Here is a 56,614-nt window from a genome sequence, read left to right on the forward strand (position 1 = left end):
CCCGAAGACCCCCCGTGGGCGGGGGGCACGGCGGATTTCGACGGTTCTTTCGACAGCGCCCGGTTCCCGGGGCGGTTTTCCGATGACCCCGGGCCTACCTATCCGCCGGCGCCCGCCGCCCCCGCCAAGCCCACGCCCGCCCCGGCGTCGGCGCCGGTGCCGACGACCAAGCCGCCGTTCAAGGACGACGGCTCGCTTTGAACATTTCTTCAGACAAACAACAAGGTTGAATCATGAGTCTTGATCGCGTCTCCCCTGGCAAGAAGCTGCCGGAAGACTTCAACGTCATCATCGAAATCCCCATGAACGCCGACCCGGTCAAGTACGAGGTCGACAAGGACACGGGCGCGATTTTCGTTGACCGCTTCATGCTGACCGCCATGCACTACCCGTGCAACTACGGCTACATCCCGCAAACCCTGTCGGACGACGGCGACCCCGCCGACGTGCTGGTCCTGACCCCGTTCCCGATCCAGATCGGCGCCGTCGTGCGCTGCCGCGCCATCGGCGTGCTGGAAATGGACGACGAGTCGGGCGGCGACGCCAAGCTGTTGGCCGTGCCGATTGAAAAGCTGTACCCCCCGTACCGCAACATCAAGTCGTACGAAGACCTGCCGACCGAAGACGTCGCGCGTATCCAGCACTTTTTCGAGCACTACAAAGATCTCGAAAAGGGCAAGTGGGTCAAGGTCAAGGGTTGGAAGGGTGTGGACGCCGCTCACGAAGAAATCGTGAACAGCGTCGAACGCTACAACAAGGCCTGATCAGGCTTTGGTCCGCGCCGGTGTTGCACCGGCGGGGGCCTTGATGCGGCGCGGCCGCGACGGCATGATGCCGATCGCCGCCGCGCCGTTGCTTTGTGGGGCTTGCAGGTTCTGGGACACTTCGGCCGCCGCCACCTGGATGCGCGCTTGCAAGACCTCAAGGCGCGATGCCGACGTGTTCGCCTGGGCGGCAATGAAGACCAGGCTGCCCACCACCTTTTGCTCGGGGCTGAAGATCGCCGCGCCGATCCCCATCAAGCCGGGGTCGACCTCGCCATGCGATACGCATACGCCCGCCGTGCGCAGCCGTTTCAGGTTGGCGCGAAATTCGTCCCAGTCTTCACCCAGGCCCGCCTCGCGGATTTCGGCCGCGTGCCACAGCATCAGGTTGCGCAACTGGTAGGGTGGCAGGTTCGCCAGGATGGGCTTGGCCGTCGCGCCCCGGAACATCGGGAACGGCCGGCCGCGCGCATAGCTCGATTCGATCGAGTTGTCGGTCCAGTAGCGGTCCACGCACATGACCTTGTCACCGTAGTAGCTGCACAACATCAGGTTGGCGTGCAGTTCGTCGCCCGTGGCGCGCATGACGTCGCGCGCCGCGCGCATCAGCGGGTCGTGCTGGCGCAGATGGCGGTCCAGTTCGATGATGCGCGAGCCCAGCACGTAGGCCCCGCCCGCGGTGGGCGCCAGCAGCCCGCTTTCGGTCAGCGATTTCAGGTAGCGATACGCGGTGGCGCGCGAGCAATCCAGATGGGCCATGACGTCCTCCTGGAACGCGGCGGTGGTGTCGTCGCGAAAAAGGTCAAGGATGGACAGCATGCGGTCGGGAGTGCTCATTGCGCGGGGACGTGCCTAGTGAATGTGGAAGCCGCCGTTGACGTCGACCACGATGCCGGTTGAATAGGAGGACAGGTCCGAGGCCAGGAACAGAATGGCTTGGGCAACCTCGGCGGGCGAGCCGAAACGTTGCAGCGGAATGCCCTGTTTGAGTTCTTGTTCCCAATTTTCGCCGAATTTTCCCAGCGTCATGTCCGTTTCGATAATGCCGGGCGCAACGCAATTGGCGCGTACGCCGCGTGGGCCCAGTTCGCGCGCCAGCGCCTTGGTGAAACTGATGACGCCGCCTTTGGACGCCGCGTAATGCGAGCCCCCCAGCAGGCCGCCGCCGCGCAGGGCGGCGGTGGACCCCAAGTTGACGATGGCCGGTTGCCGCGTGCTTTCCAGCAACGCGGGCAGGGCGGCGTGCGTGACGTTGTAGGTGCCCGTCAGGTTGACGTCGACCATGCGCCGGAATTCGTCTTCGGGCAGATCCCAGATTCGCGTGGCGGCCACGATGCCGGCGTTGTTGACCAGCACGTCGAGGCCGCCCAGCGCCTGTACGGCGCGGGCCAGCGCGGCCTCGCACGAGGCGCCGCGCGACACGTCGCAATGCAGGTTGACGCGGCCGTCCACCAGGGCGCCCGGGCCGTCTTCGGGATAGGCGTGGTCCAGCACCGCGACGCTGGCGCCCTGCGCCAGGAAGAGCTCGACAACGGCCGCGCCGATGCCACGGGGGTTGGCGCCCCCCGTGATCACGGCGCGCTTGCCGGCCAACAGCGACTGCGCGCCGTCCATCACGACTTCACCAGCGAGCAGCCGCCGTCCTTGAGCGGGCGGAACGCCTGTTCGGCCGGAATCTTGCGCACCAGGTTGTAGTAGTCCCAATCGCGCTTGGACTCCGACGGTTTCTTGACCTGGAACAGATACAGGTCGCGCATGACGCGGCCGTCCTCGCGGATGCGGCCGTTTTCCGTCATGAAGTCGTTGATGGGCGTCTCGTGCATCTTTTTCAGCACGGGTTCGGATGCGTCTGTGCCGGCGGCCTTGACGGCATTCAGGTAGTGCATCGTGGCGCTGTAGTTGCTGGCCTGCACCATCGACGGCATGCGGCCCGTGCGCTTGAAATAGCGTTCGGACCATTGGCGTGCCTTGTCGTCCTGGTCCCAATAGAACGGTTCGACCAGGTTCAGCCCTTGCGCGTATTCCAGCCCCACGCTGCGCACATCGACGATGCTCATGAACAGTGCGGCCACTCGCTGCTTGCTGCCCATGATGCCGAATTCAAAGGCCTGCTTGATGCTGTTGATGGTGTCGCCGCTGCCGTTGGCCAGGCCGATCACCTGCGCCTTTGACGCTTGCGCTTGCAACAGGAAAGACGAAAAGTCCGAGCTGGCGATGGGATGGCGCACGCTGCCCACCACCTGGCCGCCCTTGGCCTTGACGACCGCCATGGCGTCGCGTTCCAGCGAGTGGCCGAACGCGTAGTCGGAAGTAATGAAAAACCAGCTTTTGCCGCCGTCCTCGATCACGCCGTTGGCCACGCCGGTGGCGTAGGCGTAGGTGTCGTAGGTCCAGTGCATGCCGTTGGGCGAACACGCCTTGCCCGTCAGGTCCGCCGACCCCGCGCTGGTGAAGATGACCACGCGCTTCATTTGACGGGTCAGGTCCTGCACGGCCAGCGCGATGGCCGAGTTGGGCACGTCCAGGATCAGGTCCACCTTGTCGTTCTCGTACCATCGGCGCGCCACCGACACCCCGATGTCCACCTTGTTCTGGTGGTCGGCCGAAATCACTTCGATGGGCTTGCCCAGCACGTTGCCGCCGAAATCCTCGACGGCCATCTTTACGGCTTCCACGCCGAACTTGCCGGACAGGTCCGCCATCATGCCGGACTGATCGCCCAGCACGCCGATCTTCACGACGTCGTCCGATACCTGCGCCATGGCGGGAATGGAAAGGGCGCCCAGCACGCAGGCGGCAAGGCTGTTCTTGATACGGGTCTTCATGGGGTGTCTCCTTGGGGGCTTGTTCTTTTGCGCGCCGCCCTGTGCCGGGCGGTCATGCGGGGTCGTGCGGGTTGAAAAAGCCGGGGCTTACTCCAGCGTCTGGCCGGCGTAGGCGTCGATGAACAGATTGGGCTTTAAGAAAAAGCTGAGGACGAGCGCGCCGTTGGGGGCGCGCGCAATGTGCTGGTTGCCGCGTGGCCGCCACACGTAGTCGCCCGCGCAGACCTCGCCTTCGGCGTCCACGATGGAACCTTCCAACACATAGGTCTGTTCGACTTCCACGTGTTCGTGCAGGGGCAGTTCGGTGCCGGGCTGCCAGCGGAACAGGGCGGTCAGCAAGCCGGTTTCCTTGTCCTGCATCAGCACCTTCATGTCGATGCCTTCTACTTGCGTGGGTTTCCAGGGCAGGTCGGCCACTTTCAGAAAGCGCGACGCCAGGGGCGGCAGCGCATTCGCGGCGGGGCAGCCGGGGGTTTCGAGGGCCATGATTGTCTCCTAGCCAGAACTCGTTATCGAAGATAAATATCTTGTTATTGAGTGTTCAAAAATAGTCGCGTATATTGAGATTCATGTCAACCGTGTTTTGTACGAAGAAGCAGGGGCGACACAGGCCGGACCTAGAGATCCGATGCCTATAAAACAAGGAGACAAGCTTGAAACACGACTATCTGGACCAGATGTTCGGTCTGGCGGAGCGCGTCGCGCTGGTGACGGGCGCGGCAAGGGGCCTGGGCTACGCCATCGCTGAAGCGCTGGGCCGCGCGGGGGCGCGGGTGGTGGTCAACGACCTGTCGCAAGCCGCCTGCGACGCCGCGGCCGCCAAGCTGGCCGCGCTGGGAATCGACGCTCATGGCGTGTCCTTTGACGTGGCCGACGCGAGCGCCGTGACCGACGCCGTGGCGCGTCTGGATGACGCGGGCCTGTCCATCGACGTATTGGTCAGCAATGCCGGCAACCAGAATCGCAAGCCCGTTGTCGAGATGACGCCGGCCGAGTGGCAGGCCTTGCAGAACGTGCACGTGAACGGCGCGTTTCATTGCGCGCGCGCCGTGCTGCCGGGCATGGGCAAGCGCGGCTTCGGCCGCATCGTGCTGATGTCATCGGTGGCGGGGCAGGCGACCATGCCCAACATTGCCGCCTACGCCACCGCCAAGGGCGCCATCGCCGCCTTCACGCGCGCACTGGCGGTGGAATACGGCGCCAGCGGCGTCACGTGCAATGCGCTGGCCCCGGGCTTTGTGCGCACCGATTTCACGCAGGGGCTGCAAGACAACCCCGACTTCCAAACCTTCCTGTCGGCCTCGGTGCCGGTGGGCCGATGGGCCACGCCGCAAGACGTTGCGCCTGCCGTGGTGTACCTGGCCTCGAAGGCCGCCTCGTTCGTCAACGGGCATGTCCTGGCGATCGACGGCGGCCTGTTGGCCCGCATGTAAGAGGCCCACCATGACGACGCCAAGCACCCCAGCGGTTCTGTCCGCACAGGGGCTGGTCAAGCGCTTCGGCGGCTTCAATGCCGTCGATGGCGTGACCCTTGCCCTGCACGAAGGCTCCATCCACGCCTTGATCGGCCCCAATGGCGCCGGCAAGACCACCTGCTTCAATCTGCTGACTAAGTTTCTGACGCCCGACGCGGGCGTCATCCATTACCGTGGGCGCGACATCACGGCGCTGGCACCCGAGCAGATTGCCCGGCTGGGCATCGTGCGGTCGTTCCAGATTTCGGCCGTGTTCCTGGGCCTGACCGTGCTGCAGAACATGCGTGTGGCCTTGATGCGCCAGCATGGCGACGGCATGCGTTTCTGGCGCAGCCGCCGTAGCGTTGACCGCCTGAACGAACGCGCCATGGAGTTGCTGGACGCGGTGGGCCTGGCCAATCTGGCGGACACGACGGCGGCCATGCTGCCCTATGGCCGCAAGCGTGCGCTGGAAATCGCGATGACGCTGGCGCTGGACCCCGACATCATGTTGCTGGACGAACCCATGGCGGGGCTGGGCCAGGAAGACGTGGCCCGCATCGCCGCATTGATCCGGCGCGTGGCGGTGAACCGCAGCATCCTGATGGTCGAACACAACCTGTCCGTGGTGGCGGACCTGTCCGACACCATCACCGTGCTGGCGCGCGGCGCGGTGCTGGCGCAAGGCGATTACGCCGCCGTGTCGCGCGATGAACGCGTCATCACCGCGTACATGGGCTCGGACGAGGAGGCGCACTGACATGCTGGCCATCAACGACCTTAACGCCTGGTACGGGGAATCCCACGTGCTGCACGGCGTGAACATCGACGTTCAGCGTGGCGAACTTGTCACCATCCTGGGCCGCAACGGCGCGGGCAAGACCACGACGCTGCGCGCCATCATGGGCATTCTGGACAAGCGGCGCGGTTCCATCCGCTTGAACGGGCAGGAAACGGTGAACATGGCGCCGCACCGCATCCCGCGGCTGGGCGTGGTGTATTGCCCCGAAGAGCGGGCGGTGTTCCGCAGCTTGAGCGTCACCGAAAACCTGCTGCTGCCGCCGCGCCTGGCCGACGGCGGCATGTCGCTGGACGAAATCTACACGCTGTTTCCCAACCTGCGCGAACGCAGCGCCAGTTCCGGCGGCAACCTGTCGGGCGGCGAGCAGCAGATGCTGGCCATCGCGCGCATCTTGCGCACCGGTGCGCAGCTGATCCTGCTGGACGAGCCCACCGAAGGCCTGGCGCCCGTCATCGTGCAGCAGATCGGACACGCCATCCGCACGCTGAAAGAACGCGGCTTCACCATCGTGCTGGTCGAGCAGAACTTCCGCTTTGCGACCAAGGTGGCCGACCGCCACTACGTCATGGAGCACGGTTGCGTGGTCGATCAGTTGTCGGCGGACGAGGCGCGCCGCGATCCTGCCCGGATCGCACGCCGCCTGGGCGTCTGAAAGGAGAATCCCTGTGTTCGAAATTTTCGGTGTGCCGTCCACGGCGCTGTTCGGCCAGCTGTTGCTGGGCCTGATCAACGGGTCTTTCTACGCCTTGCTCTCGATCGGGCTGGCGGTGATTTTCGGCCTGTTGAACATCATCAACTTTGCCCATGGCGCGCAGTACACGGCCGGTGCGTTTCTGGCCTGGATGCTGCTCAATTACCTGGGCGTGAACTACTGGGCCGCGCTGGTGCTGGTGCCGCTCATCATGGCGGTGTTTGCCGTGGTGGTCGAGCGCCTGCTGATATCCCGCACCTATCGCATGGACCACCTGTACGGGCTGCTGCTCACGTTCGGCATCGCGCTGCTGATCGAAGGCGGGCTGCGCCAGGCCTATGGCGTGTCGGGGCTGCCGTACACCATCCCAAAGGCCTTGTCCGGCGGTGTGAACCTGGGCTTCATGTTCCTGCCGTGGTATCGCGGTTGGGCGGTGGCCGTGTCGCTGGTGCTGTGCCTGGCGGTCTGGGTGCTGATCGAGAAAACGCGCGTGGGCGCCATGCTGCGCGCCGCAACCGAAAACCCGACCATCGTGCGTTCCTTCGGCATCAACGTGCCGTTGTTGATCACGCTGACGTACGCGCTGGGCGTGGCGCTGGCATCGGTGGCGGGCGTGATCGCCGCGCCCATCTATCAGGTCAGCCCGATGATGGGATCGAACCTGGTGGTCGTGGTGTTCGCGGTGGTGGTGATTGGTGGCATGGGGTCAATCATGGGCGCCATCGTCAGCGGCTTCGGGCTGGGCATCATCGAAGGCCTGACCAAGGTGTTCTACCCAGAAGCCGCCAACCTGGCGATCTTCATCATCATGGTGCTGGTGCTGCTGTGCAAGCCGGCCGGGCTGTTCGGCAAGCCCTTGCAGGTGCAGAACGTGCTGGCGGCCGAAGCGACGCGCCAGCCCGTGCAACTGAGCCGGCGCGCGATGCGGATATCCATGGCGGTGCTGGCCGTGGTGGCGCTGGCGGCGCCGTGGTTCGTCTATCCCACATTCCTGATGAAGGTGCTGTGCTTTGCGCTGTTCGCGGCGGCGTTCAACCTGCTGGTGGGCTACGTGGGCCTGCTGTCCTTCGGCCACGCGGCCTTCTTCGGCGCGGCGGCCTATGCAACCGGCATCGTCATGAAGGTGCTGGGCGCCACGCCCGAACTCGGGTTGTTGGCGGGCGTGGTCACGGGCGGGTTGCTGGGGCTGCTGTTCGGCGCCATCGCCATCCGGCGCCAGGGCATCTACTTCGCGATGATTACGTTGGCGCTGTCGCAGCTGGTCTACTTCATTGCGGTGCAGGCAGGCTTCACGGGAGGCGAGGATGGACTGCAAAGCGTGCCGCGCGGCAAGCTCTTCGGAATTTTCGACCTGCAAAACGTGATGCCCATGTATTACTTCACGCTGGCCGTGTTCGCGCTGGGCTACGCCTTCGTGCTGCGCGTGCTCAATTCCCCCTTTGGCGAAGTGATCCGATCGGTGCGCGACAACGAGCAGCGCGCCCGCTCATTAGGCTATTCCACGTCGCGCTACAAGCTGCTGGCCTTCACGCTGTCGGCCTCGGTGGCGGGGCTGGCGGGCGGCTTGAAGGTGCTGGTGTTCGGCGTGGCCTCGTTGACCGACGTGCATTGGCACGCCAACGGCGAAGTCGTGCTGATGGCGCTGCTGGGCGGTATCGGCACCGTGTTCGGTCCGCTGGCCGGGGCCTTCACGTTTGTGTCCCTGCAAAACTACCTGGCGCCGCTGGGCTCGTGGGTGCTGATCGTGCAAGGGGCCATCTTCGTCTTGTGCGTGTTGCTGTTGCGAGACGGCATCATGGGATTGGTTGCGCGCGCCTGGCTGGCAGCGACGCGTTCGAAGAAGGAGTCCTGATGTTTCTGCATGTGGTGATGTTGCAACTGTCGTCCGCCGCCGACGCCCGCTTTCACGAACGCGTCCAGGTGTATTGCGATCGGGTGCTGGCGGAATGCGATGGGGTGGCGGGCTATGCCTTTCGACCCAACCAGGCCAGCCGCGCCGACGGCCTGACGCACGCGGTGGTGGCCGCCTTCGCTGACGAGGCGGCCCATGACCGCTACCAGGTGTCGCCCGCGCACCAGGAAATGAAAACCTATATGGCCGGCTTCATCGAGCGCCTGGTGGTTTTCGATGGTGAAATCCCTACGTTTTCCTGAACGAAACCCGGCCGCCCGTGGCGCCGGGAAAGGGATAAACTCGCGGATGATTTTTACCTTACGCGCCGCGCCTCGCGCGCGGAGGTAAGATATTTGGCCGGTTTTCAGTCACGTATTTGTCATAGGTTGATCGCTCATGGACTACGTATTACCTCCCCAGCCGCCCGTCGCGGTCCCCGTGGACGGCAGCGCCGCGTTGTTTCCGGTGCGCCGCGTCTATTGCGTGGGTCGCAACTACGCCGAACACGCCAAGGAAATGGGCTTCACCGGCCGTGAAGACCCGTTCTTCTTCTGCAAGCCCGCGGACGCCGTGCGTCCGGTTGCCGACGGTGAAACCGGCAAAATGTCGTATCCGCCCAAGACCTCGAACCTGCACTACGAGATGGAACTTGTCGTGGTGCTGGGCAAGGGCGGCCGAGACATTCCGGTCGAGCAGGCCAACGAATGCGTGTGGGGCTATGCGCTGGGCCTGGACATGACCCGCCGCGACCTGCAAGGCGAAATGAAGAAGCAGGGCCGTCCCTGGGAAATCGGCAAGGCGTTCGACGAGTCCGCCCCGATCGGCCCGATCCACCCGCGCAGCGTCGTGGGCACGCTGGACAAGGGCGCGATCTGGCTGGACGTGAACGGCCAGCGCAAGCAATCCAGCGACATCTCGCAGATGCTGTGGAACATCCCGGAAAGCATTTCGTACCTGTCGGGCCTGTTCGAATTGCAGCCGGGCGACATCATTTTCACCGGCACGCCGGAGGGTGTGGGCGCCGTGGTGCAAGGCGATGTCATCACCGGTGGCGTGGAAGGCCTGGGCGAACTGCGCGTGCAGATCGTTTGACCTTCACCCCCCACACACTTGCATCGATTTTTTTGTTCAGGAGTTGACAGCATGCGCGGCAAGATCGTGCTGACCGCCTTTGTCGTATTCGGATTCGTGCTCGCCGGTTGCAATACCGTGGCGGGCATGGGCCGCGATATGTCCCGGGCCGGCAATGCCATCACCAACGCGGCCGACAAATAAGCACCGTCGGTTGATTGGTCCAAGCAAGAAAAAGCCCCTTGAAGTTTCTTCAAGGGGCTTTTTTTCCGGAGCGTGCAGTGATCGTTCAGACCTTACAGCACATCCCCCGCGTAGTCGGCCAGGCGCGAACGTTCGCCGCGCTGCAAGGTGACGTGCCCGGAATGCGGCCAGCCCTTGAAGCGGTCTACGACGAACGTCAGGCCCGAGCTGCCTTCGGTCAGGTACGGCGTGTCGATCTGGGCAACGTTGCCCAGGCAGATCACCTTGGTGCCGGGGCCCGCGCGGGTCACCAGCGTTTTCATCTGCTTGGGCGTCAGGTTCTGGGCCTCGTCGATGATCAGGTACTTGTTCAGGAACGTGCGGCCGCGCATGAAATTCAGGGACTTGACCTTGATGCGTGAGCGGATCAGGTCCATGGTGGCGGCGCGGCCCCAATCGCCGTTGCCTTCGCCGTCACCCATGTTCAGGACGTCAAGGTTGTCTTCCAGCGCGCCCATCCAGGGCAACATCTTTTCTTCTTCCGTGCCGGGCAGGAAACCGATGTCTTCACCAACCGGCACCGTGACGCGCGTCATGATGATTTCGGTGTAGCGCTTGGTCTCAAGCACCTGCGTGATACCGGCCGCCAGCGCCAGCAGCGTCTTGCCCGTGCCCGCCTGACCCAGCAGCGATACGAAATCGCACTCCGGGTTCATCAGCAGGTTCATGGCGAAGTTCTGTTCGCGGTTGCGCGCCGTGATGCCCCAGACGTTGTTCTTGCCGTGGGTGTAGTCGCGCAAGGTGGCCAGCACCGCCATCTTGCCGCTGACTTCGCGCACCTGCGCGTACAGCGGCATCTGGCCTTCGAAGTAGACGAACTGGTTGACGACGAACTGCGAGCACAACGGACCATGGATACGGTAGAACGTGGTGCCGCCTTGCTGCCAGGATTCCACGTCCTTGCCGTGCTTGTTCCAGAAGTCCTCGGGCAGTTGCATCACGCCCGTGTACATCAGGTCCGAATCTTCCAGGACGTGGTCGTTGAAGTAGTCTTCGGCGGCCATGCCCAGCGCGCGCGCCTTCAGGCGCATGTTGATGTCCTTGGACACCAGCACGACCTCGCGCTGCGGGAATTTTTCTTGCAGGGCGCGCACCACGCCCAGGATCTGATTGTCGGCCTTGCCCATGGGCAGGTCGGACGGCAGCGTGCTGTGGATGGCGGTCGTCTGGAACATCAGGCGGCCGGTGGCATCCTTGTTGCCCAGCTTGGCCAGTTCCAGCCCTTCGTCCAGCTGCGTGGCGTCTTGCACCAGCGCGTCCAGCGATCGGCTGACCTGACGCGCGTTGCGCGCCACTTCCGACATGCCTTTCTTTTGATGGTCCAGCTCTTCCAGCGTCATCATCGGCAGGAAGATGTCGTGCTCTTCAAAGCGGAACAGCGAACTGGGGTCGTGCAGCAGTACGTTGGTGTCCAGCACGAACAACTTGCGCGGCTCGTTCTGGGCGCGCGGCCAAGACGGCGCCCGCCCCGGCCAAGCGCGGCGTGGGTGCTGGACTGCGCAGCGGCAGTCTTGGTAGTGCGGGCCTGCGCCCGGGCGGATTCGCCCGAGGGGAAGGTCAGGATGGCTGCGGGGCGGGTGGGCAACTTCGGAAGCGGCATATGCGTCACTCTCCAGGGTGGGCCGGCAATAGCGCCTGACGGGTATTCCTGTACGGCTAACCGATACTTTTCGCGGCCTGCAGGACTTCCTTGGCGTGGCCCGGGACCTTCACCCCGCGCCACTCCTGCACCAGCACGCCATAGGCGTCGATCAAAAAGGTGCTGCGCTCGATGCCTCGCACCTGCTTGCCATACATATTCTTCTGCTTGATGACGCCGAACAGATTGCACACGGTTTCGTCGGCGTCGGAGATGAGCGGGAAAGGAAGTTCGTACTTGGCCTTGAAGTTCTCATGCGACTTGAGCGAGTCGCGCGAGATTCCGATGACCACCGCGCTGGCCGCCAGGAAGTCGGCGTGCAGGTCGCGGAAGTCCTGGCTTTCGGTGGTGCAGCCGGGCGTGTTGTCCTTGGGGTAGAAATACAGGATCACGGCACGGCCCTGGCACTGTTCCAGGCTGATCGGACCAATCGTGCTTTCCGCGGTGAATTGCGGGGCGGGCTTGCCGATGCTGGGCGTCATTTCTGTGGATCTCCATTGGGGGGGATGAGGGCGACGACCACGCGTCGGCCCTCTGCCATCAGGATGTTGTAGGTGCGAGAGGCGGCGTGCGTGTCCATGATCTCGACGCCGATTCCCATGGCCAACAGGGGACGCAACACTTCGGGACGCAGGAACTGTTGCCGGGCGCCCGTGCCTACCAGCAATACCTCGGGCGCATTGGCCGGGCGGCTGGGGCTGGCTTCCGGTTCATCCAGAAAAGCCATCGGGTCGCGGACGGGCTCGGTCAAACCGGCCGCCTGGTGCAACAGGGTAGAGGTGATGTCGGCCGGCGAGTCAACAGGCCATTCGGTAACTTCGCCTTCGGGGCCAAATGCGACCGACGAGGAAAAACGAACTTGGTTGACCTCGATATACCCCTCACCGTAAGCAGTCACGGTGTTCAGGGCGGCCGTCGCAGGATCAGTATGCAGCTTCAATAAAAACTCCGGCTTTATGGGCTTGATGATAGCGCATCAAACTCGCCATGGGTTGCAGTGTTGGGGGCTTCGTTGCTTGACGGTATAAGCGGATTCCCTGCCTTGCAACAACGTGGTTTTTGGCGCGTGTGGACAGGTTAAAAAAAGCCTGTCTTTTCAATGGGGAAACGGACCCGTTTTTGCCCCATTTGCCGCATGGCCGTCGTTGCGCTAGATTACAGGGTTTTGCTGCGCTGCAATCGTGTGCTGGCGCGGCTTTAAGCCCCTTTCCCCTTCGCGCGACCGCGCCCTGGTTTTTTCGCCCTTTCCGCCCCTAAGGATTCCCATCATGAGGAAGTTCTCTCGCATCGAGCGTTTGCCCCCGTACGTTTTCAACATTACTGGCGAGCTCAAGATGGCGGCGCGGCGCCGGGGCGAGGACATCATCGACATGTCCATGGGCAACCCGGACGGTGCCACACCCAAGCACATCGTCGACAAGATGGTGGAGGCCACCTCGCGTCCCACCACTCACGGCTATTCCGTGTCCAAGGGCATTCCGCGTCTGCGCAAGGCAATCTGTGATTGGTATCAGCGCCGCTACGCGGTCGAGTTCGATCCGGATTCCGAAGCCATCGTCACCATCGGCTCCAAAGAAGGCCTGGCCCACTTGATGCTGGCCACGCTGGATCGCGGCGACACGGTGCTGGTGCCCAACCCCAGCTACCCGATCCACATCTACGGCGCGGTGATTGCCGGCGCCAACATCCGTTCGGTGCGCATGACGCCCGGCGTCGATTTCTTCGAAGAGCTGGAACGCGCGGTGCGCGAGTCCATCCCGAAGCCCAAGATGATGGTGCTGGGTTTTCCCAGCAACCCGACCGCGCAGTGCGTGGACCTGTCGTTCTTCGAACGCGTGGTGGCGCTGGCCAAGGAACACGACATCCTGGTGGTGCATGATCTGGCCTACGCCGACATCACCTTTGACGGCTATGTCGCGCCGTCCATCATGCAGGTGCCCGGCGCGCGCGATGTCGCCGTCGAGTTCTTCACGATGAGCAAAAGCTACAACATGGCGGGCTGGCGCATCGGCTACATGGTGGGCAACCGCGAGCTGGTCAACGCGTTGGCGCGCATCAAGAGCTATCACGACTACGGTACGTTCACGCCGATCCAGGTGGCGTCGATTGCCGCCCTGGACGGCCCGCAGGATTGCGTGAGCGAGATCGTGGCCCAATACCAAAGCCGCCGCGACGTGCTCGTGCGCGGCCTGCACGAAGCAGGTTGGAATGTGGAAATTCCCAAGGCGTCCATGTATATCTGGGCGCAGATCCCCGAGCCCTACCGGGCGATGGGCTCTTTGGAATTTGCCAAGCGTGTCCTGTCGGATGCGAAAGTGGCCGTGTCCCCCGGGATCGGCTTCGGCGAGTATGGCGACGACTACGTACGCTTCGCTCTTATCGAAAACGAGCAGCGCACCCGCCAAGCGGTGCGCGGCATCAAAGATATGTTCCGCAAGGACGGATTGCTGAAATGAATACCCCTGAACGCTCACCCGCCGCGCAAGCCCCCGAGGGCGGCGCGATGCGTCCCATGAAGGTGGGCCTGCTTGGTCTTGGCGTTGTTGGCGGAGGCACATGGACCGTGCTGTCGCGCAACGCGGAAGAAATCGCGCGCCGCGCCGGCCGCCGCATCGAAGTCACCCGCGCCGCCGTGCGCGACGTGGCCAAGGCGCGCGCCCGCGTGGGCGACTCGATCCTGGTTGATACCGATGTGCACGCGCTGGTGCGCGACCCGGAAATCGACATCGTTGTTGAACTGATCGGCGGCGACACGCTGGCGCTGGAACTGGTGATGGAAGCCATCGCCAACGGCAAGCATGTCGTCACCGCCAACAAGGCGCTGCTGGCCAAGCACGGCAACGAGATCTTCGCCGCCGCCTACGAGCGCGGCGTCATGGTCACGTTCGAAGCCGCGGTGGCCGGCGGCATCCCCATCATCAAGGCGATCCGCGAGGGCCTGACTGCCAACCGCATCCAGTGGGTGGCGGGCATCATCAACGGCACCACGAACTTCATCCTGTCGGAAATGCGCTCGCGCGGCCTGCCGTTCGCCGACGTGCTGGCCGAAGCCCAGCGCCTGGGCTACGCCGAAGCCGATCCCACCTTCGACGTGGAAGGCGTGGACGCCGCGCACAAGCTGACGCTGCTGGCCTCGCTGGCCTTTGGCGTGCCGGTGCAGTTTGACCGCGCCTACATCGAAGGCATCTCGCAGCTGGCCGCCGAAGACATCGAACATGCCGAGCGCCTGGGCTACCGCATCAAGCTGCTGGGCGTGACCAAGCGCCGCCCCGACGGCATTGAACTGCGCGTGCATCCCGCGCTGGTGCCGTCCGAGCGCCTGCTGGCCAATGTCGAAGGCGCGATGAACGCCGTGCTGGTCAAGGGCGATGCCGTTGGCCCTACGCTGTATTACGGTCAGGGCGCGGGCGAAGAGCCCACCGCATCCGCCGTGGTGGCCGACCTGGTCGACGTGACGCGCCTGCACACCGCTGATCCGGGCAACCGCGTGCCGCACCTGGCGTTCCAGCCGGATGCCATGTCGGACACGCCGATCCTGCCGATCGAACTCGTCAGCACGTCGTACTACCTGCGCCTGCGCGTGGACGACCAGCCGGGCGTGTTGGCGGACATCGCCCGCATCCTGGCCGACCGCTCGATCTCGATCGGTTCGATGATCCAGCAGCCCTCGCACATCGGCGGCGCCGACATTATCTTCCTGACGCATGAAGCCGTGGAAGGCAACATCAATCAGGCCATCGAGCGCATCGAGGCGATGCCGTTCGTGCGGTCCAAGGTCACCCGTTTGCGCGTGGAGAACCTGACATGAAATACGTCTCGACCCGAGGCGGCATGGCCGCCCAGCCCTTTTCCGACATCCTGCTGGAAGGCCTGGCGCCCGACGGCGGCCTGGCCGTGCCGGAACAACTGCCCCAGGTCTCCGAGCAAACGCTGGAATCGTGGCGCGGCTTGTCCTACGCCGACCTGGCGTTTGAAGTGCTGTCGCTGTTTGCCACCGACATTCCGGCCGACGACCTGCGCCGCCTGACGCGCGCGGCGTACACGCAAGAGATCTTCAACAGCGAAGACATCGTGCCGCTGCGTCCGCTGGACGGCGGCTTGTCGCTACTGGGCTTGTCCGAAGGCCCGACGTTGGCGTTCAAGGACATGGCCATGCAGTTCCTGGGCCAGGTCTTTGAATACACGCTGGCCAAGCGCGGCACCACCTTGAACATCCTGGGCGCGACCTCGGGCGACACGGGCTCGGCGGCCGAATACGCGTTGCGCGGCAAGCAGGGCGTGGCCGTGTTCATGCTGTCGCCGCATGGCCGCATGAGCGCTTTCCAGCGCGCACAGATGTATTCGCTGCAAGACGAAAACATCCACAACATCGCCGTGCGCGGCGTGTTCGACGAAGCGCAGGACATCGTCAAGGCGCTGGCCAGCGACCTGGCTTTCAAGACCAAGTACCGTCTGGGCGCCGTTAACTCGATCAACTGGGCGCGCATCGCCGCCCAGGTCGTGTATTACTTCCACGGCTGGTTGCGCGCCACCGACAAGCCGGGCCAGCAGGTCTCGTTCGCGGTGCCGTCGGGCAACTTCGGCAACATCCTGTCGGGTCACATCGCGCGCAGCATGGGCTTGCCGGTGCGCCGCCTGGTACTGGCCACGAACGAGAACAACGTGCTGGAAGAGTTTTTCCGCACGGGCATCTACCGTCCGCGTCCGGCCGAGCAGACGTACGCCACGTCCAGCCCGTCGATGGATATCTCGCGCGCGTCCAACTTCGAACGCTTCGTCTTCGATCTGGTGGGCCGCGACGCCTCCCGCGTGAAGGCGCTGTGGACCACCTTGGTGCAAGAGGGCTCGTTCGACCTGTCCGACCTGAAGCCGCAGTTCGAATCGCGCTACGGCTTCGTGTCCGGCCAAAGCTCGCACGAGGCGCGCCTGGCCACCATCCGGTCGCTGTACGACGAGACCGGCGTGCTGGTCGATCCGCACACCGCCGATGGGGTGAAAGTGGCGCGCGACTTCGTTGAGCCCGGGGTGCCGATGCTGGTGCTGGAGACGGCCTTGCCGGCAAAGTTTTCCGAAACCATCGAAGAAGCGCTGGGCCGTCCGGCCACGCCGCCGGGCAACCTGGCCAACCTGGAGTCGCTGCCGCAGCGCGTACAGGTCATGGACTGCACGATGGCCGAGGTGCGCCGCTTCATCGAGGCCAACGCCAAGGTCTGAGCCCTTGCGCTGACCTGTAACGGCTTGCGGTTTATGTAAGCGTAAAACCCCTCACAGGCTTGCCCGTGAGGGGTTTTTTTACGATGTGGGTTGCGGGGTTTACGTTTTTTCTCAATTTGCCGACAACCCGACACGATATCGGGGCCAGGTTCCCGATACAGTGGAATCACCTATTCACACTTGGAGAACACGCCCATGAACCTGAAGACCATGACGTTGGCCCTGGTGGTGACCGGAGTTGGGGTGCTGGCCGGATGCTCGTCGCCCTCGGTCATTCAGCAACGGGACGGTAGCTCGACCGTGACGCCCGATTCGCCGTCTTATGACAAAAAGTCCGGCATGTATGAATACGACAAGGACGGCAAGAAAGTCCAGATCAACAAGGACGACGTAAAGTCCATCGAAGAGGTCAAGTGACCGCCGTTGCGCCCCGCGCGCAATAAAAAAAAGCCCCTTGAGCAATCAAGGGGCTTTTTGCTTTTCAGCGTTTTGCTTTTCAGCGCGGCATTACTTCGCCGCTTCCTCGGCGTGATAGCGGCCCACGCGCTCGACTTCGTTCTTCGAGCCCAGGATCACGCTGACGCGCTGGTGCAGCTTGTCCGGCTGGATGTCCATGATGCGCTGGACGCCGTTGATCGCGGCGCCGCCGGCCTGTTCGACCAGGAAGCTCATCGGGTTGGCTTCATACATCAGGCGCAGCTTGCCGGCCTTGCCGGGTTCGCGCGCATCCCAGGGGTACATGAAGATGCCGCCACGGGTCAGGATGCGATGCACGTCCGCCACCATCGAGGCGATCCAGCGCATGTTGTAGTCCTTGCCCAGGGGGCCCGTGGCGCCGGCCAGGCAGTCGTCGACGTAGCGCTTCACGGGCGGTGCCCAGTGGCGGCTATTCGACATGTTGATGGCGAATTCCTTGGTGTCTTCCGGCACGCGGATGTTCTCGTGCGTGAGCACCCACGAGCCCATTTCGCGGTCCAGCGTGAAGCCGACCACGCCATTGCCGATGGTCAGCACCAGCATGGTCTGCGGGCCATAGACGGCATAGCCGGCCACGACCTGCTTGTTGCCGGGTTGCAGGAAATCGTCTTCGCAGACCGGAGCGCCCGACACGTTGTGCGGGGCCTGCAGCACCGAGAAGATGGTGCCGATGGAGACGTTGACGTCGATGTTGGACGAGCCATCCAGGGGGTCGAACAACAGCAGGTATTCGCCCTTGGGGTAGCGGTTCGGAATCAAATGGATGGTTTCCATTTCTTCCGAGGCCATGGCCGCCAGGTGGCCGCCCCATTCGTTGGCTTCAAGCAGGATTTCGTTGGACAGGACGTCCAGTTTCTTCTGCACTTCGCCTTGGACGTTTTCGCTTTCCAGGCTGCCCAGGACGCCGCCCAGCGCGCCCTTGCTGACGGCGTGGCTAATCGCCTTGCAGGCGCGCGCGACCACTTCGATCAGCAGCCGGACTTCCGGCGCCAGGGCTTGGGCAGAGCGTTGTTGCTCCACCAGGTATTGAGTAAGTGTTTTACGTTTCAAGAGGGTCTCCCTATGCTGCGAATTCTAAAGCCTTGGATACGATTTCCTGCACGTTGCGCGACAAGCCCGCATGGGCGCGCACCTGTTGCAGCGCGGCCTGCATGGGCGTGCGCAGGGCCGGCACGAAGCGCGACCAGTTATCCAGCGCACGCGCCAGCCGAGCCGCAACTTCGGGGTTCAGGGCGTCCAGCGCCAACACCTGCTCGGCCCAGAACGCATAACCCGAACCGTCCGGGTGGTGCATGCCGCGCGCATTGTTCAGGCAGAACTGGAAAATCAGCGCGCGGGCGCGGTTGGGGTTGCGCAACGTGAAGGCGGGGTGCGTCATGAGTTCGCGGGCGGTATGCACCGTGGTCGAACGCGCGGCCGCCTGCAAGGCAAACCACTTGTCCACCACCAGCGGGTTGTCGCGCCACTTGTCATAGAACGCTGCCAGCGCTTCCTGGGGGAAGTCGCCCTGGCCGTAATTGATCAGGGCAGACAGCGCGGCCATGCTGTCGGTCATGTTGCCGGCGTGCTCGTACTGATGCTCGGCCAGACGCTGGGCGTCGTGTTCGCCGGCCGCCAGCAGATGGCTCAAGGCCAGGTTCTTCAGGGCGCGCTTGCCGGCGGGCACCGGCGCGGGGCTGTATTCGCCCGGCGTCTGGTTCTGTTCGAACGCCTGGCGCAATTCCGTGGCCAGCTGCCGGCCGAGTTCGGCGCGCAGGAAGTCGCGGGCCACAGCCAGCGCGGGCGGGTCCACCGCCTGCATGCGCTCGGCCAGCGTCTTCTCGGACGGCAGGGCCAGCGCGCGGGCGCGATAGGCGGCGTCCAGGGCCGGGTCGGTCAGCAGTGCGCGCCAGGCATTGATGAACGCCGCGTCCGCGTGTAGCGTGCGCCCGGCCTGGCGGGCTTCGGCCAAGGCCAGGATCTGGCGCGTGGCCAGTTCCTGGCCGGCTTCCCAGCGGGCGAAGGGGTTGGTGTCATGCGCGGACAGCAGCGCCAATTCTTCGTCGGTCCAGTCATAGTCGACGATGACCGGGGCCGAGAAATCGCGCAGCAACGAGGGCACGGGCCGCTCGGCGATATCTTCGAACACCCATTGTTGGCTGGGCGTGGTCAGTTCCAGCAGGGCGGTGTCGCGGGTGGCGCCGTCGTGACGCAGCGGCAGCGCGCGGCCGTCCTGGTCCAGAAGGCCGATCGCAAACGGGATGTGGTACGGCGCCTTGACGTAGTCAGCGCCGGCTTTTTTCTCGACGCCCACCGGCTGGCATTGCTGGGTCAGCGTGACGGTGCAGCGGCGGGTGGCGGCGTCGTGTTCAAGCGTGACGGCCACGCGCGGCGTGCCGGCCTGGCGGTACCAGCGGCGGAACACCGACAGGTCGCGGCCCGGGTGCTGGCGCACGTAGACCGATTCCATGGCGTCGACAAAGTCGTCGCAGGTGACGGCCTGGCCGTCGTGGCGGCGAAAGTACTCGTCCATGCCGGCGCGGAAGCCTTCCTCGCCCAGCAGCGTGTGCTGCATGCGGATGACTTCGGCGCCTTTCTCGTACACGGTTGCCGTATAGAAGTTGCCGATTTCCTGGTAGCTCTCGGGGCGGATGGGGTGGGCCATGGGGCCGGCATCTTCCGGGAACTGGGCGGCGCGCAGGGCCACCACGTCATCGATACGCTTGACGGCGCGCGCGCTGGTGGCAGCGGCGGCATCCATGTCGTGCGCCATCATGTCGGCGCTGAATTCCTGGTCGCGGAAAACCGTCAGCCCTTCTTTCAGGCTCAGCTGGAACCAATCGCGGCAGGTGACGCGGTTGCCGGTCCAGTTGTGAAAGTATTCATGGCCGATGACGGATTCGATGCCTTCGTAGTTGGCGTCGGTGGCGCTGTCGGCGTCGGCCAGCACGTAGGCGGCGTTGAAGATATTCAAGCCCTTGTTTTCCATCGCGCCCATGTTGAAGTCATGGACGGCGACGATCATGAAGCGGTCCAGATCCAATTCCAGGCCGAAGCGGGTTTCATCCCAGCGCAGGGCGCGCACCAGCGAATCAAGCGCCCATTCGGTCTTGGTTTCAGAGCCCGGGTCGCTGTAGACCTGAAGCAGCACGTCGCGGCCGCTGGCCGTCTTGACGGTGGTTTCACGGTGCGTCAGGTTGCCGGCCACCAACGCAAACAGATAGCAAGGCTTGGGGAACGGGTCTTCCCATTCGACTTCGTTGCGGCCGTCAGGCAACTGGCGCGATGCCATCAGGTTGCCGTTGGACAGCAGCACGGGGTATTGCGGCTGCGCCCGCAGCGTCACGCGGTAGCGCGACATCACGTCGGGGCGGTCGGCAAACCAGGTGATGCGGCGAAAGCCCTCGGCCTCGCATTGCGTGAAGAAGTTGCCGCCGGACACATACAAGCCCATCAGCGTGGAGTTGGCGGACGGATTGCAGCGGCTGACCACGTCGACCGTGGCGTCGGCGGGCAGGCCGTATATGGCCAGGCTGTGCTCGGACAGGTGATAGGCGTCGGCGTCCAGGGTGGCGCCGTTGACCGCTACCGACACGAGTTCCAGGTCTTCTCCATCCAGGATCAAGGCCGCGTCGGCGCTGGCGCCGGGCTTGCGTTGCACGTGCATCGTGCAGCGCACTTCGGTGGCGTCCGGCGCCAGATCGAAGGCCAAAGCGACTTCGGGAATGTCGTAGGGGTAGGGCTGGTAATCCTTGCGATAAACGGTAATGGGCGTGTCGGTGCGCATGGAGTTGCAGTCCTAGTTTGAACGAGGGGTCTATTGTAGTAGGTGGGCGCGGCGCGCAGTCTGGGGCGTGCGGGCTACGGCAAACTTTTTGCCGTGGGCATAGTCAAAGCTCAGTATGATGGCGCCGTCGCGCGCAACAGGAGTCGCAAAATGTTCCGAAAGTCGTTGTTCGGTGTGGGCCGTTGGGCAGGATTAACGGCTGTGGCGGCAACGCTGGCACTGACCGGTTGCGCCGCGCCGTCCGTTTCCGCGCGGGTGACTTCGTTCCAGCAATGGCCTACCGGCGTTGAAGGGCAGACTTACCAATTTGTGGCCGCGGATCCGAATCAACTGAATAATCTGGAATACCAGTCCTATCAGGACATGGTGCGCGCCGGCATCGGTGCAACGGGTTTGGTCGAAGCCCAGCCCGGCGCCAAGGGGCGTTTTGACGTGTCATTTACCTATGGCACCAGCCAGACCCAGGTAATGGTGCGCCGCGCCTACGATCCCTATTTCTACGGCGGCTACGGCTATGGCGGATATGGCGGTTTCTACGGGCCTCGCCCCTGGGGTGGCGCCTATGGGTACTGGGGGCCGGAATGGGTCGATGTGCCAATGGCGGTGCAGCGCAACACACTAAGCTTGAAGATTCGGGACACCCAACGTGGGGGTGCCGAGGTTTACCGTTCCACGGCCTTCATACTTAGTCAGGGCGATGATTTCATGCGCACGATGCCCTATCTGGTACGCGCGATATTCGACAATTTCCCCGGGAATAATGGGGCGGAACGCGAAATTCAGTTCCCCGTTCAGTAAGCCCTGACGGCGCTTCGACGCTGAATTCCAAAATAAATCGGCGCACCAGATTGGTGCGCCGATTTATTTCTTACTACAGAATAGGTTTTATTCTTTGATAAGAAAGCTGTCGCGTGTCGCGCCACCGGCTTCTTCAGCCGCGAGCCAGCGCGGGGCTTTGCCACGGCCGCTCCAGGTTTCGCCCGTTTGCGGGTGACGATACTTCGGGGCAACGGCACGCTTGACGGCGGTGGCGGGGCGTGCAGCCGCGCCAGCCTTGCGTCGGCCACCGGGGGCCACGCGCGCGGGCTTGCCCGAACCGTATGCCGCAATGATTTCTTCCGGGGTGATGTCGTATTCGCGCATGGACGTGATGATGGAGGTGATCACGGGCTTGCGACGCTTCGTTTGGAGGACTTCCGCCTTCTTTTGAAGCTTGTTGATTTCCTTCTCGATCTTTGCTTGCAGAGCTGCGTATGTTTCTCGGGCCATGGTTTATTCCTGATTATGGAACTGCTTTAATCGCCGGCGAAGTAATGTTTAATTGTTGTGCTTCGCATAATACATAAATTGCGGCTTGACTTCTCTATTTTCGAGCTAATTACTTTGTATCAAAAGAGCCGCAAGGCCTGACGGTATGCCGGCCTCGGGCAGGAACAAGTTTTGGGAAGGATATTCCCAAATTTAGGACGATTTGAAACAGACGCGAATTTGGTTCACAAGGCGGACGAATCCCGCAAACAGGGGCTGTTCCCGGCGTCATTTGTTTCAATTAGCGAAAGAATCGCGTTTTGTGACAGCCTCCGCCGGGTTTATGTTGTTGGTCGTGGACGATTTAAAGCCGGGCCATGCCAGCCCCCGATTTATGAGCCAAGGAGGGTGACCGAATTGACACTTTCGTTGCCTCGATGCGGCCGCCATGCATTTTGGCATTGCCTGCTCAGCGGATTGATATGGTGAATTAGGGAGTGTTCCGGGCAGAGTTTCCGCATTTTGATCAGCGCTTGTCAGACCAATCCTGGGTATTTCTCACTCTTGTATGCCAAGAGCCTAGGAGTGTTCAACCGCGTTCCGGAGCGGCTCCCCAACTGTTATGTGGTGAAACAATATTTAGTTGTTTTGCTTAACTTGATACTTCATTCGATGTCCCCATATTTATTCACGCGTGAATAATCTTTCACCCCTTGGTAGCGGCCGCCTTGCCAAAGTCGGGACGAGGGGGGCCGGTCAGCGGTACGATACGGTCTTGTGCATCCACGCAACGCGTGCGCCCGTGCCGCGCCGATGCCCCCTGAATAGAGCCTATGAAAATCACTGATCCCGCTATTGCTTCCCTTGCCACCGCCAAATCGCTTTTGCTTGACCCCTGGGGCCTGACCGAAGCGGATATGGCGCGTGCCCTGGGTGAGATCTTCACCCACAAGGTCGATTACGCCGACCTGTACTTTCAGTACACGCGCAGCGAGGGATGGAGTCTGGAAGAGGGCATCGTCAAGACCGGCAGCTTTTCCATCAGCCAGGGCGTCGGCGTGCGTGCCGTCAGCGGCGAGAAAACCGCCTTTGCCTATTCCGATTCCCTGTCGGCCGACGCGCTGCTGTCGTCTGCCCACGCCGTGCGCGGCATTGCCCGGCGCGGCGCCGGCAAGGTCAAGGTGGCCGCCCAAGTCGAAGCCGAAATGGGCCGCAGCCTGTACGCCGACATCGACCCCGTCGCCACGCTGAGCGCACCGGAAAAGGTGGCGCTGCTGGAACGCATCGAGCGCATGGCGCGTGCACGCGACCCGCATGTCATCCAGGTGATGGCCGGTCTGGGGGCCGAATATGACGTCGTGCTGGTGGCCGGCAGCGATGGCCGTCTGGCCGCCGACGTGCGCCCGCTGGTGCGCCTGTCGCTGACCGTGATCGCCGAACGCAACGGCCGCCGCGAAATGGGCCATGCCGGGGGCGGTGGACGCTTGGGGCTCGCCTACTTCACGGACGAAATGCTGCAAGGCTATGTCGAACGTGCCGTGCATGAAGCCATGGTCAACCTGGAAGCGCGCCCGGCGCCCGCTGGCGAGATGACGGTGGTGCTGGGGTCCGGCTGGCCCGGCATCCTGCTGCACGAGGCGGTGGGCCACGGGCTGGAAGGCGACTTCAATCGCAAAGGCTCCAGCGTGTTTTCCGGCCGCATCGGCGAACGCGTGGCATCCAAGGGCGTCACCGTGGTCGACGACGGCACGCTGCCCGACCGCCGCGGTTCGCTCAACATCGACGATGAAGGCAATGCCACCCAGCGCAACGTGCTGATCGAAGACGGCATCCTGCGCGGCTACATGCAAGACACGCTGAACGCGCGTCTGATGAAAACCGCCGCCACCGGCAACGGCCGCCGCGAATCGTTTGCGCACCTGCCGATGCCGCGCATGACCAACACGTACATGCTGGCCGGCGACAAGCCTGCCGAAGAAATCGTGTCGTCGGTCAAGCGCGGCCTGTACGCCGTCAATTTCGGCGGGGGCCAGGTCGACATCACCAGCGGCAAGTTCGTGTTCTCGGCATCCGAGGCCTACATGATCGAAGACGGCAAGGTGACCTACCCGGTCAAGGGCGCCACGCTGATCGGCAACGGCCCTGACGCCATGACCCGCGTCACCATGATCGGCAACGATCTTCAGCTGGATTCCGGCGTGGGTACTTGCGGCAAGGACGGCCAGAGCGTGCCGGTGGGCGTGGGCATGCCGACCGTGCGCATGGAAGGGCTGACCGTGGGCGGTACCGCCTGAACGTCAAATCGGGCCGTCACCGTCGCCAAAAAACGATGTGACGGCCCGAATGTTTTGTGCTAGAGTCATTTCCCATGAAATTCGCGTCCCCCGCCTTTACCTTTTATTTTTATGGTTTTCTGAAGCCGCTGGCGGAGGAAGGGACGCACTCAATCTGAAGTTTGGAAAGAATCCCCCAAAAAAGCCGCCAGCGAACTGGCGGCTTTTTTTGTGCCGCCGGGATCGGAAACCACCGATCGGATATGGACCCGTTGGCGGGCAACCCAGGAGCAGTACCGTGTCACACAATACCGACGACCTTCGCATCCGAGAAATCAAGGAACTGAATCCGCCCGCGCACGTGATGCGCGAGTTTGCATGCACCAAGGAGGCGGGCGACACCGTGTTCGCTGCCCGCCAGGGCATGCACCGCATCCTGCACGGCATGGACGACCGCATGATCGTCGTGATCGGCCCCTGCTCGATTCACGACACGCGCGCCGCCATTGAATACGCGAAGCGTCTGAAGCCGGTGCGTGACCGCCTGAGCGCCGATCTGGAAATCGTGATGCGCGTGTATTTCGAAAAGCCGCGCACCACGGTGGGCTGGAAGGGCCTGATCAACGATCCGGATCTGGACGGCAGCTTCGACATCAACAAGGGCGTGCGCGTGGCCCGTGAACTGCTGCTGGATATCAACAGCCTGGGGTTGCCGGCCGGTTGCGAGTTTCTGGACATGATTACGCCGCAGTACATCGCGGATCTGGTCTCCTGGGGGGCGATCGGGGCACGCACGACGGAAAGCCAGGTGCACCGCGAACTGGCGTCCGGCTTGTCGTGTCCGGTGGGGTTCAAGAACGGCACGGACGGCAATGTGAAGATCGCGGTCGACGCGATCAAGGCTGCGTCGCAGCCGCACCACTTCCTGTCGGTGACCAAGGGCGGGCATTCCGCGATTGTGTCCACCGCCGGCAACGAGGACTGCCACGTCATCCTGCGCGGCGGCAAGACGCCGAACTACGACGCGGCCAGCGTTGACGCCGCCTGCCAGGACGTGTCCAAGGCCGGCTTGGCCCAGCGCATCATGGTGGACGCCAGCCACGCCAACAGCAGCAAAGACCCCGAAAACCAACCCCGCGTCATCGACGACGTGGCGCGCCAGATGGAAGCGGGCGACGCGCGGCTGATCGGCGTCATGGTGGAAAGCCACCTGTTGGGCGGGCGCCAGGACATGGTGCCGGGCAAGCCGCTCGTGTACGGCCAGAGCATTACCGACGGCTGCATCGACTGGGACGCGTCGGTTGCCGTGCTGGAGCGCCTGGCGCACGCGGTGCGCGAACGCCGCCGCGTTGCGCTGACCTCGGGCAAGTAAGCGGCCGGTCACGCCGGCGCGCCGCACGCCGTCTTCCTGGGGCGGTTTGCGGCGCAGCATGCGGGGCGGCGTAGAATATTCGGATTAACGAACCCGCGCTCGCCGCGAATTCCCCGAGAACACGCTGATCATGAATGCTCCCTTGCACGCTGAAACGTTGCGCCGTCCGGTGCCGGCCGCCTGTCTGGACGCCTTGCGCGCGCGCTTTGGCGACCGCCTGTCTGAATCCTCGGCCGTGTGCGAGCATCACGGCCGCGACGAGTCCCCGTATCCCGCCATGCTGCCCGACGCCGTGGTCTTCGCGCACAGCACGGAAGACGTGGCCGCGGTGGCCAAGCTGTGCAACGAACACCGTGTTCCGTTGATTCCCTATGGCGCCGGCTCGTCGCTGGAAGGCCACATCCTGGCGATCCAGGGCGGCATCAGCCTGGACCTGTCGCAGATGAACAAGGTGTTGGCGATCAACGCCGAAGACCTGACCGCCACCGTCCAGGCCGGCGTCCTGCGCAAGCAGTTGAACGAAGAGATCCGCAGCACCGGCTTGTTCTTCCCGATCGACCCGGGCGCCGACGCCAGCCTGGGCGGCATGGCCGCCACGCGCGCCTCCGGCACCAACGCCGTGCGCTACGGCACCATGCGCGAAAACGTCATGTCGTTGACCGTCGTGACGGCCGATGGCCGCATCATCCGCACGGCCGGCCGCGCGCGCAAATCGTCGGCAGGCTACGACCTGACGCGCATCTTCGTCGGTAGCGAAGGCACGCTGGGCATCATCACCGAAGTCACCGTGCGGTTGTACCCGCAGCCCGAAGCCGTGTCGGCGGCCGTCTGCAACTTCCCCACGCTGGACGCCGCCGTGCAAAGCGTGATTGAAATCATCCAGATGGGCGTGCCGATCGCGCGCGTGGAATTCATGGACGCCGCCAGCGTGCGGTCGGTCAACCAATACAGCAAGCTGAGCCTGCGCGAAACGCCGCTGCTGGTGTTTGAATTCCATGGCAGCCCGGCCGGCGTGCAGGAACAGGCCGAAACCGTGCAGGCGATTACCGCCGAACATGGCGGCATGGACTTCGAATGGGCCGAACGCCCCGAAGACCGCAGCCGCCTGTGGACGGCGCGCCACAATGCCTACTTCGCGGGCCTGCAATTGCGTCCCGGCTGCCGCGCCAGCACCACCGACGTGTGCGTGCCGATTTCGCGCCTGGCCGATTGCGTGCGCGAGACCGTCGAAGAATTGGAACGCGCCAGCTTCCCGTACACCATCGTCGGCCACGTGGGCGACGGCAATTTCCACGTATTGATGCTGCTGGACGCCGACAATCCGAAGGAATGGGAAGAGTCGGAAACGATCAACCACAACCTGGTTCGCCGCGCGATTGCGGCGGACGGCACCTGCACCGGCGAACATGGCGTGGGCTTGCACAAAATGCAATTCATGGCGGAAGAGCATGGCGACGATGCGCTGGATCTGATGCGTAGCCTCAAGCACGCGTTTGATCCGAACAACATTCTGAATCCCGGCAAGATCGTGTCCTGGTAAGACATCAAGCGGGCCGCGCGCCTTGCTGAAGCCGACGGTATTGCCGTCGGCTTTTTTACGCGTGCACCGCGCGCAATTACTGCTGGTTACGAGTCGGGCACGGCGTTTATCCCATGGATGCGGGTAAATCCCGGCCTGTTTTCATAGTGCGCTCGCGCTATTGTTGCGCTCATGAATTCACTGGTCGAAACCGGCCTGGCACAAGTGCAGGCGCCTTATTCTTTGCAGCAGCTCATCGAGGCGTTGTCGGCCGCGTTGCCCGCGCACTGCGTATTGTTCCGCGAAGAAGATACCCGTCCCTACGAGTGCGACGGCCTGTCGTTGTATCGCGCGCTGCCGGCCGTGGTGGCCCTGCCTGAAACCGAAGAACAAGTGCAAGCCGTCATGCGGATCTGCAAGCGGCTGAATGCGCCGCTGGTGGCGCGCGGCGCGGGCACGGGCTTGTCTGGCGGCGCCATGCCGCATAGCCAGGGCGTGCTGCTTGGCTTGTCCAAATTCAATCGCATCAAGCATATCGACCTGGCCAGCGCCACCGCCATCGTGCAGCCCGGCGTGCGCAACCTGGCCATTTCCGAAGCGGCCTCGCCCTATGGCCTTTATTACGCGCCCGATCCGTCCAGCCAGATCGCCTGTTCCATCGGCGGCAACGTGGCCGAGAATTCCGGCGGCGTGCATTGCCTGAAGTACGGCCTGACCGTGCACAACGTGTTGCGCGTGCGGGTCGTCACCATTGACGGCGACATCGTCGAGCTGGGCTCCGAGGCGCCCGATGCACCCGGGCTGGATCTGCTGTCCGTCTTCATCGGATCAGAAGGCATGTTGGGCGTGGTCACCGAAGTGACGGTAAAGCTCATTCCCAAGCCCGCTTGCGCGCAGGTGGTGATGGCCAGCTTTTCCAGCGTCGAGGCGGCCGGCAATGCCGTCACGCAGGTCATCGCCGCGGGCATGATTCCTGCTGGGCTCGAGATGATGGATCGCCGCGCCACGCATATGGTCGAACCCTTTGTGTGCGCCGGCTACGATCTGGATGCGCAAGCCATCCTGCTGTGCGAATCGGACGGCACCCCTGACGAGGTCGCTCACGAAATCGCTCGGATGGAAGCGGTGTTTCGCGATGCCGGTGCAACGCGTTGCCAAGTGTCCACGTCGGAAGCCGAGCGCCTGAAGTTCTGGGCGGGACGCAAGAACGCGTTTCCGGCGGCCGGCCGCGTGTCGCCTGATTATTACTGCATGGACGGCACGATTCCGCGTCGCCACCTGGCGCGGGTGCTGGGCGCCATCGAGCAAATGGAAGACGAATTCGGCTTGCGATGCGCCAACGTTTTCCATGCAGGAGACGGCAACCTGCATCCGCTGATTCTGTTCGATTCGAACAAGCCGGACGAGGTCGAGCGCGCCGAGAAATTTGGCGCCGCGATTCTTGAGCTGTGCGTGCAGGTAGGAGGCACCGTGACCGGAGAGCACGGTGTGGGTATGGAGAAAATCAATCAAATGTGCGTGCAATTCTCTCGCGAAGAACTCGACGCGTTCCTGGCGGTCAAGCGGGCGTTCGACCCGCCGTGCCTGCTGAATCCTGAAAAAGTCATTCCCACGCTGGCCCGCTGCGCCGAATACGGCAAGATGCACGTCCATGCGGGCGAGTTGCGGTTCCCCGATCTCGCCCGTTTCTAGGACGCATCCCCTATGGATTTTGTCCTGTCGGAATTGTGCGACCAGGTCATGACGGCTCGTGCCGGCCACAAGCCGTTGTTTGTCATGGGCGGCGGCAGCAAGGCGTTCTACGGCAACTATCGCCCGGTCACGCCGCAAGACGGCCACTGCCTGCTCGACATGACGCCGTATCGCGGCATCGTCAGCTATCACCCCTCCGAGCTGGTGGTGACCGTACGCGCCGGTACGCCGTTGGCCGAGCTTGAAGCGGTGTTGGCCGAGAACGGGCAGATGCTGGCGTTTGAACCGCCGCACTTCGCGGCATCGGCAACCGTGGGCGGTTGCGTGGCGGCGGGGCTGTCCGGGCCGCGCCGCATGAGCGCCGGCGCATTGCGCGACTTCGTCCTGGGCACCCGGCTGCTGGACTCGGAAGGGCGCATGCTGTCGTTCGGCGGCGAAGTCATGAAGAACGTGGCGGGGTACGACGTGTCGCGCTTGTTGGCGGGGTCGCACGGCATCTTCGGCGCGATTCTTGATGTGTCGATGAAGGTGGTGCCGCGACCCATGGAAGAACTGACGTTGGTACTGCCCGCCACGCAGGCGCAGGCGTTGGCAAGCTTTGCCTTGTGGCGCGGCAAGCCGTTGCCCATTTCCGCCACCAGCTGGACGGGTGACGATGACGGGGGCGAAGGGCTTATGCACGTGCGGCTGTCAGGCGCGCCGCCTGCGCTGGCTAGTGCGCGCCACGTCATCGGCGGGGACGCGCTGTTGCCGGATGCCGCGCTGGTGTGGTGGCGCTCGTTGCGCGAGCAGACGCACCCGTTTTTTCCCCCCGGCCGGCCTTTGTGGCGCCTTGCGCTGCCGCCCACCGCCGCTGCGTTGGGCCTGGGGCCCACATTGATCGAGTGGGGGGGCGGCCAGCGTTGGTTGTCCGGCCAACGTGACGCCACCGAGCTTCGCGAAATCGCCGCGCGGCTGGGCGGGCACGCCACCTTGTTCCGCCCTGGCAACAGCAAGCCACCGGTCGACGGGGTATTTCATCCGCTGGCGCCCGGCGTCGCGGCGATCACGCGCCGGCTCAAGCAGGAGCTTGACCCGGCCAGCCTGTTCAACCCCGGCCGCCTGGTTCTGGAGCTATAGCGCATGCAAACCAACCTGGCATCCTGGGCCCGTGATACCGACCTGGGCAACGAAGCCGACGCCATCTTGCGGCGCTGCGTGCATTGCGGTTTCTGCACCGCCACCTGTCCCACGTATCAAGTGCTGGGCGACGAGCTGGACAGCCCGCGCGGGCGCATCTATCTGATTAAGCAGGTGCTGGAAGGCGCCGAGCCCACGCAGTCCACGCAACAACACCTGGACCGTTGCCTGACCTGCCGCAATTGCGAAACCACGTGCCCGTCGGGCGTTCAGTACGGGCACCTGATCGACATCGGGCGCAAGATCGTGGACGAACGCGTGCCACGTTCATGGGCCGACAAGACCAAGCGCAACTTGTTGCGTCGTGCGATGTTGTCGCCCATGTTCGCGCCCGCGATGAAAGCGGGGCAGGCGATGCGCGCCATGCTGCCCGAGGCGCTCAAGCGCAAGGTGCCCGAGCGCCGTGATGCGGGCGCCTTGCCCGTTGTGTCAGGGCATGCACGCCAGGTGCTGATGCTGACCGGCTGCGTGCAGCCGGCCATGATGCCCACCATCGACGCCGCCACCATCCGCGTGCTGGATGCGGTGGGTATCGGCGCGCGGCTGGCCCCAGGTGCGGGGTGTTGTGGCGCGGTCAGTTTTCATCTGGACGCGCAAGACGCCGCGTTGGCGCAGATGCGCGCCAATGTGGACGCGTGGTGGCCGCTGATACAGGGTGGGGCGGTGGAGGCCATCGTCATGAACGCTTCCGGCTGCGGCGCGATGGTCAAGGAATATGCGCATCATTTGAAGCATGATCCTGCCTACGCGCAGAAGGCCGCGGATATCGTTGCGCGCGTCAAGGACGTGGCTGAAATTGTCGCCCCGCATGCCGCCCAGCTGCGTGCGCGTTTGCCCGGCGGCGCGCGGGCCGCGTATCACCCCCCCTGCACCTTGCAGCATTGGCAGGGCCTGCGGCCGCTGTCCGAGCAGTTGCTGGTGGATCTGGGTTTCGATTTGCAGCCGTTTGCCGACAAACACCTGTGCTGCGGCTCGGCGGGTGCGTACTCGGTGCTGCATCCGGATATCGCGTTGCAGCTGCGCGACCGCAAACTGACGGCCATTGCCGCAGGCGGGCCCGACGTGATCCTGTCGGCCAACATCGGCTGCATTGGCCATCTGCAAAGCGGCACCGACACGCCGGTGCGGCATTGGGTGGAAGTGGTGGACGAACAGCTGCGCCAGACGGCGGCGGCGTAGGTACAGAAAGGCGCCGGTCCGAAGCTCGGATGAAGGCGCGCAACGAACGCCTGTCGCCAGGCGTTCGTTGCATGGCGCGGTTTATTCGACCGCCTTCACCATATCCTCAAGCACCTTCTTGGCATCGCCGAAGACCATCATCGTGCGGTCCATGTAGAACAACTCGTTGTCCAGCCCGGCGTAGCCGGATGCCATCGAACGCTTGTTCACGATCACGGTGCGCGCCTTGTAGGCTTCCAGGATCGGCATGCCGGCGATGGGCGACTTCGGATCGTTCTTGGCGGCGGGGTTGACCACGTCGTTCGCGCCCAGCACCAGCACGACGTCGGTCTGCGCGAACTCGCTGTTGATGTCGTCCATTTCGAAGACCTGGTCGTAGGGCACTTCGGCTTCGGCCAACAGCACGTTCATGTGGCCGGGCATGCGGCCCGCCACCGGGTGGATGGCGTACTTCACTGTCACGCCGCGTTCCGTGAGCTTGGTGGCCAGTTCTTTCAGCGCATGCTGCGCGCGCGCCACCGCCAGGCCGTAGCCCGGCACGATCGTCACGCTTTCGGCGTTGGTCATCAGGAATGCCGCATCGTCGGCGCTGCCCGACTTGACGCTGCGCTGCTGCGCCGCGCCCGCATCCGCCGCGCTGCCCGCCTGCCCGCCGAACCCGCCCAGAATCACGTTGAAGAACGACCGGTTCATCGCCTTGCACATGATGTAGGACAGGATGGCGCCGGACGAGCCGACCAGCGAGCCGGCGATGATCAGCATCGGGTTGTTCAGCGAAAAGCCGATGCCCGCCGCCGCCCAACCGGAATAGCTGTTCAGCATCGACACCACCACCGGCATGTCCGCGCCGCCGATCGGGATGATGATCAGCACGCCCAGCACGAAGGCCACCAGCGTCATGATGATGAAGGGCGTCCATTCCTGCGTCAGCATGAACCACAGGCCGCAGCCCAGCATCACCAACGCCAGCGCCAGATTCAGCATGTGCTGGCCGGGGAACACGACGGGCGCGCCTTGGAACAGCCGGAACTTGTACTTGCCCGACAGCTTGCCGAACGCGATGACCGAGCCCGAGAACGTGATGGCGCCCACGAAGGTGCCGATGAACAGCTCGAAGCGGTTGCCGGTGGGAATCAGCATGCCGGCCGGCACGATGCCGAAGGCGTGCGGCTCGGCGACGACGGCAACCGCAATGGCGACCGCCGCCAGGCCGATCATGCTGTGCATGAAGGCGACCAGTTCGGGCATCTTCGTCATCTCGACGCGGCGGGCCATCAAGGTGCCGATGGAACCGCCCACCAGCAGGCCCAGCAGGACCCAGCCCAGGCCGATAGTGGCGGTGCCTTCGCGCGCCAGCCCGATGATGAGCGCTGCCGTGGTCAGCACGGCGATGGCCATGCCGGCCATGCCGAAGGCGTTGCCCAGCCGGGACGTGGTCGGATGCGACAGCCCCTTGAGCGCCTGTATGAAGCAGACCGAGGCAATCAGGTAGAGCAGGGTGACGAGGTTAAGCGAGATCATTTCGCTTCCTCCTTGCCCGGGCCAGGCTTGCGATCCTTTTTCTTGAACATTTCCAGCATGCGCCGCGTGACAAGAAAGCCACCAAACACGTTCACGGCCGCCAGCGCCACGGCGAACACGCCCATGCCGCGCGCCAGGCCACCTTCGGTCAGCGCGGCCGCCAGCATGGCGCCCACGATGATGATGGCGGAGATGGCGTTGGTCACCGCCATCAACGGCGTGTGCAAGGCGGGCGTGACGTTCCAGACGACGTGGTAGCCGACATAGATGGCCAGCACGAAGATGATGAGATTCATCAGGGTGGGGTTGATCGCTTCCATGTTCAGGTCCTTTGCATCACATTGCCGCCTTCGCACACCAGGCAGGCCGCCACGATTTCATCGTCGCGCTGGATCGCCAGCGCGCCGTCCGCATTGATGATGAGCTTCAGGAAGTCCATGACGTTGCGCGCATAGAGCGCGGACGCGTCGGTGGCGACCAGGCCGGGCAGGTTGGTCAGGCCGACGATCGTCACGCCGTGTTTTTCCACGATCTTGCCGCGTTCGGACAGGGGGCAGTTGCCACCGCGTTCGACCGCCAGGTCCACCAACACCGAGCCGGGTCGCATGGCCGCGACGGTGTCGGCCGACACCAGCGTGGGGGCGGGGCGGCCGGGGATCAGCGCGGTGGTGATGACGATGTCGGCCTGCTTGCAGCGTTCGGACACCAACGCCGCCTGCCGCGCCATCCATCCCGGTGGCATGGCGCGCGCGTAGCCGCCTTTGCCTTCCGCGATTTCGCGTTCTTCGTCGGTTTCGAAAGGCACGTCGATGAACTTGGCGCCCAGGGATTCGACCTGTTCCCTTGCGGCGGGGCGCACGTCGGACGCCTCGACGACCGCGCCCAGGCGCTTGGCGGTGGCAATGGCCTGAAGGCCGGCCACGCCGGTGCCCAGCACCACGGCACGCGCGGCCTTGAGGGTGCCGGCGGCGGTCATCATCATGGGGATCAGGCGGCCGTAGTGGTGCGCGGCCAGCAGCACGGCTTTGTAGCCGGCCAGGTTGGCTTGGGAAGACAGCACATCCAGGCTTTGCGCGCGCGTGATGCGGGGCGCGGCTTCCAGGGCAAAGCCGGTCAGGCCGGCGGCGGCCATCTGTTCGATGCCTTCGGCGTCGAACGGGTCCAGCATGCCGATGACGACGGCCCCGCGCTTCATGTGGGGCACTTCATCGGCGGAGGGGGCGCGAACCTTCATGACCAGGTCCGCGCCCAGGGCATCCTGGGCAGAGCCTAGCGTGGCTCCCGCGGCCTCGTAGGCGTCGTCAAGATAACGGGCGGCGACGCCGGCCCCGCGCTCCACGACAACGGTGTGTTTGCCGCCTACGTACTTCTTGACGGTCTCCGGTGTTGCTGCGACACGGGTTTCCCCGTCTCGGGTCTCTTTGGGTATCCCGATGTGCATCGACGCCTCTCCTCAGAAGGTTCGCCGTAGTTATACACGTTAATGTTGCCCCCACGCGCGCTCATTGCATTCGCGCGCTGCCCCCCAAGGGGGCTGGCCCGCCTTGGGGCGGCCCGGCGGCGGGCCGTTGCCCCCACGCTGCGCTCATTGCATTCGCTTGCTGCCCCCCGAGGGGGCTGGCCCGCCTTGGGGCGGCCCGGCGGCGGGCCGTTGCCCCCACGGTGCGCTCATTGCATTCGCTTGCTGCCCCCAAGGGGGCTGGCCCGCCTTGGGGGTGGGCAGGTTCTTTGGGCTACGGCATTTGCCGGACGAAAAAAAGCCCCATGGCGAACCATGGGGCTCCGGGTTTTGCAACCCACTTGCTCCGGCCAGTCTTACCACGCCGCTGGCCGGTACTTGCGCGTAAACGTCCGGCGTCAGGCCGTTTGCGCGCGAGTCCAGTTGATCAGCGCGGCGGTCAGGTCGCGCAGATCGGCCTTCAGGCGGCCATAGTTTTCGGTTGGACGCAGCGTCACTTCGTCCATGTACAGCTTGCGGTTGATTTCGATCTGCAAGCTGTGGCGGCCTTCCTGGGGGCGGCCAAAAGCGCGCACCAGTTCGACACCCTTGTACGGGTCGTTGACCGTGACGTTATAGCCACGCTCGCGCAGCCATGCCGCGATGAACTCGCGGAACGCCGGGTCGCTGGTGCTGCCGTCGCGGTCACCCAGCACGAAGTCGGGGTGGACCAGGCCGGGGCGGTCGGTGGCGAAGGCGCCGGCCACGCTGGGCATGGAGTGGCAGTTGATGTGCCAGACCTTGCCGAACTTCTTGTGTGCCGAATCCAGCACTTGGCCAAGGGCGGCGTGGTACGGCTTCCAGCAGGCGTCGATGCGGTGGCGCACTTCCTCGACCGTCAGCTTGCGGTTGTACAGCGGCGTGCCGTCGTCCAGCATGCGCCAGATCAGGCCCTTGCCCAGCTTGACCTTGGGCGATGCGTTCACGGCATCCGGCCAGGCTTGGTCCAGCAGCAATTCATCGATCTCGTCGGCCGCGCGGTTGGCGTCGATGTAGGCGCGCGGAAACGCGGCGGCCACCATCGGCACGCCCATGTCGAGCGCGTCGCCCCACAGGTCGTCAACCCAGGTGTCCTCGGCAGTGCGCAGCGCGCCAAAGTCCACCGCGGCGGCGAAGTCGGGAGGGTAGGCGGTGCCGCTGTGCGGAGAGTCCAGCACGAGCGGGGCCGAGGGCTCCGAATCGGGATATTGCTGCGGAAGGTCGAGCCGGTAAGACAGGGGTTGGGTAATTCGCATATAGAGGTGTTGCGTTCGTGATTCGAAAGGCCCGCGCTGCCCGTGATGGCGCGGCGCGGGCCGAAGATCGCTTAGTCGATCTTCACGTTGGCTTCTTTGGCGATGCGCTTGTTCTTGGCGATTTCAGCGGCGATCTGCTTGCCGAAGTCGGCCGAGCTGTTGGCGGCGGGTTCGGCGCCCAGGGCTTCCAGGCGCGACTTCACGTCGGCGTCGGCGCTAACCTTCTGCACGGCGGCGTTCAGCTTGGCCAGGATGGGTTCCGGCAGCTTGGCCGGGGCAACCAGGCCAAACCACGACGCGTCGTTCACAGCCGGCAGGCCGGCTTCGGCGAACGTGGGCACGTTGGGCAGGCTGGCCACGCGCTTGGGCGAGGCCACGGCCATGGCGATCAGGCGGCCGGACTGCACGTGCGGCAGGGTGGACGGCAGGTTGTCATACATGACGTCGACCTGGCCGGCCAGCGCGTCGTTCAGCGCCGGGCCCACGCCACGGTACGGAACGTGCATCAGGTCGGTGCCCGAGGCCATCTTGAACAGTTCGCCCATCATGTGCGAAACCGAACCGTTGCCGGCCGACGCGTACGTCAGCTTGCCCGGCTGGCTCTTGGCCAGCTTGATGAAGTCGGCGATGTTCTTGGCGTCAACCTTGGGGTTGATCGTCATGATGTTCGGCACGGCGGCCAGGTTCGAGATGGGCGTGAAGTCCTTCTCGCCATCGAACGGCAGGTTCGGGTAGATGGCCGGGTTGATGCCGTGCGTGCTGACCGTGGCGATGCCCAGGACGTAGCCGTCCGGTGCGCTGCTGGCAACGAATGCGCTGCCGATCGAGCCGCCCGCGCCACCGCGGTTTTCCACCACGACGGTCTGGCCCAGTTCCTTGCCCAGCTTGTCCGCGAACAGGCGGCCGACGATGTCGGTGGTGCCTCCGGGCGGGAAGGGAACGATCAGGCGGATGGGCTTACTGGGATACGCGTCTTCAGCGTGCGCGATACCTGAGGTCAGCGGCATGGCCAGGGTCGCGGCGGCGACACACAGGCCCAGTACTACGTTACGGCGTTGCATGGATTCCCCTAATAAATGGAAAGCGAATGCACAAAGGCAGTCGCAAACGCAACGATTCTTTCCTGGCGGGGCGGTTTGCGCAAACGAAAGTTTCTCCGTAAGCTATGACTTTTTTTCATGCCTCCCGTTTGCCGACACGATTCGGGCGTTACTTTTGTGTAACTTTTCCGCACTTGGCACACGCGATCGAGGCCGGGGAAACATCCCCGATCAAGCCCCGCCGGGGCGGGAGCCCCACGCGACGTGGGGGCGAATCATGCGACGTTTCTGTCCCTCTTTAACGGATCTTCAAGCATTTGAAGTTGCCGCGCGGCACAGCAGCTTTACGCGGGCGGCGCAGGAATTGTGCGTCACGCAAGGCGCCGTCAGTAAACAGGTGAAACATCTGGAAGAGTTCGTAGGCGTTGAACTATTCCTGCGCATCAGGCAAGGCCTGGTGCTGACCGAGGCCGGCCGCAGTTATCTGACCAAGGTTCAGGCGGGCTTGGGCCAGATCGAAGCGGCCACCGTCGAGCTGATTGCGCATCAAGGGCAGGGCGGCACGTTGAACCTGACCTGTATGCCCACGTTTGGCGCGCGCTGGTTGATCCCGCGCCTGACGGCCTTCATGCGCTTGCGCCCCGACATCCACGTTGAATTCCTGCCGCACCGCCAGGGCTACGATTTTTCCACGCCTGAACTGGATGCCGCCGTGCGATTCGGCGAAGGCATCTGGCCAGGCAGTGGCGCCGACTACATCGTGGGCCGCGACATCGTGCCCGTGTGCAGCCCGCGCCTGATTCCGGGCGGCTGTCCATCGCCCGAGGCTCTGCTGGCGTATCCGCTGCTGCACCATACGTCGGCGCTGGAGGGCTGGCGCGATTGGTTCGAGCAAGCCGGCTGCGACAGCCGTCGCAGCCTGGAAGGCGCGCGTTTTGACCAGTACGCGCTGTTGTCGCAGGCCGCCGCCGCCGGTTTCGGCGTGGCGCTGATTCCGCGTTGCCTGATCGAAGACGAGTTGCGCGACGGCAAGCTGGCCGTGGCCATCAAACTGCCGATTCGCGCGCGCATGGGCTATTACCTGTGTTACCCCGAGCAGAAGGCCAACCTGCCCACCTTGCAGGCGTTTCGCGCCTGGCTGATGGAAGTGTCCCGGGCAGCAGAGCCGCAGCCCAACGCCGAGCCGGCGCCCGAAGCCGCGTCCGAACTAAAATAGCCGCATCATGAGTCAAATATCCACCAAGAAAGGCCGCGTTGTCGTGGGCATGTCGGGCGGGGTCGATTCTTCGGTCACCGCATGGTTGCTCAAGCAACAAGGCTATGAAGTCGTCGGCCTGTTCATGAAGAACTGGGAAGACGACGACGATTCCGAATACTGCTCCACCCGCCAGGACTTGCTGGACGCCGCCAGCGTCGCGGACCTGGTTGGCGTGGACTTCGAGTTCGTCAACTTCGCCGCCGAATACAAAGACCGCGTGTTCGCCGAATTCCTGCGCGAATATTCCGCCGGGCGCACCCCCAACCCCGACGTGCTGTGCAATGCCGAAATCAAATTCAAGGCATTTCTCGACCACGCCATGGCGCTGGGCGCCGAGCACATCGCCACGGGTCACTACGCCCGGGTGCGCGAAGTGCCGGCCGAGGGGGGCGGCACGCAGTTCCAGTTGCTCAAGGCCCTGGACGCGTCCAAGGATCAAAGCTACTTCCTGCACCGGCTGAACCAGGCGCAACTGTCGCGCACGCTGTTCCCCCTGGGCGAAATCCACAAGACCGAAGTGCGCCGCATCGCCCACGAGATCGGGCTGCACAATGCCGCCAAGAAGGATTCCACCGGCATCTGCTTCATTGGCGAGCGCCCGTTTCGCGAATTCCTGAACCGCTACCTGCCGACCGAGCCCGGCCCGATCCTGACGCCGGAAGGCCAGCAGGTGGGCCGCCACGAGGGGCTGTCCTTCTACACGCTGGGCCAGCGCAAGGGCCTGGGCGTAGGCGGCGTGAAGGGCCGCCAGCGCGAGGACGGCACGGCCGAGGCCTGGTACGTGGCGCGCAAGGACCTGGAACGCAACATCCTGTACGTGGTGCAGGGGCATGACCATCCCTGGCTGCTGTCCGGCCAGTTGCAGGCCCAGGACGCCAGCTGGGTGGCGGGCCATCCGCCCGCGCTTGCCGGCTACGGCGCCAAGACGCGTTACCGCCAGGCGGATGCAGCCTGCCGTCTGGATCGGGCTGAAGGCGATACGTTTGCGCTGGACTTCACCGACCCGCAATGGGCCGTCACGCCGGGCCAGTCGGCCGTGCTTTACGATGGCGAGGTTTGCCTGGGCGGTGGCATTATCCTGTAGCGCACAGGCCGCACCGGCACATGCGCGATCAAGCAAGGCCCCGTGGGCGCGTCGCCCGCGGGGCCTTGTTCATGAACCTGAGAATTCAAAACGAGAGGAGAGGGTTGTGGATGTTTCGATGGTGATTTGCCTGCTGGTGCTGGGCGCGGTGGCCGGCTTTGCGGCGGGGCTGCTGGGAATCGGTGGCGGGATGCTGCTGGTACCGCTGCTGACCATGTTGTTCTCTTGGCAGGGCATGCCGCCCGAACTGGTGGTGCACGCCGCCATCGCAACGTCAATGACGTCCATCCTGTTCACGTCGATCTCCAGCGTGCGGGCGCACCAGCAGCGCGGCACGATCAAATGGAACATCGTGTGGGCGATGGCGCCGGGCATCATCATCGGCGGGCTGATATCGGGCGGAGCGGTGTTCGCGGCCCTGAACACGCTGTGGCTGTCGCTGTTCTTTGCGCTGTTCGTCGGTTATTCCGGCTGGAGCATGCTGCGCAACAAGAAGCCCAAACCGGCTCGACAGATGCCCGGCGTGGTGGGCACCAGCGCGGCGGGGGCGGGCATCGGGTTCCTGTCCGGGCTGGTCGGCGCGGGCGGCGGATTTCTGTCGGTCCCGTTCATGGTCTGGTGCAACGTGGCCTTGCACAACGCCGTGTCCACGTCGGCCGCGCTGGGTTTTCCCATTGCGCTGGCCAACAGCGTGGGTTACGTGGTGTCGGGCCTGAATGAAGGGGCGACGCGCCCCGGCATGCTGGGCTACATCTATTGGCCCGCGTTGCTGGCGCTGGTGTGCACCAGCGTATTGACCGCGCCGCTGGGCGCGCGGATGGCGCACCGCCTGCCGGTGCAGACCTTGAAGCGCGTGTTCGCATGCCTGCTTTTCGCCTTGGCGGCGTACATGCTGTTCAAGGCCTGGCAGACGTTCGCGGCGCAATAAGGCAGTTCGGCGGCGGCCCTGGCCGCCGCGCCGGCAAGTCTGGCGCCCGCGCAATGCAAACCGGCCACACAAGGTGGCCGGTCATCAAGCACCCGTGTAAAACGGGCAGGCGGGGAACCGCTCAGGCGGTCTTGGGCGCGGTGTCGATAAACGATTGCCGCTGCGCCAGCTTGTCGTGCAGGCGCGCCAGGTTCAGGTGGTTGGCGCGCCAGTCCAGCGCCGCAAAGCGCAAGTCCAGGTAGCCCAGCGCGCAGCCGACGGCGATGTCGGCCAGGCTGTAGTTGATGCCCATGCAGTGGGCGTTGTCACCCAGGCTTTTGTTCATGGCGTCCAGGCTGGCGTGGATCTTGCCGTATTGGCGTTCGATCCATTCCGGGCTGCGCTGGGCCTCGGGGCGCTGGTTTTCCTTGACGATGGCGACACAGGCGTCCAGGACGCCATCGGCGATGGCCTCCCAGCACTTGACGGCGGCACGGTCACGCCCCTGTTGCGGAATCAGGCGGGCAACGGGCGACAAGGTGTCCACGTACTCGACGATGACGCGCGAATCAAACAGCGCGCCGCCATCTTCCATGACCAGGCAGGGCACTTTGCCCAGCGGGTTGTACGTTTGGATCTGCGTGTCGGTGGACCAGACGTTTTCGAGTTCAAGCCGGTAGTCCAGCTTTTTCTCGGCCATGACGATACGCACTTTGCGTACGTATGGACTGGTAAGCGAGCCGATCAGTTTCATGGAGTCACAAGCGGAGTCGAAAAGCGGCCGAAGTATAGCAGGCCGTATGACGGTCAAGCCGTCCGTTGGCCGGAATCTTCGCCAGTTTGCCACAATGTTGCACGCCCCTGGATGATAAAATCGCCGGGTTTTCCCATCCGTAGCCATTTCTTCTTCAGACCATGCAAATCGCCGACCAGTTGAGCCAACTTAATGCCCTTTCGCCATTGGATGGCCGTTACGCTTCCCGGAGCGACGCGCTGCGCGGCCTGCTGTCCGAAGCCGGCTTCATGGCGCATCGCGTCGAAGTCGAGGTGGCCTGGCTGGTCGCCCTGTCCGACGCCGGCCTGCCCGAGCTGCCCGCCTTTTCGCAGGCCGCCCGCCAGCGCCTGCAACAGCTGGTGCAGGATTTTTCGGAAGCCGATGCCGGCCGCATCAAGGATATCGAACGCGTCACCAACCATGACGTGAAGGCCGTTGAGTACTGGCTGAAGGAAAAAGTGGCCGACGACGCCGAGCTCGCCCGCGCCGCCGAATTCATCCACTTCGCCTGCACTTCGGAAGACATCAACAACACCTCGCACGCGTTGATGCTGTCGCGCGCCCGCGATCAGGTGGTGGTGCCGCGCCTGCGCGAACTGGCCGCCAAGCTGAACGACATGGCCGTGGCGCAAGCCGACCAGCCGATGCTGTCGCGTACGCACGGCCAGCCGGCCAGCCCCACCACGCTGGGCAAGGAGTTTGCCAACGTGGCCGCGCGCCTGAATCGCGCCATTGCCGCTGTCGAAGCCGTTGAACCGCTGGCCAAGCTGAACGGCGCCACCGGCAACTACAACGCCCACCTGTCGGCCTACCCGGAAATCGATTGGCCCGCCTTCAGCCAGCGCGTGCTGGCCGGCCTGGGCCTGACCCAGAACCGCCATACCATCCAGATCGAACCGCACGACTGGATGTCGGCCCTGTTCGACGCCATCACCCGCGCCAACATCATCGTGCTGGATCTGGACCGCGACGTCTGGGGTTATGTGGCGTTGGGCTACTTCAAGCAGCGCCTGAAGGAAGGCGAGGTCGGTTCGTCGACCATGCCGCACAAGGTCAACCCGATCGACTTCGAAAACTCCGAAGGCAACCTGGGCCTGGCCAATGCCGTGCTGCGCCACCTGGCCGACAAGCTGCCAATCTCGCGCTGGCAGCGCGATCTGACCGACTCCACCGTGCTGCGCAACCTGGGCGTGGGCCTGGGCTATTGCCTGGTGGCGTGGGACGCCTGCATGCGCGGCCTGGGCAAGCTGGAAGTGAACACGGCCGCCATCGACGCCGACATCGATGCTTGCTGGGAAGTGCTGGCCGAGCCGGTGCAAACGGTGATGCGCCGCTACGGTCTGCCGCAGCCTTACGAACAACTCAAGGCATTGACGCGCGGCAAGGGCATTACCGAAGAAGCGCTGCGCGAATTCATCCAGGGCCTGGCGTTGCCGGAAGAACCCAAGGCCCGCCTGTTGGCAATGACCCCCCGTTCGTACATCGGACTGGCCGCCGAGCTGGCCCGGGCGGTATAGTCGCCATGCCGCGCGCGTCATGCGCGCGGCATTCTTGTTGTTCTTACGGGAGATTGCAATGCAAAAGTTGTCCACGCTAGTCGCGTTGGCCTGTATGACCGTGGCGCCGTTGCTCGCGACGACCGCCTCGGCACAGTTCGCCAAGCCCGAAGACGCGGTCAAGTACCGCCAATCGGCGTTGACGCTGATGGCCTCGCACTTTGGTCGCATGACGCCGGTGGTCAAGGGTCAGGCGCCTTACGACGCCGCGCAGATCAAGGCCAACGTCGAAGTGCTCAAGACCTTGTCGGCGTTGCCGTGGACGGCTTTCGGGCCGGGAACGGAAGGCGGTGATGCTCGTCCCGAAATCTGGAGCGACGCTGCCGGCTTCAAGCAAAAGCAACAAGCCTTCCAGGACAATATCGTCAAGTTATCGGCAGCTGCTGATTCCGGCGACCTGGACAAGCTGCGTGCGGCCTTCGGCGATGTGGGCGCCAGCTGCAAGGCTTGCCACGACTCGTACCGCAAGAAGAAGTAAGGCGCTGCCGTCTGGCGACGGCATCGATACTTTCCAAGCAAAAAGCCCTTCGATGCATCGAGGGGCTTTTTGTTTTTCCGGGCGCAGCGTTTGCGTGGCGGATTACGAAAACGACATGTCGGCCACGATTTCCAGTGACCGTATCCACAGCACCAGGCCCGTCACGCAGGCGCCCAGCAGCAGTGCGCGCAACCACACGGCGAAACCGTCCTGCGCGGGCGGCGTGCCGGCGGGCAGGTCCTTGGCGTCGACATCGCCCGTGATGATGGATCGCACCAGGCGCTTGCGGCGCACCAGCGCGTACCAGGCAACCGCCACCAGGTGCAGCGCGATCAGGCCGATGATGACCCACTCGTTCAGCTTGTGCCACGACGTCAGGGTGCTGGCGGTGTCGGCGCTGACGTAACCGAACAAAGGCCCTTGCATCATGATGTCGTCGGTGGTGAACAAGCCGCTGACGGCTTGAAAGCCGATGACCAGCAGCAGCGCCAGTACCGACAGGGCGCCCAGCGGATTATGGCCGGCGGGCGCGGCGGCGCCCTTGAGGTATTTGGCCACCGCGCCGGGGCTGCGCACGAACGTGGCAAAGCGCGCGTAGCGCGGGCCGACGATGCCCCATAACAGGCGGAAGATAATCAGGCCCAGCGCCGTACAGCCAAAGCGCACGTGCCAGTCCATATACAGGCCGCCCAGCTTGACGCTGACGAACGCGCCGACAATACAGACGACTAGCGCCCAGTGAAAGAGGCGGGTGGGAAGGTCCCAGATCCGTACCGCGAGTCGATTGTTCTGCATGGTAAGCGTGCCAGGGCTGCGTTGCGAGCGACTTTATCACGCAACAATGAAATCGCCGCGCACCAGGCGCGGCGAAGCTGTCAGCGATATCGGCGCGTGGCGCCGATGGGTTCAGTACGAAGCGTTGCGCACCGATTCGATGCGATGCACGTGTTCGTGGCGGAAACGGATCCGCTGGCCAGGGGCCTTCTGCGTGGTATTGCCGCAAGCCACGACTTCCGTCGTGTAAGTCGTCGTGCCGTTGATCGGCGCGTTGAAGATGACGGTTGCGCGAATGGCCGGGCCATTGGCCGGTTGCAGATGAACGATGTCGCCGATATGGATCGGGGTGTTGTCCAGCGTCGTGTGAGCCGGGCGGCGGATCAGGTCCGAGGTAGTGAAACGAGTATTCATGGTGTGTGTTCTCTTAGGTTCTAGTTATTAGAAAAGCTGCGTCTGGCGCATGCTGCGAAGGGCGGACGTACCAAAAGCGCCTCGCGTCCTCGCGGTTGCCTTGTCACCGGGTTTTGTTTTGACAGGGCAGGCATGACACTAACGCATAAGTGTTGCCGTCAGTTTGCGCATTCTCATGTTTTTTGCGTGCGCGCGTAACGGGGTACTGCGGGGGTGCTGCGGCCCAATGCCATCGGTCAGTCCTGGACGACATTGGTTCGAGCCAGAGGGCTGCCATGTCGGTGCATGCGCCTGCGGGCTCAAGGGATCGCACAGAGCGGGTTGACTCTGGCGGGTGCTGTGCGACCTGGAATGTGATGGGTAATCACGATCCTGGTTGCAACGTGTCTGGTTGCTTCTTTCCAAGCCGGACTGGCGGATTGGTGAAGATGTGGCGGGGTAGTGCCATGTATCCGGACGGATGCTGGCGATTTGCGCGTTTTTTCTCGTGATTGGTTTTGGGAAACCTGGAGTTTTTGCAAATCAGACTGCAATGCCGGGAGGCTGGGTGGCGCGCGGTTTTCGCGGCGGGTACCCGGGTTCAAGCCCCTGGTCTAATGTTTTCGGCCAATTTATTCTGGGAAATATGGGGCGCGAAAATGCATTAGTCGTCGATATTATCGCGACTTTTATTGCCGTGCAAGTGTTTTTTAAGGGGGCCAGGCCAGGCCCCCGGGGCGGGCTCAGTGCTCGGCCTGTCGGGCCTGGCGCTGGGCCTCGATGATCAGCTCTTCAAGGCGGGGAGACATCCGCAACGCCACTTGCGCGCCCATCGATCCGTCGGGCTGGCGTTCGGTTTCAAGGGCCAGAACGATGCTTTCGTCGTTGAACGCCTCGGGCGCCGCGTCAAGGTCTGCATAGCGCAGGACCAGCGCGTCCACGGCCTTTTGGGCGGCCGCCAGGGCGTCTTCCGACAACTGGCCCTGCCCAAGGTACTGATTCACCACGCGAGCCAGGTCGTTCATGAAATACAGCAGCGCGGCCGCACCGCGGCAGTCGGGCAGGGTGAATCCCCAAGGGGCGGAAGAGGCGGGTTGAGTCATGAAGTGCGGTACCACGTAACGAAGGCCGGCTGGCCGGGATTTCGCATTTTACGGCCCCTTCAAGGCGGCTTCCCTCGGAAGCATCGACCAGGGTGCGCCGCCGGGGCGGGTTCCCTTCGGTGCCTCTCTTCTCGTGCCTATCTTCTCGTGCCTATCTTCTCGTGCTTCCCTTTGATGCATACTTCCGGGCCATCATGATTCGACTTGCCCATTCTTGCGACCTGACCCGCCTGGCCGACATCGAACGCTCCGCCGCCCAACGCTTTCTTGGCACGGACATGGCGTGGGCCGTCGACGGCGACACCTTGCCATTGGACACGTTGCGTCAGGCCCTCGCCGCTGGCCTGCTGTGGGTTGCCGTGGACGGCGAGCGGCTGTGTGGTTTTGCGCTGGCCATGCCGCTTGATGGCGACCTCTACCTGGCTGAAATGTCCGTGGCCATGCCCGAGCAGGGGCGCGGTCTTGGGCGCGCGTTGATGCGGGCGGTGCTGGATCACGCTCGGCAGGCGGACCGCTACCGCGCCGTCGTGCTGACCACCGACCTGCATCTGCCCTGGAACGCGCCGTTTTATCGGCGGCTGGGCTTTGACGTAGTGGCGCCGTCGTATTCGTCCGGCTTGCAGGCGCGCTTGCAAGCAGAAGCCGCCGCGGGCTTTGACTCCGCGAGCCGCTGTGCGATGGCTTATCCCTTGGCGCAACGGCCCGTCCAGCCGTGAGCCACGGCGTCCGTTTGCCGGCCCCTGTGTCAACTCGCTTCGATCGCAACAAATTCCACCCGTGGGCGGCGCGCGGCAAGGGCTTCAGGATAATCTGGCCTCATGCGTCGGCTTCCGTTTCGAAGGCGGCGCGGTTTTGATCGGTCTATACATCAACCCGCTATGGCGAGGAGGACACGCATGTCACTGTGGCGAGCCGGCCTGATGGTTCTGGCAACGGCGTCGCTGTTGTTCGCAACGGCGTGCGTCAACAAAGAGCCCCAGGAGCGCGCGGCGTTCATCCAGCTGCTGCAAGCGCGGGTCAATAACGATGCGCTGCTGCCCCTGCCCGCCCTGAGCAAGGCGGAAAAGGAAGCGGTGGGCGGTTACGCTGACGCCTATGAAGTCATCACCGATTTCCAGCAGAAAATGGCCAAGTCGGCCCAGGACATGCACGCAGTGCTTGAGTTGGAAACGATTCGATCCGTCGGTGAAATCGTCCAGCGTCAAAGCGGTTTCGAGGCCGCGCGCAAGACCCTTGCCGACAGCGCCGGCCGGCTTGAGGACGCCCGCGCGAAGGCGGACAGCGCGCGCGCCAAATTGGAATTGCCGGCGGATCTGGCGCCGGTGTATGACGGCGTGTACGACGAGGCCGTGACCGGGCCCGCCACCGAGCTCATGCGGTCGGCTTCCAAAATGGATTCGGTGGCGCGCGATGCGCTGGGCGTTGGGGCCTTTGTGGCCGCCAATGCCGCCGACATCCAGCTGGTGGACGACCAGGCGCGCGTGGCGACGCCCACTCTGCAACAGGAACTGAACCTGCGCCTGCAAGGCCTGAACGCACAGTCGGACGCCTTGACCCAGGCTCGCCGGACGATCCTGTTGGCCGCGCGGCGCGGCGAGTGACAGGGCGCTGGTGCATGGGCTTTGTACAATGCGGGTCTCGCGGCGATCGCCGTGCCTGGAATGGAACATGAGCCAATCACCCAGCTTGCACTACAGAACCTTTCTGCTCCTGCTCGTGGTGGTCTCCATCGCGTTCGGCTGGCTGTTGTGGCCTTTCTACGGCGCCGTTTTCTGGGGTGCCATTCTTGCCATCATCTTTGGACCCTTGCAGCGCCGTCTGGTCAAGCGCATGGGCGGGCGGCGCAATCTGTCCGCGCTGATCACATTGCTGGGCGTGTTGCTGTTGGTCATTCTGCCGTTGGTGGCGATTACCGGGTCCCTGGTTCGCGAAGGCGCCAACCTGTACCAGAGCATCAAGTCCGGCGAACTGAATTTCGGCGCCTATTTCCAGCAAGCCATGGCGGCGTTGCCGCCTTCCGTGCATGACGTGCTGGCGCGTTTCGATCTGGCCGATATTCCCAGCTTGCAAGAAAAACTCAGCGCCGGCGCGATGCAGGCCAGCCAGTTCCTTGCGACCCAGGCGCTGAGCATCGGGCAGGACACGTTCCAGTTCGTCATCAGCTTCGGCATCATGCTGTACCTGCTGTTCTTCCTGCTGCGTGACGGGCCCGAGCTGTCGGCGCGCATCAAGCGCGCCATGCCGCTTAGCGACGCGCACAAGCAACATCTGTTCCGCAAGTTCACGACCGTGGTGCGCGCCACCGTCAAGGGCAACATCGCGGTGGCGGCCGCGCAGGGCGCGCTGGGCGGCATTATCTTTTCGATTCTGTCGATCCAGGGCGCGCTGCTGTGGGGCGTGATCATGGGGTTTTTGTCGCTGCTGCCGGCCATCGGCGCAGGCCTGATCTGGGCGCCCGTCGCGATCTACTTCCTGCTGACCGGCGCCGTGGTCAAGGGTGCGGTGCTGATCGCATTCGGGGTGCTGGTCATCGGCATGGTCGACAACGTGCTGCGACCCATCCTGGTGGGCAAGGACACGAAGATGCCCGACTACGTGGTGCTGATTTCCACGTTGGGCGGCATGGCCCTGTTCGGGCTGAATGGTTTTGTGATCGGGCCGCTGATCGCCGCGCTGTTCATGGCGTGCTGGGATCTTTTTTCGCCCACCGACAACACGCTTGAGCAGCAAGACAAGCTGCCGGTGGCGCCGCCGAAATAACGATTCGGCGCTGGCCGACTAGCGCCTGGCGGCTGGCCATTGCATCAACGCAGACGTAGCAACTGGTCGCCAATGAGCAGGTCGCGATCGGCTCGGGGGCGGGTGCGCACCAGCCCCTGCTTTAACGCCTGCGCCACATCGTCCACGCCGGTGACGTCTTCCATGGGCTGTTCAAAGCTGGCGGCGTGCAGGTCGCCTAGATAACGCCATTGATCGGCCGCATCCAGCGTAAACGCGCTGAAGCGGTCCGGCCCCGGGTAGTCTGTGTCGGATTGAGGCGCCACGTACAAAACCAGTTCGTCCGCGCCGTCACCCGTCAGGTCGGCGAAGATGACACGGCAGCGCGACACAGGCGGTGCCTCGGCAGTAGACGCAGCGGCGCCCGACGCATCGGCGCCCGACGCTTCGGTGCCCGACGCAGCGGCGGCCGACGCAGCAGCGCGGGCCTGGGCCTGGGCCTGCGCTTGGGCACCAGGCACGCACGCGCGTGCCAACGCGGGATGTTCGCGTCGCAGAGTGCGCCACCACGCCACCGGGACGTCGCGCCCGGCCGGTGTCACGGCCAGCGTTACAGCAAGGTCGGGGGCTTGATCCCGCGCGGGATCCAAGGGCGCGTCCCAGCGGAAATATCCGCCTTGCAGCGTCTCTTTGGCGGCTTCGGCAATACGAGGGTCGCGCGCATTGGCAGCGCCGTCCGCCAGCCGGCGCAAGGCATCGTGCCCCCACACGCCGTAGTCTCTGCCCATGGCATGAAAGCTGAAATCCTCCGGATCCTTGCGCCCGTCCACCAGCCGCTGAAACTGGCTTTCGGCGCTCAGGCGCAGCGGGTTGGCCAGCGGCGTGGCAAGCGCCAGCAGCAGCGCCACCGTGGCCAATGCCGCGACCAGATTGGTGGCTGCAAGCGCCGCATGATGGTGTTTGCCACGTATCGCCGCCCATGCATACCCGACCCCGTACAGCACCAGGATCGCAGCGGCACCCACGCCCCAGGCGCGCAGCACCGTCCAGCCGTATTGCTCGACGCGAATTACCGCGCCGGTCAGGGCGACGGCCGCCAACGGCAACAGACACACCATCGCCCAGCGCAACAGCCGGCGCAGCCCAGGCCCAAACGGGTCTGCTTGCGGACCGTCTTGCCAGGCCGCGTTGATCAGCTTGATCCAGACCAGTAAAAAGGCGATCAGCGCGCCGGCGGATAATTGCACGGCCTGAAGCCCCAGCGCCAGCCTTGCCGCCAGCGCAACGGTAAAGGCCAGGCCCACTACCGTCACCAGCGGCAGCAGCCACGCATTGAGCGTCAGCCATGCGCGTTGCAGGATGTTCGTCAGCGCCGGCCGGCGGCGCACGCCGACCAGGCAGGCGGCCAGGACCATCGGCCACACGGCAAAGCGGAACGTCGCGTCCTCGACCAGACTGCGCACGATGCGGATTCCGATCATGTCGAACATCGCCCCGGCCGCCGCCATCAGCAGGAAAACGCAAAGCGCCAGGCCCAGGCTCAAGCCCAGGTGGACCGTGTTGCGCCATGCAGCGCGGAAAATGGCGGGGTAGTTCCAGCGAGGCCTGTGGACGTCCAGCGCCTGCACCAAGGCCAGCAGCACAAAGCCGACCATGCCCGCCAACAACAGCGCCATTGCCGTCTCGCCACGGCCCGCCCAGCCGCCTCGTTCATCAGGCATGGATCCAAAGGCAGCGGTCATGCCGTAAGCAGTGACCAGCGGCAGCAACACGCCGAAAATGCCCAGCGCCGTCAGCCACCGTCGACGGCTTTTCATTCCCGACAGCAACGCTGCGGCAAGCGGCATCAGCGCCAGCCATTGCAGCAGGAAATACAAGGCGAAGGGGTGGCCCCAGGGCCAGGCCCGATGGGCCATTAACTGCTGCATGCCCGCGCCCAGCAGCGCGGCGATGGCGCCATGGATCAGCACGGTGATATCCGCCGCGTCCAGGCGGGCGCCGACGGTCTTTTTCAGGGACGGATTATTCATGGCGGCGATAGTAGCAACAGCTTGGCTGTCGCGCCCGGACAAGACGCGTTTCGCCCCCATCAAATCGTCACGGGCACGGATTTTTCGGAGTAAATTGGGGACGCGATGTGGCGCGCCAAAGGCGTGATAACGCCCCGAAAAGGCGTCTGTGCGCGGAGTGTGCGGTTGCAGCTTCTGCAATAATTTCTGAATTTCATCCTGACCGGACGGCGATCCGTACAGGACGTATCGGGAGGCGCATGGTTCCAAGAGGGAAGACGATGGCTGATGGCGAAAGCCTGCCTGGCGTGCGGACGCGCCCTCAACACCGGTATTCAATGCGCACCGGTCTGCTGACACTCGTCTTTGCCTGTATTTTGCCGGCCCTGGTCGTGGCGTCGGTGGCGGTGTACGAAAGTTACGTCGTTCAAAAAGACCGGATCCTGCGAGACACGATTTTCCTGGCTCGCAACCTTGCCGCCATCCTTGATCGCGAGCTGACCGGCGTTCAAGCCGGCTTGCAGATGCTGGCCACCTCCCCAGACCTGCTTAGCGGCGACCTTGCCAGTTTTCATCAGCGCGCGCGGGATTCGTTGCGTTTTCAGATCGTGGACAGTTATGTCCTGACCGACCACGACGGGCGCCAGCTTATCAATACCCTGGCGCCCTTTGGCGCGCCATTGCCTCTGAGCGGTGCGCCCGATGACCTGCGACGGGTATTCGCTACGCGGGCGCCGGTGCTGACCAGCCTGTTCATCGGCGGCGTCAGCAAGAAGCCGACGATTGCGATGGGTGTACCGGTGGTGCGGGCCGACAATGTGATTTACAGCCTGAACGTGGGCTTGTCCCCCGACCGTATCGGCCACGCGCTGGCCCGGCGCGCCTTGCCCGAAGGCTGGGTGGCCGCGGTGCTGGATGGCTCGGGAACAATCATCGCCCGCACTCGCGACGGCGCGAAGTTCGTCGGCCAGAAGGCCGTGCCGGCGCTGGCGCAGGCCGTGCAGCAGGAAGGCGAAGGGGCGTTCGAATCCATCACCAAGGAAGGCACGCCGGTCTACACGGCGTTCAGCCGTTCGATGTTGTCGGAGTGGACGGTTGTGGCGGGTGCGCCCATGAGTCTGGTCACCACGGATCTGTACCGGTCGATTGCCTGGATTGCCCTGGGCACCTTGTTCGCGTTCGGCCTGGGGCTGTGGCTGGCGTTGCGCCTTGCCAGCCGCTTGACGTCCGCGGTGCAGGGGTTGGTCGGGCCGGCGTTGGCGTTGGGGGAGGGGCGCACCGTCGAGCTGGCGGGCACAAGCGTCAAAGAGGCAGAGGAAGTCGGCACGGCGTTGTTGCAGGCGTCCCGCATGCTGGCGCACGCGCAGCACTTGGCACACTACGACCCCTTGACCGGCCTGTGCAACCGGGTGCTGTTCGGTGAGCTCGTGCTGCGCGAATTAGCCGTGGCGCAGCGCAGCGGCGAATCCTTCGCCATCCTGGCCATCGACCTTGACGGCTTCAAGGCGGTCAACGACCTGCACGGCCATGCCGCTGGCGACACCGTGCTGAAAGAGGCCGCGGACCGCATGGCGCGCGCGATCCGCGTGTCCGATGTGGCAGCCCGGCTGGGCGGCGACGAATTCGCGGTGCTGCTGCTGGGCGTGGGCCAGGAACAGGCCCAGTCCGTGGCCGAGGCGCTGGTCGATAGCTTGTCTTTGCCCTATCCGGGCATCAGCGTGGGCGTGTCGGCCAGCGTGGGTATTGCCGTCTATCCCGACTCCGGTATTACGATGTTGCAGCTGCTTGAGCGCGCCGATGTGGCGCTCTACAAGGCCAAAGGCGAAGGTAAGCGGCGGGTGGCGTGGGATCGCTAGCGCGGGGCGCCAGGCGGTTTACGCGTCAGGCCGCGGCGGTTGCTGGGGCGCCAGCGCCGTCAGGACCTCGCCGGAATTCAACTGATATCGTCGCTCACCCAGGGCGATCACGCCTTCTCCCTCAGACGTTCTGAGGATGTACCGGGACGTCGCAAGTAGGGGCGGGCCGGACGCACCGGGCGTATCCGCTTGCAAGAAGACTTCGATCCGGTAAAGCCGGCCCGACTCCGTGCTGGCTAGCACATCGCTCAATCTGCGTATGGAAATGGCCATGCCGCTGATACTCCCTCTTGTTTGATGTTTCAGTGGGTCTGTCGCGTATCCCGGCGCGGTACTGGCCGCCCCGGTCGGTCACTACGATAACGATTGGTTTTCGCTACACTGCCCGCCTGCCGCCGCTCGGGTGCCAAACGAGGGGCATCAAGCAAATTAGCGGAAACGGTAATGCGATTCTCTCCCGGCCGGAATACGGCCACATTTTTCGGTCTGCTGGCGATCTTGCTTTGGGGCACGGTCGTCGGCCTGATTCGCGGCGTCAGTGAGAATTTCGGCGCCGTCGGGGGCGCCGCGCTTATTTATACGGTAGGTTCAGCCTTCCTTGTGTGTCTGCTTGGGTTTCCGACGTTACGGAGTTTTCCGCGGCCTTATCTCTGGGTGGGCAGCATGCTGTTCGTTGCGTATGAGATCTGCCTGTCGCTATCCCTGGGGTTTGCGCTGGACCGCGCCCAAGCTATCGAGCTGGGCATCGTCAATTATCTTTGGCCTTGCCTGACTGTGCTGTTCGCCATTGCCATGAACGGGCAGCGCGCCAATGCCTGGGTGGTGCCCGGCATATTGCTGTCGGTATGCGGCATCGTGTGGGTCGTGGGCGGATCAAGCCTGTCTTGGGAACGCACACTGGCAAACATTTCCAGCAACCCCCTGAGTTATGGATTGGCATTGGGCGGCGCCATTATCTGGGCCGTGTATTGCAACGTGACCAAACGATATGCCGACGGTAAAAACGGCGTGACCTTGTTTTTCATGCTGACGGCGGCAGCCTTGTGGGCCAAGTACGGATTCAGCGCCGAACCGCCGTTGGCGTTTACCGTGCCCGCCACGCTTGAACTCGTTATTACCGGCGGTGCAATGGCTGCCGGTTACGCGCTGTGGAACGTGGGCATACTGAACGGCAACTTGACCTTGTTGGCGACGGCGTCCTATTTCACTCCGGTGCTGTCCACCTTTTTCGCAGCCGTATGGCTGTCTACCCGCTTGACCGCGTCATTCTGGCAAGGAGTGGCGATGGTCACAGCGGGCTCTTTGTTGTGTTGGGCAGCAACGAAAAGCAAAGCCGCTCGGGGCGTGTAGCCCGGGGCGGCGATTACCGAAGGTTAAAAACAATCAGTCGATCAGCATGGATTGCGCCACCGCGTATCCCAACGGGATAAGCAACAACGACGCAAAAGTTGAACTGACAATCGCCGCCGATATCTTCAGCCAGGGCTCGGGGCCCGCGCTTCGAATCGTTTGAACCACTAATCCGACGATACCCATAACCATCAAACAGCTCATTACCACTGCTACGTAAGTCATGTTGTCTCCGTCCTCGCCTGATTAAAGGGATTCGGCGCCGCGTTGTACGGTCTGTATGTTTGAACTGATTGTGCGCCTGTATTTGCGGACTTGGCCCTAGGGTTTTCCTGGCGCGGGGATCTCGGTGTGGCGTTTTTGCCGCGCGGTCCGCAGCATGAATTCGTGTGCGGTTGCAGCAATTCAAACGGTGTACGCCAAGGGCTTCATGCATCCACGGTTTGCGCTACGATGGCGGCGTCCCATCCTGGAAAAGGCGGCAACATGCCGAACAGATTGCGCCCTGGCACGCGTGCCACGCTTCAAGTCAGGCAACTGCTGCCGGGCGAATTCGCCTGGATCATCACGTTGCTGGATCCCGAAACCGGCAATGTGCACAGCACCAATTATTCTGAAAAGCGATATGGCAGCCAGGATGAAGCTTCGGTTGCCGGTAAGGCCGCAATCATGAAAATCCTGGGTAAAGACGGAAATAATGCCGTGGCGATAAGCCGGGACGGCAAACCCAAGCCGTGAAGCCGCCTCGCTGTTGAATGACCGAAAGCCCTCGCAAGAGGGCTTTTTTGCGCGCGCTGGTAATGGCTAATGGGAGCGGAGGACGCGTAGGGCGGGTACGGCGGGGACGGGGTGGTGGGACGTTGTCGGTGGCGGGAACGCCGCTTGCTGAAGGGCAGGACGGTGCACTTTGCGCCGCAGAGGAGAACCGATCATGCCCCAGTCCCCGCATCGAGAGCCCGGCTTGCCGGACGATCTGCCGCCGGATGACCCGTCGTTGCCCGGCAACCTGCCGCCCGACGATCCCCTGTCGGACCCGAATCAGCCCCCGGATGATCCGCCGTTGCAGGACCCTACACCGCCTGCGCCGGACCCCCGCATGCCGGGCGCGATAGACCTGGCCTGAGCGCCACGTCCACTTTTTTCGATAACCCTGAGAAGGAGTCTGTCATGCGTTCCATTTTGCTTTGGCTGCTTGGCGTGCCTATTCCCATCATCATTTTGCTGGCGCTTTTCTGGCATTGATGCCGGTTGGCCGTCTCGTGCATCGGCGTCGGTGCGGCGTTGCACGCAGCCGGCGTGAAATAACAATGAACAAGGAATCACCATGGAAAACGCATCATCTTTGAGCCAACCCTACGGCGCCGTGCCGCCACGCGAGTCGGCGATATCGGCGGTGTCCTGGGCCGCGGTATTCGCGGGTGCCGTGATCGCCGCGGCGCTGTCATTGGCCTTGTTTGCCGGCGGTACCGGCCTGGGCTTCCTGTCGGTGTCGCCCTGGGGCGATGAGGGCATGTCGGCGCCCGCCGTGGGCATCAGCATCATTGCGTGGATGCTGTTCACGCAGATCGTGTCGTACGGTATCGGCGGCTACGTCGCCGGGCGCCTGCGCACCAAGTGGGTGGACGTGCATTCCGACGAGATCTATTTTCGCGACACGGCCCACGGCTTTCTGGTGTGGGCACTGAGCGCGGTTGTCAGCGCGGCCTTGCTGGGTTCGGCCATTGCCACGCTGGCGTCCGGCGCGGCCAAGGCGGGCGCGTCGGTGGCTGCCGGTGCAGGCACGGCGGTGACGGCCACGGCAGCGGCCGGCGCCAGCGGCGGTGGCATGGATCGCGCAACGGAGTACTTCACCGATACGTTGCTGCGTTCGGACCGGCCCGAAGCGGCCGGCGACCGTAACGCCGCCCGCACGGAAGTCGGCCGCATCGTGGCCATGAGCCTGGCGCGTGGTGACATGACGCCCGAAGACCGCGACTACGTGGCAAAGGTCGTGGCCGCGCAAACCGGTCAGGAACCGGCCGTGGCGCAGCGCCGTGTCGAGCAGACCATCGCCAACGCCAAAAAGGCCGCCGAAGACGCCAAGCAAAAGGCCAAGGAAGCGGCCGACAAGGCGCGCAAGGCAGCCGCCGCGTTCGCGCTGTGGGGCTTCGCATCGATGCTGATCGGCGCCTTCGTCGCCAGCCTGGCCGCAACCTGGGGCGGCAAGCGTCGCGATACGCTTCGCAAGCTGTAAAGCAGAAGCAGGCGGACGGGGCAGACGGAGGCGGAAGCGCCCCGGGCGCGTTGCGCTAATTTTGCGCAAAGGGGGGGCAGCGCTTAAGCCCCCCGCCCCGGCCGCAGTCCTGCAATGCAAAAGGCCCTCACCGAAGTGAGGGCCTTTTTAAATTCTTGGTGGCGCATCCCTGATTCGAACAGGGGACCTGCGGATTATGATTCCGTCGCTCTAACCGGCTGAGCTAATGCGCCAACTTGTCCTGCTTTCCCCGTTTTTCAGTGCCCGGTTTGTTTCCAAATCCGTGTCGCTGATCAACGAAGAACGAAATTCTAGCATAAAACTTTTTTCGCGTGCAAGCGGGCGGCAAGCGAAAAATCAGCGTGCCTTTTCACGCATCCCTGGCCAGCCGAATGCCCGAAAATTGCCAGCGCGCTTCCGGTGGAAAAAAGTTGCGGTAGCTGGCCCGGACATGGTCGCGCGGCGTCACGCACGAGCCGCCGCGCAACACGTATTGGTTGCACATGAACTTGCCGTTGTATTCGCCCACCGCGCCTGCGTCGGGCTTGTAGCCGGGATAGGCGTCGTACGAACTTGCCGTCCATTCCCAGGCGTCGCCAAACAGCTGGACCGGTCCGCCGGACGCATTGCGCGCGGGCGCGGGACGCGGGTCCAGGTGGCCGTTTTCCAGCATGTTGGCGCGGCCGGGAAACACGGGGTCGGTCTGCTGGCGCGCGGCGTGTTCCCATTCCGCTTCGCGCGGCAAGCGCACCCGGGTCCAGCGCGCATAGGCATCGGCTTCGTAGTAGCTGACGTGCGTGACGGGCGCCTGCAATTCCACTTCCCGCAGGCCGCGTAGCGTGAAGACCTGCCAGTCGTCGCGTTGGCCTTGCCAATAAAGCGGCGCGCGCCAGCCCTCGGCGCACACGCGGTCCCAACCTGCCGACAGCCACAGTTCGGGCCGCTTGTAGCCGCCGTCGCGGATGAATTCCAGGAACTCGTGTTGGGTGACCAGGCGGTCGGCCAGGTAGTAAGGCCCCAGCAGCACCTCATGCGCCGGGCCTTCATTGTCAAAACCAAAACCTCGGCCGTCGTGGCCAATGCGCGTGATGCCGCCGCCATAGCGCGTCCACCCGGCCGGCGTGGCCGGTGGCAGTGCGGGCGAGCCCGGCGCCACGTACGCGGGCTTGAGGGGATTGAAGGACAGCATGTGCTTGAGGTCGGTCAGGATCAATTCCTGATGTTGCTGTTCATGGTTCAAGCCCAGTTCAAGCAGGGCATCAAACGCAGGATCATTGCCGCCCAGCCGCGAAATCAGGTCGTGCATGGCCGCGTCGACATGCTGCCGATATTGCTGGACCTCGGACAGGGCAGGGCGCGACAACAGCCCCCGCTGCGGTCGCGGATGCTTGGCGCCGATGGCGTTGTAGTAGGAATTGAACAGCATCCGGTACTGCGGGTGAAACACGCTGTAGGCCGGGTGGAAATGCGTCAGCAGGAAGGTCTCGAAAAACCAGGTGGTGTGCGCCAGGTGCCACTTGACGG

53 protein-coding genes, 1 tRNA gene and 2 pseudogenes (1 of these 56 cut by a window edge) are annotated in these 56,614 nt (G+C 63.9%); 33 read left to right on the forward strand and 23 right to left on the reverse strand.

The genetic code is table 11. The features are described 5' to 3' along the window. A pseudogene (locus YH64_RS15570) lies at window positions 1-201 on the forward strand (protoheme IX synthesis protein); the annotation flags it as partial. Between the two features lie 32 nt (window positions 202-233). Next, entirely contained in the window at window positions 234-764 is a 531-nt protein-coding gene (gene ppa, locus YH64_RS15575; RefSeq protein ID WP_046802833.1) for an inorganic diphosphatase, read from the forward strand. Here the strand turns inward: ppa and YH64_RS15580 are convergent, their stop codons facing one another. The 4 genes from YH64_RS15580 to YH64_RS15595 all read right to left on the reverse strand — a co-directional run bounded on the left by YH64_RS15580 (window position 765) and on the right by YH64_RS15595 (window position 4,075). Then, complete coding sequence (locus tag YH64_RS15580) at window positions 765-1,601, reverse strand: IclR family transcriptional regulator (RefSeq protein ID WP_046802834.1); 837 nt, start codon at window positions 1,599-1,601, stop codon at window positions 765-767. A gap of 15 nt (window positions 1,602-1,616) precedes the next feature. Continuing rightward, a complete protein-coding gene (locus tag YH64_RS15585; RefSeq protein WP_046802835.1) occupies window positions 1,617-2,378 on the reverse strand; it encodes an SDR family NAD(P)-dependent oxidoreductase in 762 nt (253 codons plus the stop codon). After that, a complete protein-coding gene (locus YH64_RS15590) occupies window positions 2,378-3,589 on the reverse strand; it encodes an ABC transporter substrate-binding protein (RefSeq protein ID WP_046802836.1) in 1,212 nt (403 codons plus the stop codon). Before YH64_RS15590 ends, YH64_RS15585 begins: the two co-directional genes overlap by 1 nt. An 87-nt stretch (window positions 3,590-3,676) precedes the next feature. Continuing rightward, window positions 3,677-4,075 (reverse strand): cupin domain-containing protein, encoded by a 399-nt coding sequence (locus YH64_RS15595; RefSeq protein WP_046802837.1) that lies wholly within the window; start codon window positions 4,073-4,075, stop codon window positions 3,677-3,679. Between the two features lie 167 nt (window positions 4,076-4,242). Between YH64_RS15595 and YH64_RS15600 the strand changes: the two genes are divergently transcribed. From YH64_RS15600 to YH64_RS15630, 7 genes are all read left to right on the forward strand, one after another. After that, window positions 4,243-5,022, forward strand: a complete 780-nt coding sequence (locus YH64_RS15600) for an SDR family NAD(P)-dependent oxidoreductase (RefSeq protein ID WP_046802838.1) — start codon at window positions 4,243-4,245, stop codon at window positions 5,020-5,022. 10 nt (window positions 5,023-5,032) lie between these two features. Continuing rightward, window positions 5,033-5,803, forward strand: coding sequence for an ABC transporter ATP-binding protein (locus YH64_RS15605; RefSeq protein ID WP_104143218.1), 771 nt, complete (start codon window positions 5,033-5,035; stop codon window positions 5,801-5,803). A 1-nt stretch (window position 5,804) separates the two neighbouring features. Next, complete coding sequence (locus YH64_RS15610; RefSeq protein WP_046802840.1) at window positions 5,805-6,497, forward strand: ABC transporter ATP-binding protein; 693 nt, start codon at window positions 5,805-5,807, stop codon at window positions 6,495-6,497. A gap of 13 nt (window positions 6,498-6,510) precedes the next feature. After that, complete coding sequence (locus tag YH64_RS15615; RefSeq protein ID WP_046802841.1) at window positions 6,511-8,388, forward strand: ABC transporter permease; 1,878 nt, start codon at window positions 6,511-6,513, stop codon at window positions 8,386-8,388. Then, entirely contained in the window at window positions 8,388-8,690 is a 303-nt protein-coding gene (locus YH64_RS15620) for a Dabb family protein (protein ID WP_046802842.1), read from the forward strand. The genes YH64_RS15615 and YH64_RS15620 overlap by 1 nt, the downstream gene beginning before the upstream one ends. Window positions 8,691-8,826: 136 nt before the next feature. Next, window positions 8,827-9,522, forward strand: a complete 696-nt coding sequence (locus YH64_RS15625; RefSeq protein WP_046802843.1) for a fumarylacetoacetate hydrolase family protein — start codon at window positions 8,827-8,829, stop codon at window positions 9,520-9,522. A 51-nt stretch (window positions 9,523-9,573) separates the two neighbouring features. Then, window positions 9,574-9,705: an entericidin A/B family lipoprotein gene (locus YH64_RS15630; protein WP_006218367.1), complete on the forward strand. Its 132-nt coding sequence runs from the start codon at window positions 9,574-9,576 to the stop codon at window positions 9,703-9,705. Between the two features lie 92 nt (window positions 9,706-9,797). Here YH64_RS15630 and YH64_RS15635 read toward each other — a convergent pair. From YH64_RS15635 to YH64_RS15645, 3 genes and pseudogenes are all read right to left on the reverse strand, one after another. Then, window positions 9,798-11,344, reverse strand: a pseudogene (locus YH64_RS15635) (PhoH family protein). Between the two features lie 56 nt (window positions 11,345-11,400). Beyond that, window positions 11,401-11,865, reverse strand: coding sequence for a peroxiredoxin (locus YH64_RS15640; protein ID WP_046805545.1), 465 nt, complete (start codon window positions 11,863-11,865; stop codon window positions 11,401-11,403). Continuing rightward, window positions 11,862-12,323 carry an Mth938-like domain-containing protein gene (locus YH64_RS15645; protein ID WP_046805544.1) on the reverse strand — a complete coding sequence of 154 codons (462 nt, stop codon included), beginning with the start codon at window positions 12,321-12,323 and terminating at the stop codon, window positions 11,862-11,864. Before YH64_RS15645 ends, YH64_RS15640 begins: the two co-directional genes overlap by 4 nt. Before the next feature lie 328 nt (window positions 12,324-12,651). On the opposite strand from YH64_RS15645, the gene alaC reads away from it, so the two are divergent. The 4 genes from alaC (at window position 12,652) to YH64_RS15665 (ending at window position 17,014) form a co-directional block, all read left to right on the forward strand. Next, the gene (alaC, locus tag YH64_RS15650; RefSeq protein WP_006218372.1) at window positions 12,652-13,839 is read left to right on the forward strand and encodes an alanine transaminase; all 1,188 of its coding nucleotides are present in this window, start codon (window positions 12,652-12,654) and stop codon (window positions 13,837-13,839) included. Between the two features lie 47 nt (window positions 13,840-13,886). Beyond that, window positions 13,887-15,191, forward strand: coding sequence for a homoserine dehydrogenase (locus tag YH64_RS15655; protein WP_046805560.1), 1,305 nt, complete (start codon window positions 13,887-13,889; stop codon window positions 15,189-15,191). Further along, entirely contained in the window at window positions 15,188-16,597 is a 1,410-nt protein-coding gene (thrC, locus tag YH64_RS15660) for a threonine synthase (RefSeq protein ID WP_046805543.1), read from the forward strand. The genes YH64_RS15655 and thrC overlap by 4 nt, the downstream gene beginning before the upstream one ends. Before the next feature lie 195 nt (window positions 16,598-16,792). Further along, a complete protein-coding gene (locus tag YH64_RS15665) occupies window positions 16,793-17,014 on the forward strand; it encodes a YgdI/YgdR family lipoprotein (protein ID WP_046805542.1) in 222 nt (73 codons plus the stop codon). Window positions 17,015-17,104: 90 nt separating this feature from the next. On the opposite strand, the gene YH64_RS15670 is transcribed toward YH64_RS15665, so the two are convergent. Both YH64_RS15670 and pepN read right to left on the reverse strand, forming a co-directional pair. Continuing rightward, window positions 17,105-18,124: a class 1 fructose-bisphosphatase gene (locus YH64_RS15670; RefSeq protein ID WP_046805541.1), complete on the reverse strand. Its 1,020-nt coding sequence runs from the start codon at window positions 18,122-18,124 to the stop codon at window positions 17,105-17,107. Between the two features lie 10 nt (window positions 18,125-18,134). Beyond that, window positions 18,135-20,840: an aminopeptidase N gene (gene pepN / locus YH64_RS15675; protein ID WP_143215399.1), complete on the reverse strand. Its 2,706-nt coding sequence runs from the start codon at window positions 20,838-20,840 to the stop codon at window positions 18,135-18,137. A gap of 150 nt (window positions 20,841-20,990) precedes the next feature. On the opposite strand from pepN, the gene YH64_RS15680 reads away from it, so the two are divergent. Then, complete coding sequence (locus tag YH64_RS15680) at window positions 20,991-21,638, forward strand: DUF4136 domain-containing protein (RefSeq protein WP_046805539.1); 648 nt, start codon at window positions 20,991-20,993, stop codon at window positions 21,636-21,638. 87 nt (window positions 21,639-21,725) lie between these two features. Here YH64_RS15680 and YH64_RS15685 read toward each other — a convergent pair whose 3' ends face one another. Further along, window positions 21,726-22,109 (reverse strand): H-NS family nucleoid-associated regulatory protein, encoded by a 384-nt coding sequence (locus YH64_RS15685; protein WP_046805538.1) that lies wholly within the window; start codon window positions 22,107-22,109, stop codon window positions 21,726-21,728. A gap of 812 nt (window positions 22,110-22,921) precedes the next feature. Between YH64_RS15685 and tldD the strand changes: the two genes are divergently transcribed. The 6 genes from tldD (at window position 22,922) to glcF (ending at window position 31,302) form a co-directional block, all read left to right on the forward strand. Further along, a complete protein-coding gene (gene tldD / locus YH64_RS15690) occupies window positions 22,922-24,382 on the forward strand; it encodes a metalloprotease TldD (protein WP_006218381.1) in 1,461 nt (486 codons plus the stop codon). A 277-nt stretch (window positions 24,383-24,659) separates the two neighbouring features. Continuing rightward, window positions 24,660-25,733: a 3-deoxy-7-phosphoheptulonate synthase AroG gene (gene aroG / locus YH64_RS15695; protein ID WP_046805537.1), complete on the forward strand. Its 1,074-nt coding sequence runs from the start codon at window positions 24,660-24,662 to the stop codon at window positions 25,731-25,733. 130 nt (window positions 25,734-25,863) lie between these two features. Next, on the forward strand, window positions 25,864-27,273 hold the full coding sequence (locus YH64_RS15700; RefSeq protein WP_046805536.1) for an FAD-binding oxidoreductase: 1,410 nt from the start codon (window positions 25,864-25,866) through the stop codon (window positions 27,271-27,273). Between the two features lie 171 nt (window positions 27,274-27,444). Beyond that, entirely contained in the window at window positions 27,445-28,944 is a 1,500-nt protein-coding gene (locus YH64_RS15705) for an FAD-linked oxidase C-terminal domain-containing protein (RefSeq protein ID WP_046805535.1), read from the forward strand. Window positions 28,945-28,956: 12 nt separating this feature from the next. Next, entirely contained in the window at window positions 28,957-30,063 is a 1,107-nt protein-coding gene (glcE, locus tag YH64_RS15710) for a glycolate oxidase subunit GlcE (RefSeq protein WP_143215400.1), read from the forward strand. Window positions 30,064-30,066: 3 nt separating this feature from the next. Beyond that, entirely contained in the window at window positions 30,067-31,302 is a 1,236-nt protein-coding gene (gene glcF / locus YH64_RS15715) for a glycolate oxidase subunit GlcF (RefSeq protein ID WP_046805533.1), read from the forward strand. A gap of 81 nt (window positions 31,303-31,383) precedes the next feature. On the opposite strand, the gene YH64_RS15720 is transcribed toward glcF, so the two are convergent. The 5 genes from YH64_RS15720 to YH64_RS15740 all read right to left on the reverse strand — a co-directional run bounded on the left by YH64_RS15720 (window position 31,384) and on the right by YH64_RS15740 (window position 36,617). Then, window positions 31,384-32,823, reverse strand: a complete 1,440-nt coding sequence (locus YH64_RS15720; RefSeq protein ID WP_046805532.1) for an NAD(P)(+) transhydrogenase (Re/Si-specific) subunit beta — start codon at window positions 32,821-32,823, stop codon at window positions 31,384-31,386. Continuing rightward, window positions 32,820-33,143: an NAD(P) transhydrogenase subunit alpha gene (locus YH64_RS15725; protein ID WP_046805531.1), complete on the reverse strand. Its 324-nt coding sequence runs from the start codon at window positions 33,141-33,143 to the stop codon at window positions 32,820-32,822. The genes YH64_RS15720 and YH64_RS15725 overlap by 4 nt, the downstream gene beginning before the upstream one ends. A 2-nt stretch (window positions 33,144-33,145) precedes the next feature. After that, window positions 33,146-34,264: a Re/Si-specific NAD(P)(+) transhydrogenase subunit alpha gene (locus tag YH64_RS15730; protein ID WP_046805530.1), complete on the reverse strand. Its 1,119-nt coding sequence runs from the start codon at window positions 34,262-34,264 to the stop codon at window positions 33,146-33,148. Between the two features lie 416 nt (window positions 34,265-34,680). Then, window positions 34,681-35,556 (reverse strand): N-formylglutamate amidohydrolase, encoded by an 876-nt coding sequence (locus tag YH64_RS15735; protein WP_046805529.1) that lies wholly within the window; start codon window positions 35,554-35,556, stop codon window positions 34,681-34,683. A 71-nt stretch (window positions 35,557-35,627) separates the two neighbouring features. Beyond that, window positions 35,628-36,617 carry a tripartite tricarboxylate transporter substrate binding protein gene (locus YH64_RS15740; RefSeq protein WP_046805528.1) on the reverse strand — a complete coding sequence of 330 codons (990 nt, stop codon included), beginning with the start codon at window positions 36,615-36,617 and terminating at the stop codon, window positions 35,628-35,630. 256 nt (window positions 36,618-36,873) lie between these two features. Between YH64_RS15740 and YH64_RS15745 the strand changes: the two genes are divergently transcribed. The 3 genes from YH64_RS15745 (at window position 36,874) to YH64_RS15755 (ending at window position 39,866) form a co-directional block, all read left to right on the forward strand. Beyond that, window positions 36,874-37,812, forward strand: coding sequence for a LysR substrate-binding domain-containing protein (locus YH64_RS15745; protein WP_046805527.1), 939 nt, complete (start codon window positions 36,874-36,876; stop codon window positions 37,810-37,812). Between the two features lie 7 nt (window positions 37,813-37,819). Beyond that, window positions 37,820-38,938, forward strand: a complete 1,119-nt coding sequence (mnmA, locus tag YH64_RS15750; RefSeq protein WP_046805526.1) for a tRNA 2-thiouridine(34) synthase MnmA — start codon at window positions 37,820-37,822, stop codon at window positions 38,936-38,938. 106 nt (window positions 38,939-39,044) lie between these two features. Continuing rightward, on the forward strand, window positions 39,045-39,866 hold the full coding sequence (locus tag YH64_RS15755; protein ID WP_046805525.1) for a sulfite exporter TauE/SafE family protein: 822 nt from the start codon (window positions 39,045-39,047) through the stop codon (window positions 39,864-39,866). A gap of 121 nt (window positions 39,867-39,987) precedes the next feature. On the opposite strand, the gene YH64_RS15760 is transcribed toward YH64_RS15755, so the two are convergent. Then, entirely contained in the window at window positions 39,988-40,599 is a 612-nt protein-coding gene (locus YH64_RS15760) for a glutathione S-transferase (protein WP_046805524.1), read from the reverse strand. Between the two features lie 161 nt (window positions 40,600-40,760). Here YH64_RS15760 and purB point away from each other — a divergent pair, with 161 nt between their 5' ends. Beyond that, window positions 40,761-42,137 carry an adenylosuccinate lyase gene (gene purB, locus YH64_RS15765; RefSeq protein ID WP_046805523.1) on the forward strand — a complete coding sequence of 459 codons (1,377 nt, stop codon included), beginning with the start codon at window positions 40,761-40,763 and terminating at the stop codon, window positions 42,135-42,137. 58 nt (window positions 42,138-42,195) lie between these two features. Further along, window positions 42,196-42,654, forward strand: coding sequence for a cytochrome c (locus YH64_RS15770; RefSeq protein WP_046805522.1), 459 nt, complete (start codon window positions 42,196-42,198; stop codon window positions 42,652-42,654). Between the two features lie 102 nt (window positions 42,655-42,756). On the opposite strand, the gene YH64_RS15775 is transcribed toward YH64_RS15770, so the two are convergent. The 3 genes from YH64_RS15775 to YH64_RS15785 form a co-directional block, all read right to left on the reverse strand. Further along, on the reverse strand, window positions 42,757-43,449 hold the full coding sequence (locus YH64_RS15775; RefSeq protein ID WP_046805521.1) for a cytochrome b/b6 domain-containing protein: 693 nt from the start codon (window positions 43,447-43,449) through the stop codon (window positions 42,757-42,759). 111 nt (window positions 43,450-43,560) lie between these two features. After that, window positions 43,561-43,842 (reverse strand): hypothetical protein, encoded by a 282-nt coding sequence (locus YH64_RS15780; protein ID WP_046805520.1) that lies wholly within the window; start codon window positions 43,840-43,842, stop codon window positions 43,561-43,563. 722 nt (window positions 43,843-44,564) lie between these two features. After that, a complete protein-coding gene (locus YH64_RS15785) occupies window positions 44,565-44,924 on the reverse strand; it encodes a hypothetical protein (protein WP_046805559.1) in 360 nt (119 codons plus the stop codon). Between the two features lie 194 nt (window positions 44,925-45,118). Here YH64_RS15785 and YH64_RS15790 point away from each other — a divergent pair, with 194 nt between their 5' ends. The 3 genes from YH64_RS15790 to YH64_RS15800 all read left to right on the forward strand — a co-directional run bounded on the left by YH64_RS15790 (window position 45,119) and on the right by YH64_RS15800 (window position 47,684). Further along, window positions 45,119-45,640, forward strand: a complete 522-nt coding sequence (locus tag YH64_RS15790; RefSeq protein WP_046805519.1) for a GNAT family N-acetyltransferase — start codon at window positions 45,119-45,121, stop codon at window positions 45,638-45,640. A gap of 180 nt (window positions 45,641-45,820) precedes the next feature. Further along, window positions 45,821-46,525 (forward strand): DUF3053 family protein, encoded by a 705-nt coding sequence (locus YH64_RS15795; protein WP_046805518.1) that lies wholly within the window; start codon window positions 45,821-45,823, stop codon window positions 46,523-46,525. Between the two features lie 67 nt (window positions 46,526-46,592). Further along, complete coding sequence (locus tag YH64_RS15800) at window positions 46,593-47,684, forward strand: AI-2E family transporter (protein ID WP_046805517.1); 1,092 nt, start codon at window positions 46,593-46,595, stop codon at window positions 47,682-47,684. Window positions 47,685-47,728: 44 nt separating this feature from the next. Here YH64_RS15800 and YH64_RS15805 read toward each other — a convergent pair whose 3' ends face one another. After that, on the reverse strand, window positions 47,729-49,672 hold the full coding sequence (locus YH64_RS15805; protein WP_046805516.1) for a DUF4153 domain-containing protein: 1,944 nt from the start codon (window positions 49,670-49,672) through the stop codon (window positions 47,729-47,731). Between the two features lie 260 nt (window positions 49,673-49,932). Between YH64_RS15805 and YH64_RS15810 the strand changes: the two genes are divergently transcribed. Continuing rightward, window positions 49,933-51,507: a sensor domain-containing diguanylate cyclase gene (locus YH64_RS15810; protein ID WP_046805515.1), complete on the forward strand. Its 1,575-nt coding sequence runs from the start codon at window positions 49,933-49,935 to the stop codon at window positions 51,505-51,507. A gap of 444 nt (window positions 51,508-51,951) precedes the next feature. Then, entirely contained in the window at window positions 51,952-52,857 is a 906-nt protein-coding gene (gene yddG / locus YH64_RS15820; RefSeq protein ID WP_046805513.1) for an aromatic amino acid DMT transporter YddG, read from the forward strand. Between the two features lie 33 nt (window positions 52,858-52,890). Here the strand turns inward: yddG and YH64_RS15825 are convergent, their stop codons facing one another. After that, window positions 52,891-53,082 carry a hypothetical protein gene (locus YH64_RS15825; RefSeq protein ID WP_046805512.1) on the reverse strand — a complete coding sequence of 64 codons (192 nt, stop codon included), beginning with the start codon at window positions 53,080-53,082 and terminating at the stop codon, window positions 52,891-52,893. 261 nt (window positions 53,083-53,343) lie between these two features. Between YH64_RS15825 and YH64_RS15830 the strand changes: the two genes are divergently transcribed. From YH64_RS15830 to YH64_RS15840, 3 genes are all read left to right on the forward strand, one after another. Then, a complete protein-coding gene (locus tag YH64_RS15830; RefSeq protein ID WP_046805511.1) occupies window positions 53,344-53,595 on the forward strand; it encodes a hypothetical protein in 252 nt (83 codons plus the stop codon). Window positions 53,596-53,788: 193 nt separating this feature from the next. Further along, complete coding sequence (locus YH64_RS15835) at window positions 53,789-53,980, forward strand: hypothetical protein (RefSeq protein WP_046805510.1); 192 nt, start codon at window positions 53,789-53,791, stop codon at window positions 53,978-53,980. Between the two features lie 201 nt (window positions 53,981-54,181). Continuing rightward, window positions 54,182-55,090 (forward strand): hypothetical protein, encoded by a 909-nt coding sequence (locus tag YH64_RS15840; protein WP_046805509.1) that lies wholly within the window; start codon window positions 54,182-54,184, stop codon window positions 55,088-55,090. Window positions 55,091-55,246: 156 nt separating this feature from the next. On the opposite strand, the gene YH64_RS15845 is transcribed toward YH64_RS15840, so the two are convergent. Then, a tRNA-Met gene (locus tag YH64_RS15845) sits at window positions 55,247-55,323 on the reverse strand. Window positions 55,324-55,460: 137 nt separating this feature from the next. Next, window positions 55,461-56,614 carry the 3' portion of an ergothioneine biosynthesis protein EgtB gene (gene egtB, locus YH64_RS15850; protein WP_046805508.1) on the reverse strand. It continues 163 nt past the right edge of the window, so only the last 1,154 of its 1,317 coding nucleotides appear in the window; its start codon lies beyond the right edge, outside the window — the gene reads right to left on this strand; the stop codon is at window positions 55,461-55,463.

It is taken from the genome of Achromobacter sp. LC458 (genome assembly GCF_001005835.2).
GTDB lineage: Bacteria > Pseudomonadota > Gammaproteobacteria > Burkholderiales > Burkholderiaceae_B > Achromobacter > Achromobacter spanius_B.

Coding starts and splice junctions, on each gene's coding strand:
- YH64_RS15785 (WP_046805559.1), bottom strand. CDS start 44,924: ATGACTCAACCCGCCTCTTCCGCCCCTTGGGGATTCACCCTGCCCGAC.
- YH64_RS15790 (WP_046805519.1), top strand. CDS start 45,119: ATGATTCGACTTGCCCATTCTTGCGACCTGACCCGCCTGGCCGACATC.
- YH64_RS15585 (WP_046802835.1), bottom strand. CDS start 2,378: ATGGACGGCGCGCAGTCGCTGTTGGCCGGCAAGCGCGCCGTGATCACG.
- YH64_RS15580 (WP_046802834.1), bottom strand. CDS start 1,601: ATGAGCACTCCCGACCGCATGCTGTCCATCCTTGACCTTTTTCGCGAC.
- YH64_RS15665 (WP_046805542.1), top strand. CDS start 16,793: ATGAACCTGAAGACCATGACGTTGGCCCTGGTGGTGACCGGAGTTGGG.
- pepN (WP_143215399.1), bottom strand. CDS start 20,840: ATGCGCACCGACACGCCCATTACCGTTTATCGCAAGGATTACCAGCCC.
- YH64_RS15770 (WP_046805522.1), top strand. CDS start 42,196: ATGCAAAAGTTGTCCACGCTAGTCGCGTTGGCCTGTATGACCGTGGCG.
- YH64_RS15605 (WP_104143218.1), top strand. CDS start 5,033: ATGACGACGCCAAGCACCCCAGCGGTTCTGTCCGCACAGGGGCTGGTC.
- YH64_RS15825 (WP_046805512.1), bottom strand. CDS start 53,082: ATGACTTACGTAGCAGTGGTAATGAGCTGTTTGATGGTTATGGGTATC.
- YH64_RS15720 (WP_046805532.1), bottom strand. CDS start 32,823: ATGATCTCGCTTAACCTCGTCACCCTGCTCTACCTGATTGCCTCGGTC.
- YH64_RS15730 (WP_046805530.1), bottom strand. CDS start 34,264: ATGCACATCGGGATACCCAAAGAGACCCGAGACGGGGAAACCCGTGTC.
- YH64_RS15625 (WP_046802843.1), top strand. CDS start 8,827: ATGGACTACGTATTACCTCCCCAGCCGCCCGTCGCGGTCCCCGTGGAC.
- YH64_RS15655 (WP_046805560.1), top strand. CDS start 13,887: ATGCGTCCCATGAAGGTGGGCCTGCTTGGTCTTGGCGTTGTTGGCGGA.
- YH64_RS15685 (WP_046805538.1), bottom strand. CDS start 22,109: ATGGCCCGAGAAACATACGCAGCTCTGCAAGCAAAGATCGAGAAGGAA.
- mnmA (WP_046805526.1), top strand. CDS start 37,820: ATGAGTCAAATATCCACCAAGAAAGGCCGCGTTGTCGTGGGCATGTCG.
- alaC (WP_006218372.1), top strand. CDS start 12,652: ATGAGGAAGTTCTCTCGCATCGAGCGTTTGCCCCCGTACGTTTTCAAC.
- purB (WP_046805523.1), top strand. CDS start 40,761: ATGCAAATCGCCGACCAGTTGAGCCAACTTAATGCCCTTTCGCCATTG.
- YH64_RS15795 (WP_046805518.1), top strand. CDS start 45,821: ATGTCACTGTGGCGAGCCGGCCTGATGGTTCTGGCAACGGCGTCGCTG.
- YH64_RS15700 (WP_046805536.1), top strand. CDS start 25,864: ATGAATGCTCCCTTGCACGCTGAAACGTTGCGCCGTCCGGTGCCGGCC.
- ppa (WP_046802833.1), top strand. CDS start 234: ATGAGTCTTGATCGCGTCTCCCCTGGCAAGAAGCTGCCGGAAGACTTC.
- yddG (WP_046805513.1), top strand. CDS start 51,952: ATGCGATTCTCTCCCGGCCGGAATACGGCCACATTTTTCGGTCTGCTG.
- YH64_RS15835 (WP_046805510.1), top strand. CDS start 53,789: ATGCCCCAGTCCCCGCATCGAGAGCCCGGCTTGCCGGACGATCTGCCG.
- YH64_RS15805 (WP_046805516.1), bottom strand. CDS start 49,672: ATGAATAATCCGTCCCTGAAAAAGACCGTCGGCGCCCGCCTGGACGCG.
- YH64_RS15775 (WP_046805521.1), bottom strand. CDS start 43,449: ATGCAGAACAATCGACTCGCGGTACGGATCTGGGACCTTCCCACCCGC.
- YH64_RS15735 (WP_046805529.1), bottom strand. CDS start 35,556: ATGCGAATTACCCAACCCCTGTCTTACCGGCTCGACCTTCCGCAGCAA.
- YH64_RS15780 (WP_046805520.1), bottom strand. CDS start 43,842: ATGAATACTCGTTTCACTACCTCGGACCTGATCCGCCGCCCGGCTCAC.
- YH64_RS15800 (WP_046805517.1), top strand. CDS start 46,593: ATGAGCCAATCACCCAGCTTGCACTACAGAACCTTTCTGCTCCTGCTC.
- YH64_RS15595 (WP_046802837.1), bottom strand. CDS start 4,075: ATGGCCCTCGAAACCCCCGGCTGCCCCGCCGCGAATGCGCTGCCGCCC.
- YH64_RS15620 (WP_046802842.1), top strand. CDS start 8,388: ATGTTTCTGCATGTGGTGATGTTGCAACTGTCGTCCGCCGCCGACGCC.
- glcF (WP_046805533.1), top strand. CDS start 30,067: ATGCAAACCAACCTGGCATCCTGGGCCCGTGATACCGACCTGGGCAAC.
- YH64_RS15745 (WP_046805527.1), top strand. CDS start 36,874: ATGCGACGTTTCTGTCCCTCTTTAACGGATCTTCAAGCATTTGAAGTT.
- YH64_RS15610 (WP_046802840.1), top strand. CDS start 5,805: ATGCTGGCCATCAACGACCTTAACGCCTGGTACGGGGAATCCCACGTG.
- thrC (WP_046805543.1), top strand. CDS start 15,188: ATGAAATACGTCTCGACCCGAGGCGGCATGGCCGCCCAGCCCTTTTCC.
- YH64_RS15590 (WP_046802836.1), bottom strand. CDS start 3,589: ATGAAGACCCGTATCAAGAACAGCCTTGCCGCCTGCGTGCTGGGCGCC.
- tldD (WP_006218381.1), top strand. CDS start 22,922: ATGAAAATCACTGATCCCGCTATTGCTTCCCTTGCCACCGCCAAATCG.
- YH64_RS15840 (WP_046805509.1), top strand. CDS start 54,182: ATGGAAAACGCATCATCTTTGAGCCAACCCTACGGCGCCGTGCCGCCA.
- YH64_RS15810 (WP_046805515.1), top strand. CDS start 49,933: ATGGCTGATGGCGAAAGCCTGCCTGGCGTGCGGACGCGCCCTCAACAC.
- YH64_RS15725 (WP_046805531.1), bottom strand. CDS start 33,143: ATGGAAGCGATCAACCCCACCCTGATGAATCTCATCATCTTCGTGCTG.
- YH64_RS15630 (WP_006218367.1), top strand. CDS start 9,574: ATGCGCGGCAAGATCGTGCTGACCGCCTTTGTCGTATTCGGATTCGTG.
- YH64_RS15705 (WP_046805535.1), top strand. CDS start 27,445: ATGAATTCACTGGTCGAAACCGGCCTGGCACAAGTGCAGGCGCCTTAT.
- YH64_RS15640 (WP_046805545.1), bottom strand. CDS start 11,865: ATGACGCCCAGCATCGGCAAGCCCGCCCCGCAATTCACCGCGGAAAGC.
- YH64_RS15740 (WP_046805528.1), bottom strand. CDS start 36,617: ATGCAACGCCGTAACGTAGTACTGGGCCTGTGTGTCGCCGCCGCGACC.
- YH64_RS15760 (WP_046805524.1), bottom strand. CDS start 40,599: ATGAAACTGATCGGCTCGCTTACCAGTCCATACGTACGCAAAGTGCGT.
- YH64_RS15830 (WP_046805511.1), top strand. CDS start 53,344: ATGCCGAACAGATTGCGCCCTGGCACGCGTGCCACGCTTCAAGTCAGG.
- YH64_RS15680 (WP_046805539.1), top strand. CDS start 20,991: ATGTTCCGAAAGTCGTTGTTCGGTGTGGGCCGTTGGGCAGGATTAACG.
- glcE (WP_143215400.1), top strand. CDS start 28,957: ATGGATTTTGTCCTGTCGGAATTGTGCGACCAGGTCATGACGGCTCGT.